The organism is Haloechinothrix alba, assembly GCF_900188115.1.
In the GTDB taxonomy this organism is placed as follows: domain Bacteria; phylum Actinomycetota; class Actinomycetes; order Mycobacteriales; family Pseudonocardiaceae; genus Haloechinothrix; species Haloechinothrix alba.
In genome coordinates this window covers 1-56,232 of sequence record NZ_FZNW01000007.1, presented here as the reverse complement: position 1 = coordinate 56,232, position 56,232 = coordinate 1, and the positions used below count along the sequence as shown (strand labels likewise).

55 protein-coding genes, 1 tRNA gene and 2 pseudogenes (1 of these 58 only partly in view) are annotated in these 56,232 nt (G+C 68.3%); 14 read left to right on the top strand and 44 right to left on the bottom strand.

Features of this window, described 5'->3' with window-relative positions:
• Positions 1-3,230, top strand: the 3' portion of a protein-coding gene (gene cobN / locus CHB84_RS08025; RefSeq protein WP_089300898.1) for a cobaltochelatase subunit CobN. It extends 409 nt beyond the left edge of the window; the window shows 3,230 of its 3,639 coding nt (coding positions 410-3,639); its start codon lies beyond the left edge, outside the window; its stop codon occupies positions 3,228-3,230.
• 21 nt (positions 3,231-3,251) lie between these two features.
• Here cobN and CHB84_RS08020 read toward each other — a convergent pair whose 3' ends face one another.
• The 10 genes from CHB84_RS08020 to CHB84_RS07975 all read right to left on the bottom strand — a co-directional run bounded on the left by CHB84_RS08020 (position 3,252) and on the right by CHB84_RS07975 (position 12,406).
• Entirely contained in the window at positions 3,252-3,917 is a 666-nt protein-coding gene (locus CHB84_RS08020; protein ID WP_217898489.1) for a TetR/AcrR family transcriptional regulator, read from the bottom strand.
• 28 nt (positions 3,918-3,945) lie between these two features.
• Positions 3,946-5,208, bottom strand: a complete 1,263-nt coding sequence (locus tag CHB84_RS08015; protein ID WP_176439843.1) for an NAD(P)/FAD-dependent oxidoreductase — start codon at positions 5,206-5,208, stop codon at positions 3,946-3,948.
• Positions 5,205-5,378 (bottom strand): rubredoxin, encoded by a 174-nt coding sequence (locus CHB84_RS08010; protein WP_089301053.1) that lies wholly within the window; start codon positions 5,376-5,378, stop codon positions 5,205-5,207. Before CHB84_RS08010 ends, CHB84_RS08015 begins: the two co-directional genes overlap by 4 nt.
• Before the next feature lie 43 nt (positions 5,379-5,421).
• Positions 5,422-5,586: a rubredoxin gene (locus tag CHB84_RS24005; protein WP_089300895.1), complete on the bottom strand. Its 165-nt coding sequence runs from the start codon at positions 5,584-5,586 to the stop codon at positions 5,422-5,424.
• Positions 5,583-6,827, bottom strand: coding sequence for an alkane 1-monooxygenase (locus CHB84_RS08000; protein ID WP_089300894.1), 1,245 nt, complete (start codon positions 6,825-6,827; stop codon positions 5,583-5,585). The genes CHB84_RS24005 and CHB84_RS08000 overlap by 4 nt, the downstream gene beginning before the upstream one ends.
• 271 nt (positions 6,828-7,098) lie before the next feature.
• Positions 7,099-8,181, bottom strand: coding sequence for a zinc-binding dehydrogenase (locus CHB84_RS07995; protein WP_089300893.1), 1,083 nt, complete (start codon positions 8,179-8,181; stop codon positions 7,099-7,101).
• 120 nt (positions 8,182-8,301) lie between these two features.
• Positions 8,302-9,459, bottom strand: a complete 1,158-nt coding sequence (locus tag CHB84_RS07990) for a trans-sulfuration enzyme family protein (RefSeq protein WP_089300892.1) — start codon at positions 9,457-9,459, stop codon at positions 8,302-8,304.
• 34 nt (positions 9,460-9,493) lie between these two features.
• Complete coding sequence (locus CHB84_RS07985) at positions 9,494-10,111, bottom strand: TetR/AcrR family transcriptional regulator (protein ID WP_089300891.1); 618 nt, start codon at positions 10,109-10,111, stop codon at positions 9,494-9,496.
• Between the two features lie 85 nt (positions 10,112-10,196).
• Positions 10,197-11,126: an Abi-alpha family protein gene (locus tag CHB84_RS07980; protein ID WP_089300890.1), complete on the bottom strand. Its 930-nt coding sequence runs from the start codon at positions 11,124-11,126 to the stop codon at positions 10,197-10,199.
• A 47-nt stretch (positions 11,127-11,173) separates the two neighbouring features.
• Complete coding sequence (locus CHB84_RS07975) at positions 11,174-12,406, bottom strand: DUF445 domain-containing protein (protein WP_089300889.1); 1,233 nt, start codon at positions 12,404-12,406, stop codon at positions 11,174-11,176.
• 142 nt (positions 12,407-12,548) lie between these two features.
• On the opposite strand from CHB84_RS07975, the gene CHB84_RS07970 reads away from it, so the two are divergent.
• Positions 12,549-13,307: a carbonic anhydrase gene (locus CHB84_RS07970; RefSeq protein WP_176439841.1), complete on the top strand. Its 759-nt coding sequence runs from the start codon at positions 12,549-12,551 to the stop codon at positions 13,305-13,307.
• Positions 13,308-13,337: 30 nt separating this feature from the next.
• Here the strand turns inward: CHB84_RS07970 and CHB84_RS07965 are convergent, their stop codons facing one another.
• Together CHB84_RS07965 and CHB84_RS07960 are read right to left on the bottom strand one after the other, a co-directional pair.
• Positions 13,338-16,226 carry an FAD-binding and (Fe-S)-binding domain-containing protein gene (locus tag CHB84_RS07965; protein ID WP_089300888.1) on the bottom strand — a complete coding sequence of 963 codons (2,889 nt, stop codon included), beginning with the start codon at positions 16,224-16,226 and terminating at the stop codon, positions 13,338-13,340.
• 104 nt (positions 16,227-16,330) lie between these two features.
• Positions 16,331-16,741, bottom strand: coding sequence for a pyridoxamine 5'-phosphate oxidase family protein (locus tag CHB84_RS07960; RefSeq protein WP_089300887.1), 411 nt, complete (start codon positions 16,739-16,741; stop codon positions 16,331-16,333).
• A gap of 201 nt (positions 16,742-16,942) precedes the next feature.
• On the opposite strand from CHB84_RS07960, the gene CHB84_RS07955 reads away from it, so the two are divergent.
• A complete protein-coding gene (locus CHB84_RS07955; RefSeq protein WP_089301051.1) occupies positions 16,943-17,872 on the top strand; it encodes a proline dehydrogenase family protein in 930 nt (309 codons plus the stop codon).
• An 86-nt stretch (positions 17,873-17,958) separates the two neighbouring features.
• Here the strand turns inward: CHB84_RS07955 and CHB84_RS07950 are convergent, their stop codons facing one another.
• Positions 17,959-18,255 (bottom strand): iron-sulfur cluster biosynthesis family protein, encoded by a 297-nt coding sequence (locus CHB84_RS07950; protein WP_089300886.1) that lies wholly within the window; start codon positions 18,253-18,255, stop codon positions 17,959-17,961.
• Positions 18,256-18,534: 279 nt separating this feature from the next.
• Here CHB84_RS07950 and CHB84_RS07945 point away from each other — a divergent pair, with 279 nt between their 5' ends.
• Positions 18,535-20,367, top strand: coding sequence for an AMP-binding protein (locus CHB84_RS07945; protein WP_089300885.1), 1,833 nt, complete (start codon positions 18,535-18,537; stop codon positions 20,365-20,367).
• A 71-nt stretch (positions 20,368-20,438) separates the two neighbouring features.
• On the opposite strand, the gene CHB84_RS07940 is transcribed toward CHB84_RS07945, so the two are convergent.
• From CHB84_RS07940 to CHB84_RS07875, 14 genes are all read right to left on the bottom strand, one after another.
• Entirely contained in the window at positions 20,439-21,089 is a 651-nt protein-coding gene (locus tag CHB84_RS07940; RefSeq protein ID WP_089300884.1) for a hypothetical protein, read from the bottom strand.
• 3 nt (positions 21,090-21,092) lie between these two features.
• Positions 21,093-22,340, bottom strand: coding sequence for an MlaD family protein (locus CHB84_RS07935; protein ID WP_089300883.1), 1,248 nt, complete (start codon positions 22,338-22,340; stop codon positions 21,093-21,095).
• Positions 22,341-22,343: 3 nt separating this feature from the next.
• Positions 22,344-23,402 (bottom strand): MCE family protein, encoded by a 1,059-nt coding sequence (locus CHB84_RS07930; protein WP_089300882.1) that lies wholly within the window; start codon positions 23,400-23,402, stop codon positions 22,344-22,346.
• Positions 23,402-24,475, bottom strand: a complete 1,074-nt coding sequence (locus tag CHB84_RS07925; protein ID WP_089300881.1) for an MCE family protein — start codon at positions 24,473-24,475, stop codon at positions 23,402-23,404. Before CHB84_RS07925 ends, CHB84_RS07930 begins: the two co-directional genes overlap by 1 nt.
• Positions 24,472-25,464 (bottom strand): MCE family protein, encoded by a 993-nt coding sequence (locus CHB84_RS07920; protein ID WP_089300880.1) that lies wholly within the window; start codon positions 25,462-25,464, stop codon positions 24,472-24,474. Before CHB84_RS07920 ends, CHB84_RS07925 begins: the two co-directional genes overlap by 4 nt.
• The gene (locus CHB84_RS07915) at positions 25,461-26,483 is read right to left on the bottom strand and encodes an MCE family protein (protein WP_089300879.1); all 1,023 of its coding nucleotides are present in this window, start codon (positions 26,481-26,483) and stop codon (positions 25,461-25,463) included. Before CHB84_RS07915 ends, CHB84_RS07920 begins: the two co-directional genes overlap by 4 nt.
• Positions 26,480-27,760: an MCE family protein gene (locus tag CHB84_RS07910; protein ID WP_089300878.1), complete on the bottom strand. Its 1,281-nt coding sequence runs from the start codon at positions 27,758-27,760 to the stop codon at positions 26,480-26,482. Before CHB84_RS07910 ends, CHB84_RS07915 begins: the two co-directional genes overlap by 4 nt.
• Positions 27,757-28,620 (bottom strand): MlaE family ABC transporter permease, encoded by an 864-nt coding sequence (locus CHB84_RS07905; protein ID WP_089300877.1) that lies wholly within the window; start codon positions 28,618-28,620, stop codon positions 27,757-27,759. Before CHB84_RS07905 ends, CHB84_RS07910 begins: the two co-directional genes overlap by 4 nt.
• Entirely contained in the window at positions 28,621-29,469 is an 849-nt protein-coding gene (locus tag CHB84_RS07900) for an MlaE family ABC transporter permease (protein ID WP_089300876.1), read from the bottom strand.
• Between the two features lie 159 nt (positions 29,470-29,628).
• Positions 29,629-30,285, bottom strand: coding sequence for a TetR/AcrR family transcriptional regulator (locus CHB84_RS07895; protein WP_176439840.1), 657 nt, complete (start codon positions 30,283-30,285; stop codon positions 29,629-29,631).
• 100 nt (positions 30,286-30,385) lie between these two features.
• Positions 30,386-31,264 carry an SDR family oxidoreductase gene (locus CHB84_RS07890; RefSeq protein WP_089300874.1) on the bottom strand — a complete coding sequence of 293 codons (879 nt, stop codon included), beginning with the start codon at positions 31,262-31,264 and terminating at the stop codon, positions 30,386-30,388.
• Positions 31,265-31,295: 31 nt separating this feature from the next.
• Complete coding sequence (locus CHB84_RS07885; protein WP_089300873.1) at positions 31,296-32,156, bottom strand: MaoC/PaaZ C-terminal domain-containing protein; 861 nt, start codon at positions 32,154-32,156, stop codon at positions 31,296-31,298.
• A 64-nt stretch (positions 32,157-32,220) separates the two neighbouring features.
• A complete protein-coding gene (locus CHB84_RS07880) occupies positions 32,221-32,652 on the bottom strand; it encodes a type II toxin-antitoxin system Rv0910 family toxin (RefSeq protein WP_089300872.1) in 432 nt (143 codons plus the stop codon).
• Positions 32,653-32,755: 103 nt separating this feature from the next.
• On the bottom strand, positions 32,756-33,952 hold the full coding sequence (locus tag CHB84_RS07875; protein ID WP_089300871.1) for a lipid-transfer protein: 1,197 nt from the start codon (positions 33,950-33,952) through the stop codon (positions 32,756-32,758).
• A 235-nt stretch (positions 33,953-34,187) separates the two neighbouring features.
• Here CHB84_RS07875 and CHB84_RS07870 point away from each other — a divergent pair, with 235 nt between their 5' ends.
• The 3 genes from CHB84_RS07870 to CHB84_RS07860 all read left to right on the top strand — a co-directional run bounded on the left by CHB84_RS07870 (position 34,188) and on the right by CHB84_RS07860 (position 37,242).
• Complete coding sequence (locus CHB84_RS07870) at positions 34,188-34,817, top strand: TetR/AcrR family transcriptional regulator (RefSeq protein ID WP_089300870.1); 630 nt, start codon at positions 34,188-34,190, stop codon at positions 34,815-34,817.
• Between the two features lie 145 nt (positions 34,818-34,962).
• Positions 34,963-36,165, top strand: a complete 1,203-nt coding sequence (locus tag CHB84_RS07865; RefSeq protein ID WP_089301050.1) for a DUF445 domain-containing protein — start codon at positions 34,963-34,965, stop codon at positions 36,163-36,165.
• A 192-nt stretch (positions 36,166-36,357) separates the two neighbouring features.
• A complete protein-coding gene (locus CHB84_RS07860; protein WP_141134613.1) occupies positions 36,358-37,242 on the top strand; it encodes a hypothetical protein in 885 nt (294 codons plus the stop codon).
• 9 nt (positions 37,243-37,251) lie between these two features.
• On the opposite strand, the gene CHB84_RS07855 is transcribed toward CHB84_RS07860, so the two are convergent.
• Both CHB84_RS07855 and CHB84_RS07850 read right to left on the bottom strand, forming a co-directional pair.
• Positions 37,252-37,530: a hypothetical protein gene (locus CHB84_RS07855; RefSeq protein ID WP_089300868.1), complete on the bottom strand. Its 279-nt coding sequence runs from the start codon at positions 37,528-37,530 to the stop codon at positions 37,252-37,254.
• Between the two features lie 42 nt (positions 37,531-37,572).
• On the bottom strand, positions 37,573-39,093 hold the full coding sequence (locus CHB84_RS07850) for a flavin-containing monooxygenase (protein ID WP_089300867.1): 1,521 nt from the start codon (positions 39,091-39,093) through the stop codon (positions 37,573-37,575).
• A gap of 122 nt (positions 39,094-39,215) precedes the next feature.
• On the opposite strand from CHB84_RS07850, the gene CHB84_RS07845 reads away from it, so the two are divergent.
• On the top strand, positions 39,216-39,647 hold the full coding sequence (locus tag CHB84_RS07845) for a CoA-binding protein (RefSeq protein ID WP_089300866.1): 432 nt from the start codon (positions 39,216-39,218) through the stop codon (positions 39,645-39,647).
• Positions 39,648-39,651: 4 nt separating this feature from the next.
• Here the strand turns inward: CHB84_RS07845 and CHB84_RS07840 are convergent, their stop codons facing one another.
• The 3 genes from CHB84_RS07840 to CHB84_RS07830 form a co-directional block, all read right to left on the bottom strand.
• Positions 39,652-41,016, bottom strand: a complete 1,365-nt coding sequence (locus tag CHB84_RS07840) for a pyridoxal phosphate-dependent decarboxylase family protein (protein ID WP_089300865.1) — start codon at positions 41,014-41,016, stop codon at positions 39,652-39,654.
• Between the two features lie 12 nt (positions 41,017-41,028).
• Positions 41,029-41,457, bottom strand: a complete 429-nt coding sequence (locus tag CHB84_RS07835) for a DUF1801 domain-containing protein (RefSeq protein ID WP_089300864.1) — start codon at positions 41,455-41,457, stop codon at positions 41,029-41,031.
• 169 nt (positions 41,458-41,626) lie between these two features.
• Complete coding sequence (locus tag CHB84_RS07830) at positions 41,627-41,956, bottom strand: Scr1 family TA system antitoxin-like transcriptional regulator (protein WP_089300863.1); 330 nt, start codon at positions 41,954-41,956, stop codon at positions 41,627-41,629.
• A 127-nt stretch (positions 41,957-42,083) separates the two neighbouring features.
• Here CHB84_RS07830 and CHB84_RS07825 point away from each other — a divergent pair, with 127 nt between their 5' ends.
• Positions 42,084-42,857 carry an SGNH/GDSL hydrolase family protein gene (locus tag CHB84_RS07825; protein ID WP_089300862.1) on the top strand — a complete coding sequence of 258 codons (774 nt, stop codon included), beginning with the start codon at positions 42,084-42,086 and terminating at the stop codon, positions 42,855-42,857.
• A gap of 36 nt (positions 42,858-42,893) precedes the next feature.
• Here the strand turns inward: CHB84_RS07825 and CHB84_RS07820 are convergent, their stop codons facing one another.
• Positions 42,894-43,430 carry a Rieske (2Fe-2S) protein gene (locus CHB84_RS07820; RefSeq protein ID WP_245818620.1) on the bottom strand — a complete coding sequence of 179 codons (537 nt, stop codon included), beginning with the start codon at positions 43,428-43,430 and terminating at the stop codon, positions 42,894-42,896.
• A 230-nt stretch (positions 43,431-43,660) separates the two neighbouring features.
• Between CHB84_RS07820 and CHB84_RS07815 the strand changes: the two genes are divergently transcribed.
• A complete protein-coding gene (locus tag CHB84_RS07815) occupies positions 43,661-44,425 on the top strand; it encodes an ion transporter (protein WP_089300861.1) in 765 nt (254 codons plus the stop codon).
• Between the two features lie 7 nt (positions 44,426-44,432).
• Here CHB84_RS07815 and CHB84_RS07810 read toward each other — a convergent pair whose 3' ends face one another.
• Positions 44,433-45,275, bottom strand: a complete 843-nt coding sequence (locus CHB84_RS07810) for a glutamate ABC transporter substrate-binding protein (protein WP_089300860.1) — start codon at positions 45,273-45,275, stop codon at positions 44,433-44,435.
• A gap of 209 nt (positions 45,276-45,484) precedes the next feature.
• Here CHB84_RS07810 and CHB84_RS07805 point away from each other — a divergent pair.
• Positions 45,485-45,557: transfer RNA gene (locus tag CHB84_RS07805), tRNA-Ala, on the top strand.
• A 1,094-nt stretch (positions 45,558-46,651) separates the two neighbouring features.
• Here the strand turns inward: CHB84_RS07805 and CHB84_RS07800 are convergent.
• Positions 46,652-46,837 carry a MerR family transcriptional regulator gene (locus CHB84_RS07800; protein WP_089300859.1) on the bottom strand — a complete coding sequence of 62 codons (186 nt, stop codon included), beginning with the start codon at positions 46,835-46,837 and terminating at the stop codon, positions 46,652-46,654.
• Positions 46,838-46,965: 128 nt separating this feature from the next.
• Here CHB84_RS07800 and CHB84_RS07795 point away from each other — a divergent pair, with 128 nt between their 5' ends.
• Entirely contained in the window at positions 46,966-47,301 is a 336-nt protein-coding gene (locus CHB84_RS07795) for a hypothetical protein (protein ID WP_089300858.1), read from the top strand.
• 136 nt (positions 47,302-47,437) lie between these two features.
• Here CHB84_RS07795 and CHB84_RS22330 read toward each other — a convergent pair whose 3' ends face one another.
• The 7 genes from CHB84_RS22330 to CHB84_RS07770 all read right to left on the bottom strand — a co-directional run bounded on the left by CHB84_RS22330 (position 47,438) and on the right by CHB84_RS07770 (position 53,563).
• Complete coding sequence (locus tag CHB84_RS22330; protein ID WP_141134612.1) at positions 47,438-47,929, bottom strand: hypothetical protein; 492 nt, start codon at positions 47,927-47,929, stop codon at positions 47,438-47,440.
• An 80-nt stretch (positions 47,930-48,009) separates the two neighbouring features.
• Positions 48,010-48,414, bottom strand: a complete 405-nt coding sequence (locus CHB84_RS07785) for a hypothetical protein (RefSeq protein ID WP_089300856.1) — start codon at positions 48,412-48,414, stop codon at positions 48,010-48,012.
• A gap of 21 nt (positions 48,415-48,435) precedes the next feature.
• Entirely contained in the window at positions 48,436-49,410 is a 975-nt protein-coding gene (locus tag CHB84_RS22325) for a structural protein (protein ID WP_141134611.1), read from the bottom strand.
• A 744-nt stretch (positions 49,411-50,154) separates the two neighbouring features.
• Positions 50,155-50,436 carry an FDXHR family putative zinc-binding protein gene (locus tag CHB84_RS24000; RefSeq protein WP_425432286.1) on the bottom strand — a complete coding sequence of 94 codons (282 nt, stop codon included), beginning with the start codon at positions 50,434-50,436 and terminating at the stop codon, positions 50,155-50,157.
• Positions 50,437-50,515: 79 nt separating this feature from the next.
• Positions 50,516-51,025 carry a hypothetical protein gene (locus CHB84_RS07780; protein ID WP_089300855.1) on the bottom strand — a complete coding sequence of 170 codons (510 nt, stop codon included), beginning with the start codon at positions 51,023-51,025 and terminating at the stop codon, positions 50,516-50,518.
• Positions 51,026-51,340: 315 nt separating this feature from the next.
• Positions 51,341-53,155, bottom strand: a complete 1,815-nt coding sequence (locus tag CHB84_RS07775) for a bifunctional DNA primase/polymerase (RefSeq protein WP_141134610.1) — start codon at positions 53,153-53,155, stop codon at positions 51,341-51,343.
• A gap of 210 nt (positions 53,156-53,365) precedes the next feature.
• Positions 53,366-53,563, bottom strand: a complete 198-nt coding sequence (locus CHB84_RS07770; RefSeq protein ID WP_089300853.1) for a helix-turn-helix domain-containing protein — start codon at positions 53,561-53,563, stop codon at positions 53,366-53,368.
• Between the two features lie 287 nt (positions 53,564-53,850).
• On the opposite strand from CHB84_RS07770, the gene CHB84_RS07765 reads away from it, so the two are divergent.
• The gene (locus CHB84_RS07765) at positions 53,851-54,084 is read left to right on the top strand and encodes a hypothetical protein (RefSeq protein WP_089300852.1); all 234 of its coding nucleotides are present in this window, start codon (positions 53,851-53,853) and stop codon (positions 54,082-54,084) included.
• Between the two features lie 16 nt (positions 54,085-54,100).
• Positions 54,101-55,435 carry a tyrosine-type recombinase/integrase gene (locus CHB84_RS23455; RefSeq protein ID WP_089300851.1) on the top strand — a complete coding sequence of 445 codons (1,335 nt, stop codon included), beginning with the start codon at positions 54,101-54,103 and terminating at the stop codon, positions 55,433-55,435.
• Between the two features lie 286 nt (positions 55,436-55,721).
• Here CHB84_RS23455 and CHB84_RS07755 read toward each other — a convergent pair.
• Both CHB84_RS07755 and CHB84_RS07750 read right to left on the bottom strand, forming a co-directional pair.
• A pseudogene (locus tag CHB84_RS07755) lies at positions 55,722-55,901 on the bottom strand (IS3 family transposase); the annotation flags it as partial.
• A 29-nt stretch (positions 55,902-55,930) separates the two neighbouring features.
• Positions 55,931-56,134: pseudogene (locus tag CHB84_RS07750) on the bottom strand (IS3 family transposase); the annotation flags it as partial.
• Positions 56,135-56,232 lie beyond the last annotated feature (98 nt).

Sequence of the window (56,232 nt, the reverse complement as noted above, 5' to 3'; positions counted from 1 at the left end):
GGGTGCTGGACCGTCAGCCACGCACCACAAGCGGTCCGGTCGTGGCGATCCTCTACTACCGGGCACACCACTTCGCGGGCAACACCTCGTTCGTCGAGACCCTGTCCCGCGCGATCGAGGACGCCGGCGGCCAGGCGATGCCGATCTACTGCGCGACCCTGCGCTCTCGCGAGCCGGAGATGATCGATCAGCTGCGCAAGGCGGACGCGCTGCTGGTCACCGTGCTCGCAGCCGGGGGATCACGGCCCTCGGCGGTCAGCGCGGGTGGCGACGACGAGGCCTGGGATGTCGCCGAACTGGCCGAGCTCGACATCCCCACGCTCCAGGCGCTGTGCCTGACCAGCGACCGGGACACCTGGTGGGACAACGACGAGGGCGTGTCCCCGCTGGACGCGGCGTCGCAGGTCGCCGTGCCCGAGTTCGACGGCCGGATCATCACGGTGCCGTTCTCCTTCAAAGAGACCGACGAGGACGGGCTGCCCCGCTACGTGCCGGACGCCGAGCGGGCGGGACGCGTTGCCGGCATCGCCGTCGCGCACGCACGGCTGCGGCACACGCCACCGGAGCAGCGCAAGATCGCGCTGGTCCTGTCGGCCTACCCCACCAAGCACTCCAGGGTCGGCAACGCCGTCGGCCTGGACACCCCTGCCAGCGCCGTGGAGCTGCTGCGCACGCTGCGGGCGAACGGCTACGACCTCGGCGACGGCATCCCCGGGGTGGAGACGGCCCCGGACGGTGCGGAGCCCACCGACCGGTCCGAGGGTGACGCCTTCATCCACGCGCTCATCGCCGCGGGCGGGCAGGACCCCGAGTGGCTGTCCGAGGAGCAGCTCGCCGGCAACCCGGTGCGGGTGCCCGCCGCGCGTTACCGCGAATGGTTCCAGACCCTGCCCGAGGACCTGCGCGGCCAGATCGAGGAGCACTGGGGACCGCCGCCCGGGGAGCAGTTCATCGACCGCACCCACAACCCCGAGGGCGACATCGTGCTCGCCTCGTTGCGGGCGGGCAACGTGCTGATCATGATCCAGCCGCCGCGCGGGTTCGGGGAGAACCCGATCGCGATCTACCACGACCCCGACCTGCCGCCCAGCCACCACTACCTCGCCGCCTACCGCTGGCTGGAGGCCGCGGAGGACGACGGCGGGTTCGGTGCGCACGCCGTGGTGCACCTTGGCAAGCACGGCTCTCTGGAGTGGCTGCCGGGCAAGAACGCGGCCCTGTCGGCCTCCTGCGCCCCGGACGCCGTGCTGGGCAGCGTGCCGATGATCTACCCGTTCCTGATCAACGACCCCGGTGAGGGCGCGCAGGCCAAGCGGCGGGCGCACGCGACCATCGTCGACCATCTGATCCCCCCGATGGCGCGCGCGGAAAGCTACGGCGACATTGCACGGCTGGAGCAGCTGCTCGACGAGTACGCCAACATCTCCGCGATGGACCCCGCGAAGCTGCCCGCGATCCGCGCGCAGATCTGGACGCTGATCCAGGCCGCCAAGCTCGACCACGACCTCGGCATCGCGGAACGGCCGCACGACGCCGAGTTCGACGACTTCCTGCTGCATGTGGACGGCTGGCTCTGCGAGGTCAAGGACGCCCAGATCCGCGACGGCCTGCACGTGCTCGGCAAGGCCCCTGAGGGCGAGGAGCGCGTCAACCTCGTGCTGGCCATGCTGCGCGCGCAGCAGATGTGGGGTGGGCAGGCCAACGCAGTCTCCGGCCTGCGCACGGCGCTTGGCCTGAAGGAGAACTCGGACACCGCGAGCAGCGAGGTGGACGCGATCGAGTCGACCGCACACCAGCTCGTCGCGGCGATGGAACAGCGTGACTGGACGCGGGCGGCCGTGCCCGAGGTATGCCGGGAGGTACTCGGCGACCCGAACGAGGACGTGGCGGGCGTGCTCGACTTCGCTGCGACCCAGGTCGTCCCCCGGCTCGCGGAGACGACCGGCGAGATGCGCTCGGTGGTGCACGCCCTCGACGGCGGGTACATCCCGGCCGGTCCGAGCGGGTCCCCGCTGCGCGGGCTGGTGAACGTCCTGCCGACCGGGCGCAACTTCTACACCGTCGACCCCAAGGCGATTCCCAGCAGGCTCGCCTACCAGACCGGTCAGTCGCTCGCGGAGTCGCTGCTGCAGCGCTACCGCGAGGACACCGGCGACTGGCCCCGCTCGGTCGGCCTGTCGGTATGGGGAACCTCGGCGATGCGCACGGCCGGCGACGACGCAGCCGAGGTGCTGGCGCTGCTCGGTGTCACGCCGGTCTGGGACGAGGCCTCGCGCCGGGTGAGCGGGATCGAGGTCATCCCGCTCGAGGAGCTGGGGCGCCCGCGGGTCGACGTGACCGTGCGGATCTCCGGGTTCTTCCGGGACGCCTTCCCGCACGTGGTGGAGATGCTCGACGACGCGGTCCGCGCGGTCGCGGAGCTGGACGAGCCGGAGGAGGAGAACTTCGTCCTCGCGCACGTGCGCGAGGACCTCGCCGAGCACGGCGACGAGCGGCGCGCGACCACCCGCGTGTTCGGCTCGAAACCCGGAACCTACGGCGCTGGCCTACTTCCCCTGATGGACTCGGGCAACTGGCGCGACGACGCCGACCTCGCCGAGGTCTACGCCGTGTGGGGCGGCTTCGCCTACGGCAGGGACCTCGACGGGATACCGGCCAGGCAGGACATGGAGTCCACCTACCGGCGCATCCAGATCGCGGCGAAGAACACCGACACCCGCGAGCACGACATCGCCGACTCGGACGACTACTTCCAGTACCACGGCGGGATGATCGCGACGGTCCGGGCGCTCAGCGGCGCCTCGCCCGCCTCCTACATCGGCGACAGCACCACCCCGGACGCGGTACGCACCCGCACCCTCGGGGAGGAGACGGCGCGGGTGTTCCGCTCCCGCGTGGTCAACCCGCGCTGGCTGGCTGCGATGCGCAAGCACGGTTACAAGGGAGCGTTCGAGCTCGCCGCCACCGTGGACTACCTGTTCGGTTTCGACGCCACCTCCGGGGTGGTCGACGACTGGATGTACGAGAAGCTCGCCGAGACCTACGTCGTCGACGCGGAGAACCAGGAGTTCCTCCGCACGTCCAATCCGTGGGCCCTGCGCGGCATCGTGGAACGGTTGACCGAGGCCGCCGACCGTGAGCTGTGGTCCGAGCCGGACCCGGAGCTGCTTGCGAGGATGCGGGAGATCTACCTCGAGCTGGAAGGTGACCTGGAGGCCGGGGACTCTTGATGCGGTCGTGACCGCGCGGGGCTACTGCTCCGACCCGGTCACCAGCTCGTCGAGGTGCGGCCCGAGCACCTCGGCGAGCGTGGCCCCGACCTCGGCGGGAGCCGCCGTCGGTGACGCGGCGTGGCTGATGGCCAGCCGTACCAGCTGCTCGGCGACCTGGCGCAGCGACCGCGAGGCCACGCCCGGCCAGATCGTTGCGAGGTACGCGGTCACGTTGTCTGTGGCGAACGACAGCACAGGGCCTGCCTGGTTGGTGACCAGCGGCAGCAGCCCGTCGCTCTCGTCGCCGGCGACGATCGCCGCGATCAGGGGCTCGGAAGCCGCGGCCGTCAGGAACACCTCCACGGCAGCCGAGACCGCGGCACGGGGCCGGTCGCGGTGGGTGTGGATGGCGTCCCGGACGGCGGCGAGGAACTTCTCGGCCTCGTGGATGATGTAGGCCTGGGCGAAGGACTGCCGGGATCCGAACTCGTTGTACAGGGTCTGCCTGCTCACGCCTGCAGCCCGCGCGATATCGACCATCCGGACGGCCGACCAGGGGTGTTCGCTGAGCAGCGCGCTCGCCGCGTCGAACAGCGTCTCCTGCAACAGTGCGCGAGTCGCCTCGGCGTAGCGAGCGCGGCGCCCGCCTCCGCGCGTTGCCGGTAGGGGGGCGCCGTCGGCACCCCGCGTCGTCGACGGTGACACGATGATCTCCTTGCCGGTCGCGGGCACGTCAGCTCGAGGTGCCCGCGACCTCGAGCGAGGCGAGTGAGGCCAGCTCCGTGGCCGGGTCGGCCAGAACCGCCTGCTCGGCGTGCGGTGCGGCGGAGACCACCTTGCGCAACGCGCGCAGCTCGGCGGGCCGGTTCATCCCGACCGCACCGACCACCCGGCCGTGCCTGCGGGCGATCGCCGTGAAGTCCCGCGCGCCGGGCTCGCCCCGGACCGTGAGGTCCTCGGCTGCCTCGGGCCAGCCGCACACGTGCATCGTGACGCCGTGCTGGTCGGACCAGCTCCACGGTACGCAGGAGTACGGGGTGCGGTCACCGAGCATGGCCCGCGCCGCTGCGGCGCCCTGCTCCTGAGCGTTGAGCCAGTGCTCGACGCGTTGCCGTCCACCGAGGACGTGGTTGGGGTGGTTCGCGACGTCCCCGGCGGCGTACACGCCGGGTGCCGAGGTCGCGAAGTGCTCGTCGACGATGATGCCGTCACCGGTGGCGATACCCGCGTGCTCGGCGAGCTCGGTGCGGGGATCCAGGCCGACGGCGACGACGGCGGCGTCGGCGGAGTGGACCCGGCCGCCGGCGTCGGTCGCCGCGAGCTGATCCCCCTCATGAATCAGCTCGCGGACGTCGACGCCGGTGTGCAGGTCCACTCCGGACGCCCTGTGCAGCTCCTCGTACACCCGGGTGATCTCCCGGGGGAGCACACGGGACAGCGGCGCGGGCTGTGCCTCGAGCACGGTCACCGCGCAGTCCATGTCGCGGGCGGTCGCCGCGACCTCGGATCCGATCAGACCGGCGCCGATGACCAGCAGCCTGCTCCCCGCCGCCAGCACGCCGTGCAGTGCGGACACGTCGGCCAGCGTGCGCAGCGTGTACACGCCGCCGACCCCGCGCGCCTGCGGGAGCACCTTGGGCAGGCCGCCGGTGGCCAGCAGGATCCGGTCGAAGTCCAGGCCCGTGCCGTCGGCGAAGATGATCCGCCGCGCCTCGGCGTCTACTCCGGACACCCGGGTGTCGGTGCGCAGCTCGATGCTGTGCTGGCTCCACGTGTCCGGCGCACGCAGCCGGGTCCGCCCCGGTGACATCGTGCCCCGCAGGACGTCCTTCGACAGCGGTGGGCGGCGGTAGGGCTCGTCCGGCTCGTCGCCGATCAGCACCACCCGGCCTGTGAAGCCCGCGTTGCGCAGGGTCAGCGCCGCCGTTGTCCCAGCGACGCCCGTGCCGACGACGGCGATCGTGCTCGCCGCGTCGACACCGCTGGCAGCGGTCATGCCGGACTCACCTCGACCATCACGAAGTCGGCCTTGGCGGCACCGCAGTCCGGGCAGCACCAGTCCTCGGGAATGTCCTCCCATTTCGTGCCCGGCGCGATCCCCTCATCGGGCCAGCCCTGTGACTCGTCGTACTCGAACCCGCACACCTCGCAACGGTAGATCTTCATGACATCCTCCTTCCCTGTTCCGCGGTCCGTGCCTGCGTCACGGCTACCCGGCCGGCTCGAAATCCACCTTCTCCCGCACCCCGCAGTCCGGGCAGCACCAGTCGTCGGGCACCTCGGCCCATGCGGTGCCTGCGGGAAAGCCTTCGCGCGCGTCTCCGGTCCGCTCGTCATAGGTGTAGTCGCACACGGGGCACCGGTAGGCGCTCATCGCGCACCCCCCTCGACGGCCGAGCCTGCCGAGCCCGCCGAGCCCGCCGAGCTCGCGGCTGGCGCCTCGGTCACGCCGCCGTGCCTGGCCAGCACCTTGCCCCGGTTGCGCGGGTCGATATTGGCCAGGGTGACGTCGCCGTCGTAGTGCGCGAGGACCCGCCTGTCCATCACCTTCCGCCACAATGGAGGGATCCAGGCACAGACGATCATCGACGCGTAGCCTGCCGGCAGCTGCGGAGCCTGCTCGAAGTCCCGCAGGGCCTGGTACCGGCGCGTCGGGTTGGCGTGGTGGTCGCTGTGCCGCTGCAGGTGGTAGAGGAACACGTTGGTGGCGACGTTGTTGCTGTTCCAGCTGTGCCGCGGCGCCGCGCGTTCGTAGCGGCCGCTGTCGGTCTTCTGCCGCAGCAGGCCGTAGTGCTCCAGGTAGTTGACCACCTCGAGCAGCGAGAACCCGAACACCGCCTGGACGGCCAGGTACGGCAGCACGGCCGGGCCGAAGGCCACGGTCAGCCCGGCGAACAGCACACCCGACATCGCCCAGGCGTTGAGGACGTCGTTGCGCAGCGTCCACGGGCTCTTGTTCTGCCGCGCGAGCCGGGCCTTCTCCAGCGACCACGCCGATGTCAGGCTGCCGACCACGCTACGCGGCAGGAACCCCCAGAACGTCTCGCCGAACCGCGAGCTCGCCGGGTCCTCCGGGGTCGCGACGCGGACGTGGTGCCCGCGGTTGTGCTCGATGAAAAAGTGCCCGTAGCAGGACTGCGCCAGCGCGACCCTGGACAGCCACCGCTCGTGCTTCTCCTTCTTGTGGCCCAGCTCGTGCGCGGTGTTGATACCGATACCCGCGACGACGCCGACGGATACCGCCAGGCCGACCCTGTCGACGAGCGTCATCGGGTACGTGGTCCACAACCAGCAGGCCAGCACCAGCCCCGCGTACTGGATCGGCAGGTACAGGTACGTCACCCAGCGGTAGTACCGGTCCTGCTCGAGCCATTCGATCAGCTCGTCCGGCGGGTTCTCCGCGTCGGTTCCGACGGCGACGTCGATCAGCGGGATGAGCACGAACACGATGACCGGGCCCAACCACCAGAACGCGCCGAGACCCGTCGCCGACACCAGCCCCCAGGCCAGGAACGGGATCGCGGGCACGACGAGCCCGAGCAACCACGCGTAGCGCTTCCCGTCCCGCCACGCCGCCGTCTCTCCCGTGCCGTGATCCGCGGTCGCCGACGTCATGACACAGCCTCCTCACGGACTCCCGGACCGTGCACGACGAGACCGGGTTTACACAATCGCCAAACTGTGTCCTGAGATTAGACATGTGCGGTACTAGTGTCAAGCAAAGAAGACACATTTGCCTACTTGTAAAACTCTGCGAAGGCACGCGCAGGCATACGCAGGTATACGAAGGACGGATTACCCGCCCCGAGCGGGAAGCTCGACAGTCCCGACCGCGTCACACACGCCTGCGCGCTCATCGCCGGTCGCGCACCGGCGACCACACGGTTCAGTCGAACAGCACGAGCGAGCGGCCACCCTCGCCGCGGCGCATCCGGTCGAACGCCGCAGGCGCCTCGGACAGGCCGACGCGATCGGTCACGAAGGTGTCCAGATCGAGCTCACCGGTGCGCACCGACTCGGCGAGCTTCGGCACGTCGACATCCGGATCGGCAGAACCGTAGACCGAGACACTGATCGACCGCGCGAAGTGATACAGCTCGAGGCCGCTGAAGCTGACGTGGTCGTCCGCGGAACCGACACCGAGAATGACGACGCGCGCTCCCCGACGCGAGCTCTGCCACGCGGTGCGGATCGCCGCCGAACGGCCGGCACACTCCAGCGCGACGTCGGCGCCCCTGCCCCCGGTGAGCTTGCGAGCCTCCTTCGCCGCCCGGTCACCCGCCTGCAGGAAGTGCGTCGCGCCTGCGGCGAGGGCCAGTTCCCGCTTGGACTCGGAGGAGTCGATGCCGATGACCGGGTCGGCTCCGGACAGCCTGGCACCGGCGATGGCCGCCAGGCCGACACCTCCGAGACCCACCACCACAGCCGACTCGCCGGGGCGCACCCGCGCGTTGTTGCGCACTGCCCCTACTCCGGTCACCACCGCGCACCCGATCAGCGCCGACTCCGCGAGCGGCAGCTCGTCCGGGATGCGGATCACCGCGTTCTCCCCGATCACGACCTGCTCGGCGAGCGCGCCGACGCCCAACGTCACATGGGTGGGTGTGCCGTCGGCGAGCGCGCCCCTCGGCAGCGAGGCGACACCCTCGGTCGCGGTGCAGAGCCAGGGTTCGGCGTGTTCGCAGAACCAGCAGCTCCGGCACGGAGGGGTCCAGTTGAGTACGACATGGTCGCCGACACCGACGCGCGTGACATCCGCTCCCGTCGCGGTGACCACCCCGGACGCCTCGTGCCCGAGAACGAGCGGGAACGATGGGTGCAGCACACCGTCGATCATCGACAGGTCCGAGTGGCACACCCCTGCGGCCCGTACGGCCACGCTCACCTCGTTGCTGCCCGGCTGGGGCAGCTCGATCTCGGTGACTTCCGGATCGGTGTGCACTCCCCGTGCGATCAAGGCCTGAACCATGCACGCTCCTTCGCCGCTGGACTGACAGCGATCAACCTATCGATCATCGGGGTGAGGCCGCACCCCTCGCGGCACATCCGATCGCGGGCGCGCCTGCGATCAGGCGCTGGACGCGTACCGTCACACCACCTCGAGCGCCTGCCGGAAGTCCGCGATCAGGTCGGCGGAGCTCTCGATCCCGCAGCTGACCCGCACCAGATCGTCCGTCACCCCGGCCGCCTCGCGCTCCTCCCGGGTCAGCGCGGCATGTGACGTGGTGACGGGCCGCGTGACCAGCGACTCCACGCCGCCCAAGCTGGGCCCCGACGCCGGGATGGTGACCGACTTGAGCAACGTCTCGGCCGCCTCCGCCCCGCCGTGCAGGCGCAGGCTGAGCATGCCGCCGAACCCGTCCATGAGCTCGCTGGCATGCCCGTGGTCGGGGTGCGAGGGCAGGCCCGGGTAGTGCACCTCGGCGACCCGGGGATGGTCCGCGAGGAAGCTCGCCAGCGCGAGCGCGTTGTCGTTCTGCGCGCGCACCCGCACCGACAGGGTCTTCAGTCCCCTGGCGAGCAGGAACCCGACGTACGGGTCGAGGCTGCCACCGAGGTAGTTGAGGCTCGTACGCACCTCGCCCATCAGGTCCTCCACACCCGCGACGCACCCGGCGACGAGGTCGGAATGGCCGCCGAGGTACTTGGTGGCACTGTGCACGCACAGGTCGAAGCCGGCAGCGAGCGGCCGGAAGTTGACAGGGCTGGCGAAGGTGTTGTCGATGATGCTGACCAGCCCGTGCTCGCGGCAGAACTCGGCCACCTCGGCGAGCCTGCCGACCCGCACGAGCGGGTTGGTGATCGACTCGACGAGGAATGCCCTCGTACGCGGGGTGCGGGCCGCTTCCCATGTATCCGGCCTGCCCGGGTCGACCAGCGTGTACGTCCAGCCGAACCGCTCGGCGAAGTGCGACAGGAACCCGGCGGTGCCGCCGTACAACACGTCGCCCGCGATGAGGTGGTCCCCCGCACGAAGCACGCTGAGCAGGCTCGTCGTGATCGCGGCCATGCCGGAGGATGTCGCGATCGCGGTGTGGGCTCCCTCCAGCTCCGCGAGCTTGTCGTGCAGGTACACCTGCGAGGGTGTGGAGCTCAGTCGGGGGTAACGGATATCGCCGTAGCCGTCACCGTCGGCCGGGGCATACACGGTGCCCGGGTAGATGGGAAACACGACGGAGCCTTCCGGCCCGGGGCGCCGCTCCCCCGCGTGCACTGCCGTGGTGTCGAACGCATGGTCATCGCGCATGGCGCAGGCCCCTCTCGCCGCAGGTCCGTGGTCGTCAGGAGCGCTCGCTCGCCTCCGTCCCGGCCACCCTGTCTACCAGCCACGAGACCTGTTCGGCGATCTCCTGCGCGGAGCCGAGCGGCATCATCACGTGACTGACCACGAGCCGCACCACGGACTCGACGACGATCTTCCGCTGCTGCTCGGTCAGTGCGAGGTCCGGCCAGTTCCGGGTCACGAAGCCGAGCAGGACATCGGTCGCAGCGGACAGGATCGGTTCGGACCGCGTCGTCAGGAAGGGCAGCATTTCCCCTGCGCCCCCACGGGTCGCGGTAAGCACGGCCTTCAGCAGCGGATTCTCCGCCGCTTCGGACAGGGTGAACTCCACAGCCGACTCGATCGCCTTGGCCAGGTCGTCCGGGTGCATCTCCAGCCGTTCGGACACCCCTGCGAGGAACACCTCGGCCTCCCGGAAGACGAGCGCCTCGCCGAGGCCGGTCTTGTTGCCGAACTCGTTGTACACCGTCTGCCGGCTCACCCCGACCTGCCCGGCGATACCGGCCATGCGCAGCCGGCTCCAGCCCCCCGTGATCACGACCTCACGCGCGGCGTCGAGGAGGTTCTCGCGGAGTAACGATCGGACGGACTGCTGGAAGGCGCCTCTGTTTACCACGGATCAACTCTAGAACCGGCCCGTCCGTGACACAAAGTGCCCCGTATACACACTCCGTGCTACCGCGCGGCTCGTGCCCCACCGGTCAGAGCTTGCCCGGCGAGGCGGCGATCCGGTGTTGTTCGGTCTCCAGGCACCGGCAGAACAGCTCCTTGCCGAACTCGGACAGTTCGACGCCCTTGTGCACGGTCTTGAGCCGCACCAGCCGCCCGCCGGGCCTGCGGATCTGCTTCATCTCCGGCTGCGCGTAGAGCAGGTCGTAGTTCGGCTGGCCACGCAACCGGTACGGCCGTACGTGTATCAGCCCCAGCCGTACCAGGTTGTCCAGGTACACCGGGACCCGCTCGGGGCGGATGCACCCGGCTTCCCTGCCCAGCAGCGAGAAATGGTGCAACATCTCGCGCTGCTTGCGCGACATCGGGTTGTGCGCGAGCACGTCCACCAGCGCCTGCGGCCCTGCGGCGGCCAGGTAACGGATGATGCGTGCCTCGTCCGGGCTGAGCTCGCGCAGGATCACCGCAAGCGCCGGATGCTCGTCCGGGTCGTCCAACGCCGTCGACCGGTACAGCAGCTCCTGGCCACGTTGCCGGAGCTCGCTCCGCGCGCCCTGCGGCGCGCGCCCGTTCGCGGGGGTCGCAGGCATCTCGATGACCGCCGAACGCGCCTGCCCAGGCAGCGGGGTGGCCGGCGCGGGCATGGGACCGCCGAACCGCTCGTCGGTGCCGTACCCGTCGGAGTCGAGACCGAACGCCTTGCGCACTCCCCGCACCCATCCGTGCAGCACGACGCCTGCCAGCTCCGCGGGCGGCCGGCCCTCCCACGCGCCCTCGACGACGTCCCTGCTGACCGACACCGCGTGCGTGGCCACATCGGTGCCGAGCCTGCCCGCGACCGACAGCGCCGTCCCCGTCAGCCGCACCGAGATGTCCAGCACGTCACCGAGACCCGGACCGGTTGTGCTCCGGCCCTGCCCCGTGTCATGCCCGGTCTCATGCCCGGTCTCATGCCCAGCCATCACGTACCACCCGGATCATTGCCATAGTCTCCTCCTGGCACCACCCTTCACAACGTGGTGGACAACTGCAAGAGCCCTGCGAGGAAACCGAGCGCCGCGCCGACCACGATCAGCTGCCACTCGTCCTCGCGGAACGCCGAGCGCAGCATGTCGGCGAACTCCTCGGGCGGCAGCTCCCGCATCCGACCGGCAAGCAGCGCGTGCAGCTTCTCGGCCCGGCCCTTGACGAACTCCTCGTCGGTGAGCGACTCGATGGTGTGACCGACGGTCCCTGCCGCGATGTTGCGTTGGATGGCGTCGTAGTGGCTGCCTGTCGCCGCGCGCACCATGGGGCGAGCGACACCGACCGTGCGGTCCACGATCGGCCGTAAGGTGTCCGCGATGAGCCGGTAGGTGCGGTCACCGTCCGGGCCGTGGAACATCTCCGCCGCGATGTTGCTCATCGTCACGACCTCGTGGGCGATGATCCCGGAGTACACGTCCGAGACCTCGGCCTGGCGCCGGAGGAACAGCCCCTGCACGGTGAACGGGCCGATCTTGACTGGGTTCACCGGGGTGAAGATCACCTTCAGCGCGAGCCAGTTGGTCAGGTACCCGACCACAGCCGCGCCGAGCGGCACCGTCCACCACTGCGGGGCGAACTGCCACATCAGCATGGGGATGACGCCGAGCACGAAACCGAACACGGCCCCTGAGCGGATGATGAAACGGAACTCCTTGGCTCCGACCTCGAGGAAGATCCGGTTCATCAGGCGGGGGTTGGCTTCCATATGCCGGATGACCATCAGCTTGAGGTCGACGAGCCGGTCGATGTGCTCGCCCATCTCGTCGGTGACCCGGCGGACCGCGTCGGGAAGTTCGGCCTCGATCCTGCTGTGCACGGCCTGTTTGAGCACGAGCGGGAGCTGGGCCCACAGGTCCGGGTACTCGCGAGCGATGATGTCGTCGATCATCGAATGGATCTCGCTGCGAGAGGTCTTCACGATCTGTGCTGCCAGCTCCTCCGGGTCCAGCTCCCGGTAGAACTCCGACATCGTGCCCAGCTTCGCCAACCCCGTGTCGACAGCGATACTGCCCATCTTCGCCGCCTTCGAGGGAATGATTCCCTGCCAACCGAACACCGGGAAGCCGAGGATCCTGAACGGCATCTTCCAGCCTGCGAAGTCGATCGGCTTGAACATCATCTTGATGGCCAGCCAGTTCGTGGCGTAGCCGATCAGTCCGGCGAACACCGGGATGAGCAGCGTCCCGGTGTCGACGTCCATGCCGAACACCGTCATCCAGGCCTAACCCCTCCGCGACTCCGAGTAATGTGACGAATGTCTACCACCCCAGCGTTAACGCGATCAACTACCGCCCTGGCACCACCGGGACTCGGCCGGTCGGCGGAGGCGCACCGGACCGGTTCGCTACCGTACCCGCATGACCGACTACCCTATGAATCCAGCATCGGTCCGGCTCGGCCGCAGGCGCGTGCTCGGCATGACAGCCGCGGCAACGGCAGGCATGGTCGCCTCCGCCGGTCCGGCCGCGGCGGGCTCCCTTCCGGAAACCTCGGCGGATCCGGAAACCGCATGGCGAACATTGCTCGCGGGCAACGCCCGGTTCGCCGAGGCACGCCAGCGGCACCCGCACCAGGACGCCGAACGCCGCGAGGAGCTCGTCGACGGCCAGGACCCGTTCGCCTGCGTGCTGGCCTGCGCGGACTCGCGAGTACCTCCCGAAGTCGTCTTCGACCGCGGGCTCGGCGACCTGTTCACCATCCGGACGGCCGGTGAGGTACTCGACGAGTCCGTCGTCGGCAGCATCGAGTACGCGGTGGAGTACCTCGGAGTGCGGCTGGTCGTGGTGCTCGGACACACCGGGTGCGGGGCCGTCTCGGCAGCGGTCGACCTGGTGCGCGACGGCGCCACCTACACCGGCTCGGTGAGCACGATCGCCCGCGCCATCGAGGCAACTGTGTTTGCCACTGCGCCGCAAGCCGACCAGGAGAAGCCAACCACCGCGCCGCAGGCCGAGCGCGAGCGGTTCATCGACGCGTGCGTCGAGAACCAGGCCCGCCGCGTGACCGCGCAGCTGACCGAACGCTCGGCGATCATCCGGGAGGCCGCGTCAGGCCAGGGCGTCGAACTGGTGCCTGCCGTCTACGACCTGCACGACTCCACGGTGTCACGCCGCTGACGCAGTACAGTCGATCTCCCGGGCCGCGGTTCATCCCCGCTGTTGCTGTGTCCGCTGCTGGCCCCGCTGGGCGCGCAGCCCCTCGGCAAGCACCTCCGCGAGGTGCGCCGAGGGCATCCCGGCCAGCTGGTCGAGCTGGGTCCGGCAGCTGAACCCGTCGGCGACGATCGCTGCGGAGGAGGGCGCGGCCCGGACCGCCGGCAGCACGCCGTGCTCGGCGACCAGCCGCGACGTCTCGTAGTGCCCGCGCTCGAACCCGAAGTTCCCGGCAAGCCCGCAGCACCCGGCGTCGAGCTGCGCTGCCTCGACGCCAGCCGCGCGCAGCAGCCCCTCATCGGCGCTCGCCCCCATGATCGCGTGCTGGTGGCAGTGCACCTGCACCCTGGCCGACCCGCCCACGTCGGGCGGGGTCCAGTCGCCGGCGTGCTCACGCAGGAACTCGGCGAGGGTGTGGGTGGCTCCGGCAACCGCGCGCACATCCGGGGCGTCGCCGAGCAGCTCGGTGGCATCGGAGCGGAACAGCGCCGCGCAGCTCGGTTCGAGCACCACCATGGGCACGCCTGCCTCGACGTGCGGCGCCGCCGTATCGATCGAGCGGCGCAGCTTCCTGCGCGCGGTGTCGAGCTGACCGGTGCTCATCCACGTCAACCCGCAGCACCGCGCGCGCCTCGGCACGAGCACCTCGAACCCCGCGGCTTCCAGCACCTCCACCGCAGCGGCCCCGACCTGGGGGGAGAAGTAGTTCGTGAAGGTATCCGCCCACAGCAGCACCGTCCGCCCTGTGTCGTTCGCACGCGCGGCGCCGCCGGTCTCCGGGCGGCGCGCGAACCAGTCCAGGAACGTTTGCTCGGCGAAGCGGGGCAGCTCACGCTCCGGCGCGATCCCGCCGGCCCGCTTGAGCGCTCCGCGAAACGGTGCGGAGGAGATCGCGTTGACCAGGCGCGGCATCCGGGAGGCCAGCCGGGCGAGCGAGGGCAGCCGGCCCATCGAGTAGTGCGCGGCCGGGCGCAGCTTGCCCCGGTAACGCTGGTACAGGTACTCGGTCTTGTAGGTGGCCATGTCGACACCGACCGGGCAGTCGCTCTTACATCCCTTGCAGGACAGGCACAGGTCGAGGGCCTCGCCCACCTCCTCGGACTGCCAGCCGTCCGTCACCAGCTCGCCCAGGATCATCTCCTGCAGCACACGGGCCCGCCCCCTGGTGCTGTCCTTCTCGTCCCTCGTCGCGCGGTAGCTCGGGCACATCACCCCGCCCGAGGTGTTCAGGCACTTGCCCACGCCGATACAGCGGTGCACGGCCGTGCCGATGCTCCCGCCGTCCTCGTGCAGCTCCAGCGATGTCGGCAGCGACCGCCAGGTGTTCTCCGGCCCCATGCGCAGCCCGGCGGACTCCTTGTCGGGGTCGGTGATGATGCCGGGGTTCATCCGGTTGTCCGGGTCCCAGATCGCCTTGAACTCGGCGAATGCGGTGAGCATCTCCGCGGAGTACATCGCGGGCAGCTGCGCCGAACGTGCCCTGCCGTCGCCGTGCTCGCCGGACGGCGCCCCGCCGTGCCGGACGACGAGCCGGGCGGCCGCGCTCATGAACTCCTCGAAACGCCGCACACCCCGCTCGCTGGAGAGGTCGAAGTCGAGCCGCACGTGCAGGCAGCCCTCGCCGAAGTGCCCGTAGACCACACCGAACAGCCCGTGCTCGTCCAGCAGGTGATGGAAGTCCCGCAGGTAGGCACCCAGGTTCCTGGGTGGTACGGCGGCGTCCTCCCAACCGGGCCACGACATGGTTCCGTCCGGCGAGCGCGTCGCCAGCCCCGAACCGTCCTCCCTGATCTTGAACACGGCCCGGCGCTTGGCGGGGTCGGCCACCGTGGTGACTCCCCGCACGCCGGCCATCCCGGCCAGCTCCCCCGCCAGCTCCTCGGCGCGTTCGGCCGAGCCGTCGACGTCGATCAGCAACCAGGCTGTGCCCTCGGGCAACACGCCCTGCGGGATGGACTCCGGTCGCCGGACCCGCAGCACGTCGAGGATCCGATCGTCCATTCCCTCACAGGTCAGCGGCCGGTGGTCGAGGACGCGCGGCACCGCGTCCGCGGCCGCGACCGAGTCGTCGAAGCCGGCGACCACCAGGCGTTCCTCCCGCGGAACCCGCACCAGGCGCACCGTGGCCGACAGCACGATCGCGCAGGTGCCCTCGGACCCCACAAGGGCTCGTGCGAGGTCGGCGCCGTTCTCCGGCAGGAGGTGATGCAGGCCGTAGCCGGACACCTGGCGGGAGAACCGGCCCAGCTCGGTGCGCAGCGCCGCGCGGTGCCGGTCGACCAGCTCGCGCAGCCCGGCGTGGATGGCCTCGGCCCGGCCGCCCGGCGCGTCGCCGCCCTCCGCTGCGGGCTCGTGGCCTGCACCGACCGACAGCCGGGTGCCGTCGTAGCACAGCACCTCGAGCGCGACCACGTTGTCCGAGGTCCGGCCCCAGGCCACCGAGTGGGAGCCGCAGGAGTCGTTGCCGATCATCCCGCCGACCGTGCACCGCCCGTGTGTCGACGGGTCGGGACCGAAGCGCAGCCCGTGCTCGGCCACCGCGCTGTTGAGCACGTCCGGGATGACGCCCGGCTCCACGGTCGCGGTCCGTGCCTCGGGGTCGACGGACACGATCCGGGTGAGGTAGCGGGACAGGTCGACGACCACTCCCTCGCCGACCGCGTTCCCCGCGATCGAGGTGCCCGAGCCCCTGCTCGTGACGGGCACGTCGTGACGGGCGCAGACCGCGACGGCCGCTGCCACGTCGTCCCGGTCCACCGGGTACACGACACCGAGCGGGGTGCGCCGGTAGTTGGACGCGTCCGAGCTGTACTCGGCGCGCCGCCTGCTGGAGAAGTCCACATCACCGCGTACGTGCGCTTCCAGGTCCGCATGCAGGTCCATCGGTGTCCTCACGGATAGCTCAACCCATTCACCCCGGCCAGGATCCCAGACATCCCCGTCACCTGCTCCACGGCGGCCGCGACTCACCCGCGGTTCGCGGCCCGTCACACGGTGCCGCGCACCCCGGTCACGAGCACTTCGAGGACCACCCTCAACGGGTCGACCGTCGGCGTCCGGTACCGCTCGGCGTACTCCCGCTCGGCCTCGGCCACCGCGTACCGGTCGTCCCGCAACAGGGCGCGTCCTTCCAGTGTGGACCACCGGCGACCGTCCATCTGGCACAGGGCAACCGGAATCCCCCGCTCGCCGCCGTCGGCGACCAGCCGTGCCTTGTCCGATGTGCGTGCGCAGATCACCCTCGCGACCCCGCGCTCGACATCCAGCGTCACCCCGACCGGTACGACATGTGGGGGGCCACCCGTGCGCGGGGTGCTCAACGTGCAGTAGTGCGGCTCGGACCAGAACCCGGCGAACGCTGCGCCGCGCGACGTCAGATCCGGCAGCGAGATGTCCACACATCCCACCGTAGTCGCCGCCGCCAGCCGGGAACGCCGTCCCGTGGAGCGGGGCCGCGGGACGCACCGAGCCGGTCCCGCCACGTCCTCGAGCACGACAAGGACGTGGCCCGAAGCGTAGTCGATTCGGTAACACACGGGATCGAGCGCGGCCGTAGCGTATACCGTTGCCGGACCACGCACCCGAACCGAGAGGTGGAGATGCTGCGATCCAGCTTGCTGCTCGCCAGTCGCTCGGCAACCATCCGGCGATTCGTCGAGCACAACCCGCTCACCCAGCGTGTCGTCGGCCGGTTCGTCGCCGGAACCGGCGTCGACGACGCGCTGAACACCGCTGCCGAGCTGGTCCACTCAGGGCTACGGGTGTCCCTGGGCCACCTCGGCGAGGACATCACCGAGGTGGCCCAGGTCAGCACGACCGTGCAAGCCTACGAGAGCGTACTCGAGGCACTGGCCGAGGCAGGGCTGGCTGCTGCCGTCGAGGTGTCGGTGAAGCTGTCCGCACTCGGGCAGTCCCTGCGCAGTGACGGCGAGCGAGTCGCGACCGACGCCGCCTACCGCATCTGCCGGGCCGCCGGGACCGCGGGTACCACCGTCACCCTCGACATGGAGGATCACACGACGGTGGATTCCACGCTGGGTATCCTGCGCACACTGCGCGCCGACTTCCCCTGGGTGGGAGCCGTACTGCAGTCCTACCTGCGCCGCACCGAGACGGACTGCGCCGAGCTCGCGGCCGAAGGAACCCGGGTCCGGCTGTGCAAGGGTGCCTACCAGGAGCCCGAGTCCGTTGCTTTCCGGAGCAAGAACGCGGTCGACCACTCCTACGTGCGGTGCCTGCGCACGCTGATGGCCAGCAGCGCCTACCCGATGATCGCCACACACGACCCGCGCATGATCGCCATCGCGGGCACGCTCGCCGCCGAACACGGCCGCGGCCCGGATGAGTACGAGTTCCAGATGCTCCACGGGGTGCGCCCTGACGAGCATCTGCGCCTGGCGCGAGCCGGCCACACCGTGCGGGTGTACGTACCGTACGGCGACGACTGGTACCCGTACTTCATGCGCAGGCTGGCCGAACGCCCCGCCAACGTCGGCTTCTTCCTACGCTCGGTGACCACCCGGCGGTGATGGTCCTCACCGGCGTCAGGATCACGGCTGGGTCGTCATCACGACCGTGCCGTCACGGCGACCGGGTGGTCATCGCAGCCGGGTCCTCAGGACTCCTGCTGCGAGATGGTGAAGTTGAGCTGCCCTTCCTCGTCCTTCTGCACGTCGAGGACCTTGTCCTCGAGAAGCTGAGCCGCCTGCTGCTCAAGGAAGACCTTCGCACCGCTCTCGCTGCTGACCACCTGGTCGCCTTCCTCCGGAGTCGTCGCCACCGACAGCGACAGCTGCGCGCCACCGTCGGAGGCCTGGTCCACGGCCATCCGGAGACCGGCGTCGGTCTGCTCCTCGTTCTCCTCGGTCAGCGCGTTGATCGCCTCGGCGGCGACATCCGTCATCGCAAGCATGGGATTTCCCTTCGAGTTGCCTGTTCTGGCGTAAAGTCCCCACGGTACGTGTCGACGTACCGCGAAGCACGCGGGGTGTATCCCACGACGGACTCGCTCGTTGACGGAATGACAACTGCACGGGGATACTGGCCACTACCCTGCACTGCTGCGATCTTGTCACGATCGCCGTGCGTCTGAGCGGGACAGCGTACACCGGCCACTAGGATGCTCCTACCAGGACCAAGTGGCCGTGGCAGCACTGCCCGTGCGTACACGACAACCGACCGGAGGCCGGATATGACCAACGCTGACGAGATCACCTGCCCGCATCCCGCAGGTGGAACCGTGAGCACGTTGTGTGAGGCGTTCCAGCGTACCGCGTCGATGCGACCGGACGCTGTGGCGCTACGGGTTCCTGGTGGACAGATCGAGATCACGTGGCGGGAGTACGCGGATCGGGTGCGCGCGATCGCGACCGGCCTGTCCGCGCTCGGCGTCAAGCGCGGCGACACCGTCGGCATCATGCTGACCAACCGTCCCGAGTTCAATCTCGTCGACACGGCCGCCCTGCATCTGGGAGCTACGCCGTTCTCCATCTACAACACCAGCACCCCCGAGCAGATCAACTACCTGTTCTCCAACGCCGAGAACGCGGTCGTGATCACCGAACAGCAGTTCCTTCAACCGATCACCAATGCCGAGACCGGCATCGAGCACATCGTCACCGTGGACGGCGGGTCGGACTCCTCCATCAGCCTCTCCGACCTCGAGTCGCGCAGCAGTGAGGGCTTCGACTTCGAGGCGGCCTGGCGAGCCGTGCGGCCGGACGACATCGCGACGCTGATCTACACGTCCGGCACCACCGGACCGCCCAAGGGCGTGGAGATCCCGCACAGCAGCATCGTCGCCGAGGTCAACGCCCTCATCCCGATCCTCGAGGTCGGACCGGACGACAGCACAGCCTCCTACCTACCGTCCGCGCACATCGCAGACCGGGTCGCGTGCCACTACGCGGGCATCATGCGCGGCATGCAGATCACCAGCGTGGCCGACCCGAAGGCGATCGCAGGGGCCCTTCCCGACGCCCGCCCGACGATCTGGTTCGCGGTGCCCCGCGTGTGGCAGAAGATCAAGGCGGGTATCGAGGCGAAGCTCGCCGAGGAGCCCAGCCCGGTCAAGAAGAAGCTGGCGAACTGGGCGATCGAGACCGGCATCAAGGCCGCCAGGGAGCGTCTGGCAGGAAGGCAGCCCGCAGGCCTGCTCGGCGCACAGAGCGCGCTTGCCGACAAGCTCGTACTGGCCAAGCTCAGGGACACACTCGGTCTCGACCGCATACGCTGGGCTGCTTCCGGCGCGTCGGCGATCCCGCCTGAGGTTCTGGAGTACTTCCACGGGCTCGGCATCCCCGTCTACGAGGTCTGGGGCATGTCGGAGTCCACAGGTGCCACCACGAGCAACGCGGCGGGCGCGACCAAGATCGGCACGGTCGGCAAGGCCGTTTCCAGGGCCGAGGTCAAGCTCGCAGACGACGGCGAGCTCCTCGTCCGCGGTCCCGTACTGATGCGCGGCTACCGCAAGCAGCCGGAGAAGACGGCCGAGACGATCGACTCCGACGGCTGGCTGCACACCGGCGACATCGCCGAGATCGACTCCGAGGGCTTCGTCAAGATCATCGACCGCAAGAAGGAACTGATCATCAACGAGGCCGGCAAGAACATGTCGCCGACCAACATCGAGAACGCGATGAAGGCGGCGTCCTCGCTGATCGGCCAGGCGGTCGCCATCGGGGACAACCGGCCCTACGTCACCGCGCTGATCGTGCTCGACCCCGATGCGGCTGCCGCTCGCGCGAGCTCGCTCGGCATGTCGGACACCTCGGTCGCCGCTGTGGCCAAGCGCCCCGAGGTGCGCGAGGAGATCACCAGGGCGGCCAAGGAGGGCAACGAGCGCCTGTCGCGTGTGGAGCAGATCAAGCGGTTCCGGATCGTGGCCGCCGAGTGGGAGCCGGGTGGCGTGGAGCTCACCCCCACGCTGAAGCTCAAGCGCAAGCCCATCGCGGACAAGTACAAGGCCGAGATCGAGGAACTCTACGCCGACTCACCCGGCGAGGACGTCATCAACCTGGCCTGAGCGCACAGGGAAGGCTGAATGACGCTTTCAGTCCAGATGACGGACTGAGAGCGTCATTCAGCGCACAAGGGCTAGGTGAGGTCGACCTTGTCGACCTTCCACTCGCCGTCGACCTTGGTGAACGTCAGCACCATCCGGTTGCGGTCGATCTTCGGCTGCGGGCTGTTGACGTTGGTGGTGGTCTGGTCGACGAACGCGAGCACCACTGCCTCGTCCGCACTGAACTCGGCGAGGCCGACATGCGTCACCTCACCCTCCGAGTCGGCCTTGTTCTCCTCGAGCAGCTCGGTGAACGACTCGTACGCGTCGCCGTAGACCTCCTCGTACCGCTCGGTCAGGCGAGCCGAGATGTTCTCGAAGTTCTCGTCGAGCTCGTTGAAGTGGTACGTGGTGAACTCCGCAGCGAAGGTCTCGGCTTCGTCGAGCAGCTGGGCGCGCTCGGCGTCCGTGCGGTTCTGCGAGTACCACAGCAGGCCGAATGTCGCCGCCGCGGCCAGCGAGCACGCCACGGTCACCGCGGCCAGCACGACCGGCAGGCGTCCCCTCAGCCGTCCGGCGCGTTCATCCGGGTCATGCTGCAGGCCAGGTCGTTCCTCCTCGCCCGAGCCATCGGTGGCGCCTTCCTGGGCGTCTTCCGGGGCGCCTTCATCTCCCGCGGCCGGTCCCGCACGCGGGTGCGGCGAGGGCTGGCGCCGCTCGTCGTCGCTGTCTCCTCCGCTCACTGCCTACTCCACTCCTTGCAGGTAGACGGCATACCAGGACTCGTCGCCGAGGACATCGTCCTGCCCACCGTTGGACCCCATCCGGACCGGGTCCGAGCCGGGAACCCGGGTCCGTCCTGTGTTGGGGTCCGATGTGGTCACGACGGTGCGCTGCTGCGCGTCCGGGCCGGGCGCGTTCGCCGCACCCCGGACCGTCGGCCCGTCGGGTGGGCAGTGATAGCCGAGGTTCGGCTCCTTCTCGGAGGTATCCGTCGGCGTACGCCGTTCCTCGGGGAAGTAACACGTACCGCCCTGCGTGGTGACGAACTCGAAGTTCGCCCGGTCCCCGTCGGCGATGCCGGCCAGCTGGCTGAACGCGTCCGGGATGACGACCAGCCCGTGCTGCAGTGCCGGTATGCGTTGCGAGACGATCTGGGCGGGCGTGATCAGGTTGCTCAGCAGCACCGACACGGACGGTTCGAGCTCCCGTAGCAGCGGCACCACCTCGTCGGTCACCTCGGGGACCGACCGTGCCAGCTCGATGCCGTGCGGGGTCTGGTTGCGCACCTGCTCGGTCGCCTCGGCCAGCGTGCGGGTGAGCTCGGGTAACCGGTCGGCGGTCCCCTCGCTGGACTCGAGGAACCGCAGGGTGTTGTCGATCAGGTTCGAGGCCGTGGGCTCCAGCTCGGTGAACCGGTCGACCAGCTCGATCGAGTTGTCCCCCAGCCGCTCCAGCTCCTCCGCCGTTCCCGACAGGCCCGCTGCCAGCTCGTCGGCGATGACCGCGACGTCCGCTGTGTCGATGTTGTCGGTCAGCCGCATCAGGTTGACCAGCACGGTCTCCAGCGGCACCGGCCTGCTGGTGTCCTCGGGACCCAGCTCGTCGCCGTCGGACAGGTAGGGCGGGTCGTGGCTCGACGGGCGCAGGTCGATGTGCTTGAGCGCCACGGGCGTGTCCTGCGCGACGACCACCTCGGTGTCGGCAGGCACGTCGGCATTCGAGCGGATCGCCAGCTCGACCTCGACACCGTCGCCCCTGGCCACACGCACGTCGGAGACCGTGCCGACCGTGACCCCACGGTAGGTCACCGGGACACGCGGGGTGATGCCACCGCCGTCGGCCATCCGCACGGTCACCTTGTCCTTGGCCATGACCGCGTCCGTTCCGACGGCGTTGACAGCGATGTAGACACCGCATGCCAACGCGATCGCCAGGAACAGGGCGATCTGACCGGCCGGTAGACGCTGCCGGAGGCCTCGCGATTCCGCCATGGTCTACTCACCTTCCTCCAGCAGCCGGTCGAGCGTGGTTTCCATGCCCCCTGTGGCGCCGCCGCCTCCCAGCGGCACCACGTCGGGAATACCTTCCAGCACACCACCGACCGAGTCGGGCACGTGGAAAGCCGCGTCGAGGTTCAGGTAGTCGCCGGGAGCCGCGGCGTTGAACAGCGGCTCGAACTCCAGGAACTTGGTCAGCAACGTCTCCACGTCACGGTCGATCTTGGTGAACTCCGCGAGCACCGGCTCCAGCTTGCGGAGCTCGCTGACCAGGTGCTCCTCCGTCGCGTCGATCGCGTCCTGCACGTCGCCTGCCAGCGTGTCGACCTCGCCGAGCAGCGTGTCGAAGTTGTCCTGCTCGGCGACGAGCACGTCGACGGCGGGACGGATCTCGGTCAGTGCCTCGTCGAGCAGGTCGGTGTTGTCCTCGACGGTCGCGCCGAGCGTGTTGACGGCCTCGAGGGTGCGGTTGATCTCGTCGGACCGCTCGTCCAGCGAGGCGAGCACCTCCTCTGTCCTGTCGAGCAGGTCGCGTACCGTGCCTTCCCTGCCCTCCAGCATGGTGTTCGTCTCCGTGATGATGGTGCGGGCCTGCTCGATGCCGCTGTTGTTGAGCATGTTCGCCAGCAGCGCCATGCTGTCCTCGACCTCGGGACCGTGCCGTGTCTGCTCGAGCGGGATCGTGTCCCCGTCACCGAGCAGCGCGCCGTCGTGCTCGTCCGGCACATCCAGCGCGATGTAGGGGTCACCGAGCGCGGTGCTCATCTCGATCCCGGCCTCGGTCTCCTCGGGAAGCTCCACATCCGAGCGGATGCGCAGGGTCACCCTGGCGGTGAACTCCTCCGCACGCATGGCGATGACCCTGCCGACGGTGGCCGGCCCGATACGCACCCGGCCGCCCCGTGACATGCCTGCCACATCCGCGAACTCCGCGGTCACCTCGTACGACGGGCCGTCCACACCGGTACCGAGCGGGGAGTTCTGCAGGCTGATGCCACAGCCGGGCAGCGCAAACAGCACGCCGAGCAGGATGAGCACGCGCAGCACGGTCGACATCACTCACCCTCCGTCCAGCCGCGGGCCAGCTCGGGTGGCAGCGGGATCGGGTTGACGATCCCTGGGCCGTCGCACAACGGCAGGGGCAGCTCCGCGCACAGCGGGCGTATCCGGTCGAACTGCGAGAGGTTGGTGGTGATGTCCAACCGGATGCGCAGCTTCTGATCGTCGGTGACCGCGCGCGTGATGTTGTCGGCTGCCAGGGGCAGCGTGTCCATCACCTCGGTGAGCTCGGCCTGCTGCTCACCGAGGTGCACCGACACGTCGGCCAGCCGCTCGACACTGTCGGCGATCGAGTCGCCGTGTTCGCCGGTCAGCTGGGCCACCTCACGCAGCACCGAGGTCAGCGACGTCAGCGCCTGCTCGACCTCGCGCTCCTGCCGCGCGAACTCGCCTGCCACGTCGTTGACCGACCGGGTAAGCGAGTCCACTGTCGACTGGTTCTCCACGAGGATCTCCATCAGGGCGTCGACGGACTCGAGGAGCGCTTCGGCGTCGGGAGTACCGTCCAGCGCGATCTGAGATGCCTGGCTGATGTTCAGAATGGCCTCGCGTAGTTTCTCCCCTCGCCCGTCGAGCAGCCCCGCAGCGCTGTCGATCATCCTGCCGAGCGAGCCGTCCTCGCCCGCCCCGTCGGGGCCGAGTGCCACCAGCAGGTCGTTGACCGACTCGACGAGGGTGTCCCAGGCGATCGGCGAGCGCGTACGCTCGGTGGGGATCACGGCGCCGTCCGCCATCTTCTCCCCTCCGGTGTAGGCCGGAGTGAGCTCGATGTACTGGTCGGGTACCACGGTCGGGGAGGCGACCCACGCCTCGGCGCCGGCGGGGATGTCGGTGTCGGCGGGCAGCGACATGGTCAGGCGCACCTTGTCGCCCCGGGGTTCGATCCCGTCGACCCGGCCGACCGGTACGCCGAGCACGGCCACGTCGCTGCCCACGAACAGGCCGTCGGCCTGCGCGAAGTCCGCGTGCACTGTCAGCGAGGGTTCGGGGCGCGCCGCGAGGAACAACCCCGCAGCCAGGAGCACGGCCACCACGACCAGTGACAGCGCGCGTGCGGGTTTCGCCGTCATGCGCACCCCTCCAGCAGGCCGGCGAGGCAGAGGATGTTGTCCGGCAGCGGGCCCGCCGGGCCGGCCACATCACCCCAGGGGCCCTGGCCGAAGGTGTTCGCGATGTATCGCGTGGTGGGGGCGAACTGGCGCAGCATCTCGTCGAACTCGTCCTGGGTCTCGCTCAGCGTCCTCGTGATGGTGTCCATGCGCTCGAGCACGTTGTCGATCTCCGGCCTGTTGGTGTCGACGAAGTTCTCCAGGTCCCTGCTCAGGGCACTGATGTCCTGGATGAGTCTGCTGATCGTCTCCTTGCGCTGCGCGAGCACGTCGGCGACGAGGTCGGCGTCGCCGAGCAACGTGACCAGCGTGTCGGACTGTTCGAGGATGCTGTCGGTGACCTCCCGCGTCCCGGACAGCAGGGCCTGGAACTGGTCACTGTGCCTGGTGAACATCTCCGCGGTAGCCGACACACCGTCCAGTGCCTCGCCGAGCAGCTCACCGTCCGGCGTGTCCTGCTCCAGCGACGCCATCAGCTCGCGCAGCGTCCCGAGGTCGAGCTCCTCCGCGCTGTGCTTCGCGGAACGGGAGAGCTCATCCAATGTGTACAGCACGGAGGTACGGCTCAGCGGGATGGTGTCGGACGGATCGAGCGTCCCCTCTCCCTTCGAGGCGATGTCCAGGTAGCGCTGGCCGAGCACCGTCTTGATCTTCACGCTGGCCGTGCTGTCCTCCCCGACCCGCTTGCCGTCGTCCATCCTGAAGTGCACGACCGCCCGGTCACCCGCGATCTCGATGTCGCTCACCCGGCCTGCGCGCACGCCTGCCACGTAGACCGGATCATCCGGGGCCAGGCCCGTCGCGTTCTCGAGCTCGGCGGAGTAGTCACTGGTGCGCGAATAGAAGATCGCTTGGGGCAGCAGCAGGGAGGAGGCCACGATCGCCACCAGCAGCACGGAACCCACAGCCGCGAGCACCCGCGGGTCACGCTCCCGAAACGGCACCCTCATGTCCGGCACACCTCCGAGTGGGGGCCGACGCCGGGGTCGACCTCGCCCACGAGCGGCAACTCGGTCTCGATCGTCATGAAGCAGACGTAGACGTTGAGCCACGCGCCGTACTCCAGCGTCCGGTTGACCGTCGGCAGCATCTCCGTCCCGGCATCCAGCGTCGCGGCGAAGTTCTCGTTCTGCTCCACGAACGTCTCGGTGATGGAGTCCAGCGAGGCGATGTTGCTCTCCAGCGGCTCCCGCATCTCGGTCATGAGACCGGAGACCGAGCGCGCCAGCTCGCCGGCGCCGTCGATCGCCGCGCCGATCTCCTCGGCGCTGTCTGCCATCCCAGCCGCGAGCTCGGCCAGGCTGTTCACCAGCCGCTCGAACTCCGGCTCGTGCTCGAGCGCGAAGTCGGTCGCCGAGCGCAGGTTCGCCAGCACCTCGCCGATCACCTCGTCCTGGTCGACGAGGTTCTCGGTGACCGAGACGAGGTGCGACAGCAAGCTGTCGAGCGTGCCGCCCTGCCCGTCGAACACCGCGACGAGCTTGCCTGCCAGCTCGTTCACCTCGGCAGGCTGCAAGCTCTCGAACACCGGGGCGAACCCGTTGAACAGCTCGGTCAGGTCCACGGCCGGGCTCGTGCGCTCCAGCGGGATGGTGGTCCCCGGCTCCATCTCCGCCGAGCTGCCGCCCCCCGGCTGCACGGCCAGGTAGCGCGCGCCGAGCAGGTCGGCGAAGCGCAGGTCGGCCTCCGCGTCGGCGGGGACGTGCTGGTCGTCGGTGACTTCGAAGGTCACGGTGGCGTGCTTTCCTGTCAGCTCGATGCGGTCGACCTTGCCCACCCGCACGCCTGCGATGCGGACGTCGCTGCCCTTGGTGAGCCCGACCACGTCGGTGAACTCGGCCTGGTACGTGGTCGTCGCCTGGCCGAGCGGGCGGTGCAGGGTGTTGGTGACCAGCGCCGTGCACAGCAGCGTGATCACCAGGAACGCGCCCAGTTTCAGCCAGGTGCCGAGGAGGTTGCCGTGTGTCATGGCACGACCACCTGCGACCCACGCACCAGCGGCCCGAGCAGCACACCGACGGCACCCTCCGCTTCGGAGTCCCGTGCTGCCTGCATGTCCTGTGGTACCGCCTCAAGCAGCTCGTTCAGGGTTTCCTTCTCGGCGTCACTGCCGACCGGACCGCTCGTGCCGCCGTAGCGTTCCCGCTGGGCGTCCTGCTGGGCGTCCTGCTCGCCCGCACGCTCGTCCTGCTCGGCTCCGGAACAGTTGGGCCCGTCCTGGCCCGGGTAGCGCGGGCAGTCCTCCGCGGTGTACGGGTACGGCTCCTCGGTGGTGAGGTTCGCGCGGATCCGGAACCACGGACCTTCCTGGAACGTCGGCGGCGCCGCCTCGAGCAGCTCACGCACGCTGCGCACGGTGCGCGGCAGGGCGCCCGGGTCCGCGGCCAGCTCGTCGGTGACCGGGTCGGCGGTGCGCACGAGCTCGACGAACCGGTCGACGTTGTCGCTGCGCGCCAGCCGGGAGCCCTCACCGGCGAGCGTGCTGCCGCTGGTCAGCAGCTGGTGGATCGTCCGGCGTTCCTCGACGATCGTCCGCGAGATGTGCACCGCGTTGCGCAGCGCGCGGATACCGTCCGGGGTGGCCTCGACGGCTTGCTCGGACAGCGTGGTCACCGCCTCCATCCCGTCGTCGATCAACGCGATCAGGTCGTCCGTGTCGTCGGTCATCTCGTGCAGCTGGTCGAGCATCGTCCCGAACCGTTCACCACGCCCGTCGAGGAAGCTGGACAGGGCACCGAGGGCCGTGCTGATCTTCGCGGGCTCGATCTCCTCGAGCAGGGTGGTGAGCCGCTGGAACGCGTCGTAGAGCTGCACGGTCTCCGCGGACTCATCGGGGCGTAGCTCGTCGCCGTCGGAGATCGGTTCGCCGGCCTCGTCCGCGGGGACCAGCTCGACGAAGAGGTCACCGAACAGCGTGCGGGGCAGCACGCGTACCCGCGCACCGGTGGAGACCGACTCCGCGTGCCGCTCGTTGATGCGCATCGTCAGCACGGAGGTCGTCTCGGTGGTCTCCACCTTGGTCACGGTCCCGACCAGCACCCCCTTGTACTCGACGGGTGCGCGCGAGGGCACCCCGATGGTGTCGGCCGCGACCTCGGCCGTGACCTCGGGATGGCCGCTCAACGCACCGGTGCCGTAGACCGTGGTGGTCACCGTGACCACCAGGAACGCCACGAGCCCGACGGCTCCCCAGGCCGCCAGCCGGAACCTGCTCATCTCACTGCGCCGCCGCGCCGGCCTGATCATGTCTCACCCGCCAGGCCGGGAAGTTCCATGTACACACCCCAGAACGCGAAGGTCAGCAGGATGTCCGCGATCATGATCAGCACGATGCTGGTGCGCAGCGCCCTGCCCGCGGCCCTGCCGACGCCTTCCGGTCCGCCGGTGGCGTAGTAGCCGAAGTAGCAGTGCACGAGCGTCACCACCACCGCGAGCGCCACGGCTTTGGCCAGTGACAGGAACACGTCCTGCGTGGGCAGCATGAGCTCGAACCAGTAGTCGTAGATACCTGCCGACTGGTTGTTCAGGTTCACCACGACCACGCGCGTGGATACGTACGCCGCGAAGAGCCCGACGAGGTACAGCGGGACGACGGTGATGATCGCCGCGATGATCCTGGTCGTGACGAGGAACGGAAGCGAGTTGACCGACATCGTCTCCAGCGCGTCGATCTCCTCGGAGATCCGCATCGCGCCGAGCTGCGCGGTGAAACCGGTACCGACCTTGGCAGCCAGCGCGATCCCCGCGACGACCGGCGCCAGCTCCCTGGTGTTGACCAGCCCGGACACCGCTCCCGACAGCGGGGACAGGCCGACCAGGTCCAGGCCGCGGAACCCTTCGAGCCCGACCTGCGCGCCGCTGACGAACGACATCGCGAACACCACGCCGATGGTGCCGCCTGCGGCCAGCAAGGTCGCGCTGCCGAAGCTGATGTCCGCGACGTGCCGCACGATGTGCCGCCAGTACTGCTTCAGCGCGAACGGGATGTAGGCCAGCGCCTTGATGTAGAACGCAAGGTGGTTACCCACCTCCGTGAGCGCGTTGACCAGCCGGTTCGCCGGTACGCGCGCCGCGCGCTGCGCGCGGCCGACCTCACGGAGGACCATCTACAACCCCCCGCCTTCCGGTGTGATCAGCGCGTAGACCTCACCGATGCCGACGTTGGCGAAGAACACGAGGATGAACGCCAGCACGACGGCCTCGTTCACCGCGGTACCGACCCCGCCGGGGCCGCCCTTGGCCGTCAGCCCTTTCGCGCAGCACACGATCGCCGTGGACACCGCGAACGCGATCGCCTTGACCTGAGCGGCGATGAAGTCCGGCAGGCCCGCGAAGTCGGTCATCGTGTCCAGGAACGCTCCAGGGGACACGTCCATGACGGCGACCTGGAACGCGAAGCTCGCCCCGATGCCGAGCGCCATCACCAGGCTGGTGAGCAGCATCGTCACGATCACGGCTGCCACCAGACGCGGCACGACCAGCCTCTCCAGCACCGAGACCCCCATGACCTCCATCGCGTCGGTCTCGTCGCGGATCTTGCGTGCGCCGAGGTCGGCGGTCATCGCCGAGCCACCCGCCCCGGCGATCATCAGCGCAGCGACCAGTGGTGCGATCTGGCCGACGATCACCAGGCCGACGACCGCTCCGCTGTAGATCTCCGCGCCGACCTGCGCTGCGAGCGAGGCCACCACCACGCCGACGACGACGCCGAGCGGGAGCATGACCAGCACCGCGGGTATCGAGCAGACGGCGGCCAGGAACTGCAGCTGGACGAGCGTCTCGCGCCAGGCGAACCGCCTGCGCGCGATGGAGGTCCATACCGCGACCACGGTGTCGGCCGCGAAACCGAAGAGCAGCCCCAGCTCGAGGACACTCGGGGAGATGTCACGCTGCCGGGCCGCCTTCCTCCGCGCCAGGATCGCGCGCGCGCTCCACCGCTCGGCGGCAACGGCCATCTGATCCCTCCGGTCGATCGGTCCAGTGACATCCCCGCACAGGCCATGCACCACGCACACCACACCGGATGCATGCTACTGCCTTCATAACGAATGTTGTGTGAAGCAAGTTACGGATGTCGCTCCGGAAACACAACCCCATTGTTGGCGCTATGTCAATTACCGCTCGGAGGTGGCCTCCGGCGTAGCCCGTTCGGCGGGCTGATCGGCAGGCCGGGACCGCGCAAGGCCGTCCAGGTAGTCGCTCAGCAGGTCCTCGGTGCGCCGACGCACCTGCTCGAGCTCCTGCGGGAAGCCGCCTGCCATCAACCCCAGCCCCGCGACGAGCACCAGCGCCCGCTCCGTCTCGCGTTCCACGTCGACATCGGGGTCGAGCTCCCCAAGCGACACCGCGTCCCGGAAGATCTTCACCAGCCAGCTGCGCAGCCCGGTTGCCCCGCCCTCGGTCACCCAGGAGTCCAGCATGCGGTGCGCGGGCACGTGCCCCCAGAACGCGATCAGCACCGTCCAGATGTGCAGGCTCTCCTCGTCCATCGGCACGAGCGCCTCGACGGTGGCCCCCAGTGCATCCAAGCCGCGCCTGCCCGCGACCCTGCCGCTGATGCGGTCCACGGCGAGGTGGTTGTTGTACTGCAGCACCGCGGCCATCACATCGGCCTTGTCGGCGAAGTAGTGCGTCACGGCTCCGGTCGTCACGTCGGCTTCCGCCGCGATCCCGCGCATCGTCGCGGCGTGCACGCCCTGCTCCGAGACGACGCGCCGCGCCGCGATCACGATGCGCCGCTTGACGTCGGAGTCGCGAGCTGTTTTCACCATCATGTGATGGTAACGACATCCGGCCACCCGAGATGCGCGAAACGCGCATCTCGGGTGGCGGCGACGCCACGTGATCACGCCACGGAGTGCACCTCCTGGGTCAGGCCCAGGCGTCCAGGCGCTGCGCCACGTTGTCGACCGTCCACGGCCCGTCCGTCTCGGTGTTCTCCGCGACCGTCCAGCCCTGCAGCTTCTGGATCGAGCCTCCCTGGACCGCGAACACCTGGCCGGTGTGCTGGCACTTCTCGGTGGCAAGGTAGGCCACCAGCGGCGAGATGTTGGCAGGCGAGAACGCGTCGAACTCGTCCTCGCCGACCTCCTGGGCGAACAGCGCTCCCATTCCCGGCGTGGCCAGGGTCAGCCGGGTACGCGCGATGGGGGCGATCGCGTTGACCCGAACCCCGTACCGCTCCAGCTCCTCGGCGGCCACCAGCGTCAGCGCGGCGATGCCCGCCTTGGCGGCGCCGTAGTTCGCCTGCCCGGCGTTCGGCAGCGTGACACCGGAGGCCGATGCCGTGTTGATCACCGCGGCTCGCGGGTGGCGGCCCGCCTTGCTCTCGGCCCTCCAGTGTGCGGCCGCGTGGTGCAGCACGGCAGCGTGCCCCTTGAGGTGGACGTCGATGACCGCGTCCCACTGGGACTCGTCGATACCGGCGATGAAGGCGTCGCGCAGGATTCCTGCGTTGTTGACAACGACATCGAGCCTGCCGAACTCGCGCACGGCCGTCTCGACGAGCGCCCGCGCGCCGTCCCAGTCGGCGACGTTGTCCGTGTTGGGCACCGCGCGCCCTCCCGCAGAGGTGATCTCATCGACCACCTCCCGGGCCGGGCCCGAGTCGGCGCCCGCACCGTCGTTGCCCCCGCCGAGGTCGTTGACGACGACAGCGGCACCCTCCGCGGCGAACAGCAGCGCATGCTCGCGCCCGATGCCCCTGCCTGCCCCGGTGATCACCGCAACCCGTCCGTCCAAAGTACCCATAACGCTCCTCGTCCCTCGGGTGTGTCGTCCGTCAGTTCACGATCTCGGCGAGCCCGTCGGTGATCACGGCGTCCGCGCCGACGGCGGTCTCGTAGGCGTAGCTGGTCACACCGCCGGAGGAGCCCGCCTGCCAGATCCGGGTGTGGATGTCCTGCCCCGGCAGCACCGGCTTGGAGAAGCGCACGGCGAGCCTGCGCAACCTGCGCACGTCCGAACCGGCGAGCTCGGACAACACCGCCCATGACGTGAACGCCATCGTGCACAGGCCGTGCGCGATGATGCCGGGCAAGCCCGCGTCCTTGGCCACGTCCTCGTCGAGGTGGATCGGCATCGGATCGCCCGCGGCCGGCCCGTACCGGAACGTCTGGTCCTCGTCGACGTGCGCGGAGACCGCCGCCACCGGGTCGCGTTGCCGCAGCTCCTCGTCGAACTTGTGGTCGGGGGCGAGCTCACCCACCGCCTCGCCACAGTCGAAGCCGCGCACGAAGAAGGTCACGTACTGCTCGTTGACCAGGGAACCGTGCGCATCGCGGCTTTCCAGGTACACGGCGGCCCTGCTGCCCTTCGGCAGGCCCTGGTAGCCGAGCATCGTCGCCCGGGAAGTCAGCACGTCACCCGGTTCGATCGGGCGGTGGAACCGGAAGTCCTGCTCGCCGTGCACGATCCGGCCCATCAACGACGTCGGCACCACCTCGAGCGCAGGCTCCATCAGGGACTGGAACACCGGCACGATCGCGAAGACCGGAGCGGCGATGTCGCCTGCGCGGTGCGCCTCGATCGGGTCGTTGGTCGCCTCGGCGTACTCGACCAGCCGCTCGCGGGTGACCTCGAACCTGGACTCCTCGGTCCAGGTACCGAGCCCGCTGGAGTCGAAGGCCAGCTCCTCACTCATCGACACCTCTTCTCCCGTCTTCTCCCGCCGCTCACGCGAGCAGCGCTCGTCTCGCCCACGCCGCTCACGCGAGCAGCTCGGCGAAGCGTTGCATGGACTCGTCCAGGTTCTTCTTGCCGTCCTTCTCGACGGCCTTGCCGAGCGCGCCCACGATCATCTGCCCTTCGAACTCCGCGTCGATCGTCGCGCGCGAGCCGCTGTCTGCCGGTTCGACCAGCAGGTCGAAGGTGACCTTCACACCGGCCATACCGGTGCCGGAGATCGACAGCTTGCGCGGCTCGTCGAACTCGTCGACCGTCCAGGTGATGGTGTTGGGCATGCCCAGCATGGTCACCACCTCGGACACCTGGCTTCCCGTGGTGAACTCGGCGGGAACCTCGCCCTTCCACTTGGTGTGGATGGTCAGCCACTTCTCGAAGTTGTTGGGGTTGGAGAACTCCTGCCACACCTTCTCCGGCGCTGCCGGAAGCTCCACCGAGGCACTGATCCGACCCATGATGTTCCTCCTGCTTACCTGTCGTGTCCGGCCGGCTGTTCCGGCCGGATCCGGGGCCGCGCGAACGCGTACACGGCCCGCTGCCGCCCGCGGTGCGTGCCGCTCACCCGCCGCGGTTCGCGCGCTGGTAGGCGGTGACCACGGCTGCCCCGCCGAGCCCGATGTTGTGCTGCAACGCCGCGTCGACCCCGTCGGCCTGGCGCGCGCCGGCCCGTCCGCGCAGTTGCCAGGTCAGCTCAGCGCACTGCGCCAGCCCGGTCGCGCCGAGCGGGTGCCCCTTGGAGATCAGCCCACCCGAGGGGTTGACCACCCACGTGCCGCCGTAGGTCGTCGCACCCTCCTCGACCAGCCGCGGGGACTCGCCCTCCGCGCAGAGCCCCAGCGCCTCGTACAGCAGCAGCTCGTTGGCCGAGAAGCAGTCGTGCAGCTCGATGACCCGGAAGTCCCGTGGCCCCAGGCCGGACTGCTCGTAGACCTGCCGTGCGGCCTGCACGTTCATGTCGTGGCCGATGATGTTCTTCGCGCTGCCGTCGAACGTGGACTCGAAGTCGGTGGTCATGGCCTGCCCTGTGATCTCGACAGCCTGTTCGGCCAGCCCGTTGGCCGCCACGAAGTCCTCACCGGCGAGCACGGCCGCTCCGGAGCCGTCCGAGGTCGGCGAGCACTGCAGCTTGGTGAGCGGGTCGTAGATCATCGGCGCGTCCAGGATCTCCTCCAGCGAGTAGACGTCCTGGAACTGCGCGTACGGGTTGTTCTGCGAATGCCGGTGGTTCTTCTCCCCGATCCGGGCGAAATGCTCAGGGGTCGACCCGTGCTTGGCCATGTGCTCGCGTCCGGCCGCACCGAACATCCACGGCGCAGGCGGCATCCCGACCTCCGAGATCTCGGCGAGTGCCTGGATGTGCCGCATCATCGGCTGCTCACGGTCCTCGTAGGTCGCCCCGAGCGAGCCAGGCTGCATCTTCTCGAACCCCAGCGCCAGCGCACAGTCCACCGTCCCGCTGCGCACGGCCTGCGCGGCCAGGAACAGCGCGGTCGACCCCGTCGAGCAGTTGTTGTTCACATTGACCACCGGTATCCCGGTCATGCCGAGCTCGTACACCGCTCGCTGGCCGGAGGTCGACTCGCCGTAGACATAGCCGACATAGGCCTGCCGGACCGCCTCGTAGGAGACCCCGGCGTCGGCGAGCGCGTTGGTACCCGCTTCCCGCGCCATGTCCGGGTAGTCCCAGTCTTCCCGGCGACCGGGCTTCTCGAACTTCGTCATCCCCACTCCGATGACGTACACCCTGTTCACCACAGCCAACGCACTCCTCTCTGACGCGTCTACGGCAAGAAACATACATACTTGATTGCTTGTTATCTAGAGGTGGCTTCAGCAGCCCCCGGAACCGTGTTCTCGAACAGCTTTTTTACCTGCTAATCCTCTTGAAGAAGAGAGGCACGTCACATACCTGGCGCGTCCCATGGTGCTCGCGAACACAGAAGCGACCTGTCACTTACAATCACTATCGACTGCAAGTTAGACTTTTCCCATGACGGCTGAGCCCAGAAGCGCACCTCGGCGCAGGCGCACCCAGGGGGAACGCAGCGCGACGACCCGGCGCGCTCTTCTGGAGGCGACCATCGACTGCCTGGTCGAGGACGGTTACGTCAACCTCACGACCACCAAGGTCGCCGCACGGGCCGAGGTGTCGCGCGGGGCGCAGGTGCACCACTTCCCCACACGGGCCACCCTGGTCATCGAGGCGATCCAGTACTTGATCGGCCAGGTCAGCCAGTCGTTGTTCAACGAGATCGAGCAGCTGCCCGTCGGCTCCGACCGCGCGGACCGTGCCTTGGACCTGCTGTGGAACACCTTCCGGGGCAGGTTGTTCCAGGCCGCGCTGCAGATATCCGTCGCGGGCCCCGGCGACCCGGAGATCGAGGACAAGCTCTCGGTACTCAACCAGGTCACGGCCGACCTCATCCGCGGATCGGTTCCGCTGCTGTTTCCCGAGGAGGCCAGCCATCCCGACTTCGAGGACGCGCTCTACACCGCGCTGAACACGATGACCGGGCTCGCGATGAGCCAGCGCGTAGCCAAGCTCAGCGAGGCCGAGGTCGAGGGCCGCTGGCGGCGCACGAAGGCCCAGCTGCTTCGCCTCCTCGAAGACCGCGGCTGATGCGATTGCAGGCTCCCCCGACACAGCGGTCCCCCACCGGACGCCGTGACCACCGGCCGGTGAGAGAGGGGAGCGCGTAGTGGGGTCCGGAACGGTCGACGCTGTTCTCGCCGACATCGTCGAGTACTGGTGGGTGTACGCGGCGATGCCGGTCATGGCCGCCGTGATCGGGTACCTGACCAAGCTGCTTGCCGTGCGGATGCTCTTCGAACCGCTGGAGTACCGCGGCATCCGCCCGTTCCTCGGCTGGCAGGGCATGATCCCGGCACGCGCGGGCAAGATGGCCGCGATCGCCTACGACACCATGACGTCCGGGCTGATCGACCTGCAGGAACTGATGAGCCGCATCGACCCCGACGAGCTGGTCGACGAGCTCGCCGGGCCGCTGGACGAGGCCGTCGAGGATCTCGCGCGGGAGTTGCTCTCCGAGTACCAGCCGGGACTCTGGGACTCGCTTCCCGAGCCGGCACGCGCGCTGCTCGTCCGGCGGGTGCAGGCCGAAGCGCCGAAGGTGGTCAAGCAACTGGCCATGGAGGTCACCAGCGATGTCCACGCGGTGGTCGACGTGCGGCACATGGTGGTTTCCAACCTGGTGCGCGACAAGGAGCTGCTCAACCGCCTCATCCGTGATGTCGCCGAGCCGGAGCTGCGGTTCATCGTACGCTCCGGCATCTACTTCGGTGCGGCGATCGGCGTCATCCAGGCCGTGGCCTGGGGGCTGACCAAGAGCCCGCTCGTGATGCCGATCTTCGGGTTCGTCACCGGATGGGTCACCGACTACCTCGCGCTGAACATGCTGTTCCTGCCCCGTGAGGAGAAGCGCTTCCTCGGGATCCGCCTGCACGGCAAGTTCCAGCGGCGCAGGGCGGAGGTCGGCGTCCGGTACGGCGACCTGATCGCCAAGGAGATCCTCACCCCGCGAAACCTCTTCGAGGGGATGCTCTCCGGCCCCAAGTCCGACAAGCTCGTCGCGATCGTGCAGCGCGAGGTGCGGCGCACCATCGACGAGCAGGCGGGTATCGCCAAGCCGCTGGTGATCCTCGCGGTGGGCGGGCGGCGCTTCCAGGAGCTCAAGCAGGACGCGACGGCCCGCGTGCTGCGCACGGCGCCCGAGACGGCACGGAGCATGTTCGCCTACACCGAGCAGGCGCTGGACATCCGCAACACCATCGCCGAACGGATGAAGGTGCTCACCTCCGGACAGTTCGAGCAGATCATCCGGCCCGCGTTCAAGGAGGACGAGAAGACCGCGGTGATGGTCGGGGCCGTGCTCGGTGGCGTCATCGGCGAGATGCAGGCGCTCGTGCTGATCTACCTGCCGATGGCGCTCGGCATCCTCGCCGTGTAACCAGTACCTACGTCGCCTGTCACGGGTAGCTGTGACGTAGGTGACGCCTCATGATCAACGGAGATCACCCACCGGCTCTTGGCATAATCACCTGAACGGGTAGTATGTCGAACCATTGGGAACGCGAAGAGTGACAGTTCGCGCCAGCCGGGGTCCCTGGCGCGCCACGACGCGAGAGGTTCGAGCGACACGATGAGCACGGGACGTAGTCGGCGCAACGCAGAGAATCCACGCACGGTCGCCGAGCTCGTGGCTCGGGAAAGCCGCGGGGACGCTTCCCCGGACCGAGTGAGGCCGGACGCGCACGAGGGCGAGCAGGCATCCGTCGTGCCGGTCGCGGAGCTGCTCCGGCGGGAGGGATCCTCCGGCACGCGCGCCGGCAGTACGGCCCCCGCGACAAGCACCGGAACGAGCTTCCCGGCGTCGGCACAGTCGCTGGGCAAGGTCGCCACGCAGGCGACCGCCGCGCGGATCCCGGACAGCACGGAAGCCGGTGAGGGCCATAAGAGCCACTTCCGCGGAGCGACCGTCGGCAGTGCAGCGGTCCTGTGCGGGTTGACCCTCGCGGGGCTCGTCGCGCTCAAGCCGACAACGGCCCTGTCCCCGGAGACCGATGACCGTGCGACCGGCTCGTCGGACTCGACGCAGCCGCACATCCTCGAGCCGGACGGTGGTGACATCACGACCGCCTCGGTCGCCATGGAGACGACCTCGTCCAGCAACACCGGTGCACACGGCGTGCAGGGCGCCAGTGAGCGGCAGGGCGACGAGCGGGACACCGCTTCGTCGACCTCGGGCGGTGACACGGCATCCGGCACCACCACGCGGTCCGCGCAGCCCACCTCGACCACGCAGTCGGAGGATGACGCCGACTCGGGTGCGCGGTCCGGCACGGTCGACGACTCCACCGGCGACGGTGACTCGGACGGCAGTACGGACAGCGGCAGTGACGACGGGACCCAGGACGGCGACGGCGACAAGGACGGGAACGAGGACGAGGACAGCTCGCTGCTCGACCCGGTCGAGGGCGTCGTCGGGGGCGTGCTGGACACCACCGGCGCACTGCTCGGCGGGTAACTGGCCCGGCTACGCCGCGGTGGGAGGCTGCTCCCCTGGGGGCGCCGCCTGCCGGGCGATGCGGCGCTCATCGGCGGCACGGCCTGCGGGGTCGATGGAGGTCAGGACACGGTCGTCACCGCCGAGCCCGCGCAGCGGACCCCACACGTTCATGTCCGACGTCGTCCTGCTGACCTCGTCCGCCTCGTCGACGAACCCGCCGAGCGGCATCGCGCCCGCGTTGTTGACCCGAACGTCCACCCGGTAGGCGCGCGCCCCGTCACCGATCTCGTGTTCCGCACGGCGCACCGGGAAGGTCGATCACCGGGTAACCCCGGCCCCGCATGCCGGTCATCGCGCTGCCCCCGTGGTGTCGCGGTGGCGGATCGTGTAGTCGGCGGGGTCGAACGCGCGGATGGTCCTGCGCAACCGGGGCGTGGACCACGGCCAGTTGAAGCTGTTGCGGCCGTTGGCATCGAGGTAGTAGCTCGAGCAGCCACCCGCGTTGTACACCGTGCCCTGCAGCGCCCGCTGCACCTCGGCGTTGAACCTGTCCTGCACCTCCGGCCGCACGTCCACCGACGACCAGCCGTTGCCGAGGATCCTGCGCACGGAGTCGATCATGTAGTCCAGCTGCGCCTCGAGGATCGTGAATGCCGAGGAGTGCCCGGTGCCGAGGCTCGGCCCGAGCAGCAGGAACGCGTTCGGGAAGCCGCTCACGGTCGTGCCGAGATACGCCTGCGGGCTGCCCTGCCAACGCTCGGCGAGGCTCCTGCCGTGCCCGTCGAAGACCTTCTCGGCGACCGGCATGTCGAGCATGTGGAACCCGGTGCCGAAGATGATGGCGTCCACCTCCGCGCGGGAGCCGTCCGCACCGACGACGGTGCTGCCCCGCACCTCGCGCAGTGCCGTGGGGTGCACCCGCACGTTGGGGCGCGCGAGGGCCGGGTAGTAGGTGTTGGACATCAGCAGGCGCTTGCACCCGAGCGTGTAGTTCGGGGTCAGCGCCGCGCGCAGTCCCGCGTCGCGCACGGTCCTGCGCAGGTGCCACAGCCCGACCCGCTGCACGAGGCGCAGGATCCACGGGTGACGAAAGCCCACTCCCAGCGCCTCCATGAGCCCGTACTCCGCGGCGCGTAGCGCTCGCTGCGCACCGGGTACGCGGCGCAGCACCCACCGTTCGGCTTCCGTGAGCTCCCTGTCGGGTTTCGGTAGCACCCACTGGGCTGTTCGCTGGAACAGGTGCAGGCTCGCGACCTCGGGCTGGATCTCGGGTACGAATTGCACGGCCGATGCTCCGGTGCCGACCACCGCGACCCGCTTGCCGGTCAGGTCGACGTCGTGTGCCCACCGCGAGGAGTGGAACACCGCGCCCGGGAACCCGGCCAGCCCGTCGATCTCGGGTATCCGGGGTTCGTGCCAGGGGCCGGCACCGGCGATGAGGACGCGCGCGCGGAACTCGCCCGTCGTGCTGCTGACGCGCCAGCGGCCGGCCGCCTCCTCCCAGCGCGCGTCGGTGACCTCGGCGCCGAACCGGGTGTAGCGGCCGACTCCGTGACGTTCGGCCACGTCGCGGAGGTAGGTACGGATCTCCGGCTGGGTGGCGAACACCCGGCTCCAGCCCGGGTTCGGCGCGAACGAGTACGAGTACAGCGCCGAGGGCACGTCGCACGCGCAGCCGGGGTAGGTGTTGTCCCGCCACGTGCCGCCGAGATCGCCGGCCTTCTCCAGCACCACGAAGTCGGTGATGTTCTCCCGCAGCAGCCGGATCGCCGCCCCGATCCCGGACGCGCCCGCGCCGACCACCACGACGTCGATCTCCCGTGGCTCGGCGTCGGGGCCGGAGCCCGCTGTGTTCCTCGCGCGTGCCATCGCCTCTCCTTACCGGTTCGGAAGCCGAGTACCTGCCAAGTTCACATACCGATAGTATCTGGATTGCGACGTTAGCACCCCCCGGGGTGCCACACAACCGGCCCGCATGTCAGGGTCGGGCTGTGCGGGACGACACGACCCCTTGGGCCGATCCGGACACGATCCGGTCGGTACTGACCGAATGCCACACCTGGGCCATCGTCGGGCTGGGCGACAACCCCGACCGGCCCGCCTACGGCGTCGCGAGTTTCCTGCTGCGGCACGGCAAGCACGTCGTCCCCGTGCACCCGAGCGCGGCGAGCGTGCACGGCGAGCGGGGTTACGCGAGCCTGGCGGACATCCCGTTCCCGGTGGACTGCGTCGATGTCTTCCGCAACTCCGCGGCGGCGGGCGCGTTCGCCGACGAGGCCGTCCGCATCGGCGCGCGTGCGGTGTGGTTCCAGCTGGGGGTGGTCGACGAGGCCGCGTTCCGGCGCACCACGGAGGCGGGGTTGTCGATGGTGATGGACCGGTGCCCCGCCATCGAGTGGCCGCGGCACCGGGCAGCCGGCTGACGGCTCACCCGCGTGCCGCGCGGAGCACCGCGCGCACGGCCTCGTCGATGTGTTCGTGCGTGGTCGCGTGGTCGGAGACGCTGATACGGATCGCCGTGCTGCCTCGCCAGGTCGTCGTGCCCAGCCACGTGGCCCCCTCGACCTGCACCGCCTCGGCGACGGCCCTGGTGCGCGCGTCGTCGTCACCGACCCGGATCAGGACCTGGTTGAGCACGACATCGTTGAGCACGGTGATGCCCTCGTAGCTCGCCAGCAGCTCGGCGCAGCGGCGCGCGTGCGCGCAGCACGTACGCACCATCTCGGCGACACCGGAGCGTCCAAGGGAACGCAGCGCGGCCCATACCGCGAACACCCGCGCCCGCCGCGAGCTCTCCGGGGACCAGTCGCTGCCGTCCCGGCCACCGCCGCGGGCCAGGTACGCGGCTGACAGGCCCATCGCGGCACGGTGGCTGTCCGGATGCGCGCAGAGGACGATTCCGCAGTCGTAGGGCACGTTGAGCCACTTGTGCCCGTCCACGGCCCAAGAGTCGGCGAGCTCCGCGCCGTCGGTCAGGTGGGCGAGCTCCGGCACGGCCGCTGCCCACAGCCCGAACGCACCGTCCACGTGCAGCCACGTGTCGTGCGCGCGGGTGAGCTCGCCGATACGGCGCAGCGGGTCGGCCGCGCCGGTGTTCACGTTGCCCGCCTGCGCGCACACGATCGCCGGACCGCGGCCGAGGGCGCGCTCGAGCTCGTCGGGGCGCATGCGTCCCTGGTCGTCGACGGGGACCGGGGTGATGCTTCGCGTGCCGAACCCGAGGAAGCGCAGCGCCCGGTCCACCGTGGCGTGCCGTTCCTGTCCGGCAAGCACCGTCACGGCAGGCGCGCCGAACAGGCCGTCCGCCTCGACGTCCCACCCGGCGGCGCGCAGTACGTGATGCCGCCCCGCGGCCAGTCCGGTCAGGTTGGCCAGCTGCGCGCCGCTGGTGAACCCGGCCGACGCGGTCCCGGGCAGGCTGAGCAGCTCGCACAGCCAGCCGCGGCAGACCTCCTCGGCGGCGGTCGCGGCAGGCGAGAGTGCCGAGAACGCCGGGTTCTGGTCCCAGACCGAAGTGAGCCAGTCGGCCGCGAGCGAGGCGGGCACGACGCCACCTTCCACGAACCCGAAGTAGCGTCCGGCGTTGGTCACCACCAGGCCGGGGTCCACGGCGCGGGCCAGCTCGTCGACGACCTCGGCGGGGTCGCTGGGTCGTTCGGGTACCGGGCCACCGAGCGCGGCGACCAGCTCACCGGCCGATACCTGGCGCCTCACCGGCCGGTCACTCGCGCCATCGAGGTAGGTGAGCGCGTGTTCGGTCGTGCGTGCCAGCAGGTCCCGCAATTCAGTCATGGCGGGGCGACGTCACATCTTCTCGCCCGGCAGATTGCTGGCCTGCTCGATCCACGTTCGGAGTCGGTCCTCGTCCAGGCCATCGTCTTCGTGGATGTCGAGGTAGCGCACCTCGTCGTGCTTGGACGCCTTCGGCGGCACGGGATCGAGCGATGTCCCTCTGAAGAACTGCAGCTGCACGTAGCGTGTGTAGCAGCGGAACGACAGGAACCAGCCATCGCCCTCGGTACCGTAGAACGGTTGATTCCATTTCACGGCCTTACGCACACCGGGGACCGTGCGCACGACGAGGTCATCGAGGCGTCGCCCGACGTCTCGTTTCCAGCCGGGCATGGCAGCGATGTAGTCCTGCACCGGGCCGTCTCCATCGCCCTTGGGGATCTGCGGGTTGCCGCCCGAGAGCAGCTTCGGTGTCGCGTCGTCCTTCTTGTGATCGGTCATGGGATTACGTCCTGAATGAGTTCCGTGACAGTTGGCGAGAAGCTTCACGAGCGTGCCGACGCGAGCATTGTAGCCCGCACTTCATGCGGAAGGCCGTTGTCTCGGCGGTCGAGTCCCATGTCGTCCTGGCATGGCGCGGTGGGATGACGGCACCGGCGTGTCGCCCGGCTCAGCGCGATGCGGCCTCCCATACGAACCCGTCCGGGTCGGTGAAGTTCCCGGCATCGCTCCCGATCACAAGCACGCTCGTCGCCGGAGGTGGGAACCCGTACAACGTGGCTGTCATGGACGTGAATGCGTGCGGCCCCGAGGCCAGCGGCAGTACATGCATCACCACGTTCTCCATCGACCGGTTCACGTGGATCAGATGCGCGAGTTGCTCGCACATGACCCGCAGGCCGCCGATGTCGCTGCGCAGCGCGGCCTCCCCGAACACGCACCAGAACCGCAGGGCGGCAGCGACCTGGACGTGGTGACCGACGGCGAGGGTCAGGCGCACTGCATCGCTCGGCTGAGTGCCGCACCGGCAGCGCATCGCGCCGGGCAGGAGCGCGAGAGCGACGACTCCGCGGGGTAACCGTGGACCTTCTACGACCCGCGCATGCGGATCCGCTATAAAGAACGACATGAGTAGCGGTACCTACGGTCGTTACGTAGCACTCGGAGACAGCCAGACCGAAGGCTTGTGGGACGGTGACGACGAGAGCGGCCTGCGCGGCTGGGCCGACCGGCTCGCAGGCCAGCTCGCCGAGCTCAACCCCGAGCTGCAGTACGCCAACCTCGCCGTCCGGGGCCGCCTCGCCCACCAGGTGCGCGCCGAGCAGCTCGATGCGGCACTCGCGCTCGAACCCGACCTGGCCACGGTGGTCGCGGGGATGAACGACCTGCTGCGTCCGGGATTCGACGCCGACGCCGTGGCAGGCGAACTGGAACACATGTTCGCCGCGCTCACCGGGGCAGGCGCCACGGTCGCCACGCTGACGTTCCCCGACGTCGCGAAGCTGGTGCCGATCGCGAAACCGCTGACCCATCGCGTCGTGTCGCTCAACGCGCGGATACACGAGGCCGCCGTCCGTCATGGCGTGGCGATCCTCGAGACGTTCCACCACCCCGTCACCACCGACCCGCGGATCTGGAGCCCGGACCGGCTGCACGCCAGCCCCCTCGGGCACGAGCGCATCGCCGCGGGCATGGCCTACGCGCTCGGCCTGCCCGGAAGCAGTGCCGACTGGCGCGAGCCGCTACCGCCGCTGCCCTCGTCCGGCTCCCTGAACTTCACCAAGACCGAGCTGTGGTGGCTGGCGAGCTTCCTCGGCCCGTGGATCGGCCGCCGCGTGCGGGGCCGCTCCTCCGGCGACGGGCGCGCGCCCAAGCGGCCGGATCTGGCCCCGGCACGCTGAGCCGGCGCGCTGAGCCAGCACGCCGGGGCGGCAGCCTTACCCGAGGGTCAGCGAGTTGCCGTTCACCGACAGCGCGCGCTCGTCGAGCGGGCGTTCCGCGGGGCCGTTGACGACGCTGGCGTCCTCGATAGAGAACTTGCTGCCGTGGCAGGAGCAGTTGATCGTCCCGTCGGCGACGCCGGCGACGGTGCAGCCCTGGTGCGTGCACGTCGCGGAGAAGCCTTTGAACTCGCCCTCTGTCGGCTGGGTGATGACCACGCCCTCGTCATCGAACACCACGCCCCCGCCGACGGGGATCTCGTCGGTGTTCGCGATGCTCTCGCCGCTGCCGTCACCGTTGCCGCCGTCACCGTTGCCGCCGTCACCGTCGCCGCCGTCACCGTCGCCGTTGCCACCGCCGCCGCCGCCGTTGCCGCCGTCCTCCACCTGGCACCCGGCCAGCGCGAGGCCGGACACCGCGATGGCACCGACTCCGGCCATCGCCGCCCGCCGCGGCATCACCGAGCCCGGCCGCTCGGACGCGGTCGCACCGTCGGACGGTTCACCGGTCGAGACTTCATGTGTGTCGTCCATGTCCTCGAACCTCCGTTTCGTCTCCCACGTCGGGTTCCCGACACCCGGCGCGGCTCGGGCCTTTCGCGATCCTGTCCATGATGCCGTGAGACGCCCGTAAGGCGCCCGCGATGTGCGCGGTAAGGTTCCGGATCAGCGCAGCAGCCACCTGGAGCGACACAGTGCCACACTCCGCATCGAACCCCCACGGGGTCCTCCGCAAGTCGCGGGTCAGCCCCATTGATGTCGGGATGCTGCTGCTGGCGGTCTTCTCGGTAGGGCTGCTGGTCTACGCGATGTTCTTCGACCGGGTCGACATCGACGCCCGGTGGGTGCTGATCACCGACACCTCCATCTGCGGGATCTTCGTGATCGAGTTCCTCTACCGCTGGCGAGCCAACGGCTGGACGCGGAAGTTCCCGTTGCGCAACTGGTACGAGATCCTGGGCATGATCCCGGTGGCCCACCCCGCCCTGCGCGGCTTCCGGCTGCTCCGGCTCGTCGTGATGATCATCCGCCTGGTCCGCGCGGCCGACAGAGCCTTCGGGGAGCGGTTCGTCTACCGGCTGGTGGAGCGCCTGTCACGACCGATCGTGCTGGCCATCAAGAAGCCCATCACGGTCGCGGTACTCGACGAGGTCGTCAAAGTGCTCGAAACGGGCAACTACCCGCACAACCTGGCGCGCTCGCTGAACGAGAACAGTGACCAGCTGCGCGCGATCGTCACCGAGAAGGTGCGCAACGACCCCCAGGCCGGGCGGTTCAAGCGCGTACCGTTCCACGACGAGATCGTGGAGTCCGTGGTCGACACGGCGCTGCGCGTGACGCTCGAGGTGCTCGTCGACCCGCGCACCGACGAGTTCTTCGCGCACGTCGTGCGGGAGAACCGGGAACAGATCCGGATGGCCGTCCAGGAGGGCCTGCACGAGGAGGACCTCGAGGCGGACGCGGCACCGGACCCGTCCGGCGACGGCTACCCCCAGCGGGTGAGCCCGGACAGCGCGTATCGCCGGTAGGTGCCCGTCACCCGCGTTCGACCTCGGGCGGAGGCGGTATCTCGTACTCGGACGCGCCGATGTTGCTCTCCAGGGAGTCCCGCCACTCGCCGCTGTCGATCATCTCCTCGATCGCGTCGTTCAGCGCGCGCCTGCCCTCGGGGTCACCCTTCGCGAGCCCGATCCCGTAGCGCTCCGTCGAGAACCGCTCCCCCACCACCTTCAGCAGCTCCGGGTGCTGGGCGGCGTACCCGGCCAGGATCACCGCGTCGGTGGTGACGGCATCCACGTGGCCGGCGAGCAGCGCCGTGACGCATTCCTGGTAGCGGGGGTACTCCACCAGCTCGACGTCGTCGGCGAAATCCTGCTGCACGTGCTCCGCGGGGGTCGACCCGGTCACCGAGCACAGGGCGTTGCCGTCCAGCGACTCCGGGCCGGTGATCTCGGTGTCGTCCGCCCGTACGAGCAGGTCCTGGCCCGTCTCGAAGTACGGACCGGCGAAGTCCACCTTCCGCCGGCGTTCCTCGGTGATCGAGTACGTCCCGACGACGATGTCGACCTCGCCCTCGACCAGCGCCGACTCCCGTTCGGCGGCCGGTACGTCCTGCCATCGGATGTCCTCGGGGGCAACGCCGAGCTCGCCGGCCACGAACGTGGCCAGGTCGATGTCGAAGCCCGTGTAGCGGCCATCGACCGTGTACCGGGACAACCCCGGCTGGTCGGAGCGGATACCGATGGTGATGGCGCCGTTGTCCTCGACCCGTTCCACCAGGGACGCCCCGGAACCCGCAGAGACGTCGCCGCACCCGGTCGTCACACCTGCAGCGCCGACCGCGACTGTCACCGCGAGCAGCAACCGGGCGAGCCCCATAAATGCCTCCTCGGCCGCACACGTCCATCGCCCGCTTCACATGGACTCCAGCCCCCAACTCTGGTTCCCACCCGGGGCGTCAGCATATAAGGCACGTCGACCGCTCGCCTGCCCCGCACACGACCTCGCTACCGCATGTGGGGGGCGGCTTCAATGGGGCGCGACCCATCATGTAGCGTATGTACCCGGCACGACGAAGTGCACGGCTTGGGGCTGTGGCGCAGTTGGTAGCGCACTTGACTGGCAGTCAAGGGGTCACGGGTTCGAATCCCGTCAGCTCCACCCCGCTGACCAGGGAAAAGGACCCTTCCGAGATCACTCGGAGGGGTCCTTTTACTGTGCGAGTAGCCAAAGGTGTAGCCAAACGGTTGTTACGTAGCCGCGTGGCAGGCCAGCCGGTGAGGGTCTGGCAGTGGGGGCGGTTGGCAGGTGGGATAGGTCGTTAGGCAGCCTAACGGGTTGTTGGGCGGCAGCGGGTGAAGTCGGGATACCGGCGGTATGTGGAGATGGCATAACAAGCGTTACGGCGGCAGCACATCTACCCGTTGTGTGCCGTCCCACGTGTGCGAGGGTCCGGGCTAGGCTGGGGTATGGGCCAACAGTGCCACGGGGTCGCCGAGTCTTCCGGTCAGCGCTGCCGCCGACGGACTCCACCGGACTCGGCGTACTGCTTCTGGCATGAGCCGGTGCGCGAGCTTGCGGCCCGCCTGGCCGGGCCCGCCGAGCGGGACTACCAACGGCGGCGGCAGCGCTCGGCGCTCGTGGTGCCTCGCCGGTCCCGGAGGACGTGACGTGGCTACCGCTCGGGCTACACCTGGCCGGTGAGGGCGGCTCGTTGGCCCGCTGACCTGCGATAACGAACGGGTGACCGCTTCGTACAACAGGAAGTACTTGCCCACGGGCGGGGGCGGGCGCGCGCGGCGGCGCGCGTGTATGACCTTCGTGCTCGCTTGGAAGCCTCGCGTGCGTGCGAGCGAGCGCGTACACGCACATGCGCGCGCATGTCGCTATCGTTGCAACGTCAGAGTTGACACGAAACATGTCGAGTTCTCGACACTGACATGATCACGTGAAGTCGAGATCATCACGCTCTTGTGCACGTCATCGACATGATGATCACGTCGAGTCGAATGCATTCGTCGTCGAGTCACGCTGCTCACGCTGCCGAGCGTGTGGAACCCCTGCCGAAGGTCCAACGAGCCTCACACGCAGCGCTGAGCGCTCCACCTGGACCGCGCCGAACGTGTCGTACGCCGAGCTGGTGGACGCCTGGCAGGTGGCTGCTCAGTGGTGATCATCTTCAGAATTTCGAGAGATCAACTTGGGCGCTGACCCCACTCGCAGAGAACACCCCCGTATAGGGGTAAATGGCCCGATTAGCGCATATCGCGTAGTTGACGTCGTACGTCTTCAAGATCCCATTTATACCGGCCACCAGGGGTGACCAGCGCCGGGGTCAGTGAGCCTTCCTTCGCCCAGCGCGAGAGCGCGCGCGTGCTCACGCCCAGCTCACGGGCGACCTCACCCGTGCTGTGCAAGCGTCCCCGGCGATCTTCCTGCATGGCCCCACTGTCCTGCCTGGCTTCTCTGGTATCCAGCTCACAGGCCCGTTAGGCTGTACTTGCCTTATAGGCCTCTCGGGCCTTGCAGGCCTGAGTGTCCGTTTCCGAGACGCACCGGGGTGGCGACCATGACGGCCGAAGCCGACGCACGCGACCAACACCACACCGTGATCACGCGCGGCACCGAGCACCATGTCCTCTACGAGCTGGACGCGGGCAAGATCGTCACCGCCTGCCGCATCGAGGTCTCCCCCGACCACACCGCCGAGCCGGTCGATAGGTGCCCGCTGTGTGACCACGCCGCCGACGGCCTGGACGCCTGGCGGCAAGCCGTGCTCTCTGCGCTCCAGCGCTCCAGTCCCGATCTCCTCCGCGAGGTCGTTCGGGACGGCTCCAGGTCGTTGGTCAGCGCGCAGGAAGTCATGCGGTCACGCTTCGGGCCGCTGCTCCGGCTGTATCTATAAAGTGAGCCCCGACCTCGTAAGGTCGGGGCTCACTATGCAGGGCAGCCGGAAGCAGGATATGCCGGTGGCCAATGACAACACCCTAGGGTGGTTACCCACTACTGAGCCTACCGGCAGGCGGTCGGGTCCACAATGGTCACCCGCTGCTGGAATGATTGATCATCACACCATCCTGGTTTACCTGTTGCCCATTCGAGTCCGTGGTCACGTCTTGGCGTTCCGCTTCGGGATCCCGGAGGACCCACCAATGTTCGGGATTCTTCGCGTCCAGCGGTTCTACTCCCATTGCCCTCCGGTCCATGTTGATCCGAACGAACTCTTCCTCCGTCAACTTCTGCAGTGTCTTTTTCTCGTCGCGTTCCCGTTGCAACTCTTGTCCGGTCGGCACGTGGACGCCCATGGCTTGTGCGTCATTGTTGCTTAGCGTTCCATTCAAACTGCCAATCGCATATGCGTCTGCGTCCGTGGCGTTATCGCCAAACACCTTTTTAGCTTCCGCGCGTGCCCTGTCTATCGGGTTCTTACCGCGTTCCTCTAGGTCTTTTCGGGCCTGCTCGTAAGCGTCGTCCCGATCCCAACCTTTATTCGCGTACATCGTTGCTCGGATGTTCAGGTTGTTTTTATCCACGGGAGCTTTCCTCCTCTGTTGTTCGGCGCGTTCCTTTTCTGTATTCACCCAATGTACTGACATACTTCATCCCTTCCTTTTCAGCCCAGCGTCAGCCGGACTTTGGCACGGTTCCCGGCTGTCGCACCGGTTGTTTCCACGCAGATTCCAATAATCTGATCGTCCGAGTGGACTCCGGAGTCGTACGGCTGAACCTGTCCGAGATCCGCCGGGACCAGCCGTTGCCCAAACGCTGCCGCCGTTGCGAAGGTCAGCGGAAACACTCCCCGGAATCCCACGGCGATGTGCGCGGGGTTGATCGCCGCTGTGACGACAAGCCCGTCCGTCGATTGACTACCTTCCACGTCTCCGTCCGTGATCGCCACGCCGAGCACATCTGCTGTCGGGCCACTTGTCGGGCTGATCTTCTCGGCATTCGGCACCACGAGCTGTCCGCCGGTGATCTGCTCGGCGACTTCGTGTGTTTCTGGTCCGTGCGCGATCACTTCCTGAATTGCTGGCATGTCTCACTCCAAACTATTCCGCCACGCCTGGTGCGTAGCCTGCCAATCATCCGTTGCGGGTGTCTCCGGACTACCGTTGCCCTTTTCCGTATCGACTTCGCTATTCGACAGCTCGTATCCCTCCTCTCTGAATATTTCCTTGATTCGGCGTGCGATCTCCCAACGATCCTCGGTCGGCGCTTTGAGCAGCTTTCGCTTCGTCGGCTCATCGAGTGCGACCTCGTTAACGAACTTCTCCCAATCTCCGCGCGATTCGTATAGTAGTGCGTCGGCCGTTAGCCGCACTTGTTTCAGGAAGCGTTCTCGCGAGGCCGATTTCTTACCACCGGATTTCGGCCGCGCGTCTTTCTCGTTGCCGGTTCCCGTACCTTTGATCGCCAGCTCGGCTATATCCCGTATTGGATGTGCTGAACATCTGCACTGTGGGTGATTAGCTCCCGGAAGCACGCCGTAGCCTTGTTTTCCTATCGGCCAGCTTCCGGGGTCGTTCAGGCTGAGCCGTCGACCATGTAAGTCCCAGCATGACTTACATGTCGCGCTGTCCCGGTGACTTCTCCATTCTACGAGGTTGTTTCTGCTCTCGCGCGCCACCCGTTCGGCTTGTCGTGCCGCGTCACGGCGACGTTCCTGCGCGACAACGTGTTTCGCGTATCTCTGCTGCTCATTCTGTGACCATTCCTCACGGGTGGGTGCCGAGCGCGCGCGCTCGACAGCATCCCGGAGATATTGCCGTCTCGCTTCGCCTTGCTGGGCTCGCGCACCGGCCAGGGTGCTACCGGGTTGCGTGTCATCCGGTAGCAATGCCTCGACGTAGTTATTCGACGTCAGTAGTCGCAATAGCATTAACGCGATTCGCACATCGATCGCCAGTGCTGCCGCCAGGCTTTCGGCGACTTCCTCTGCCGCCAATCCTCCGGCCACGGCTGCGAAGGCTTCCGCCACGATGTCTTCCTGCTCTTGAACTTCTGGTGACGTCACGCTGCTCTCCCCTCCCTATCCGGCACCGTTCGGTGACACGGACATGTACATTCGTCCGACTCGCAGGCCCAATGTCTTCCGGATCTGCAATATAAACTCTCCATTTTAGTCCTCCCACGGGAATCTACTTGGGGCTCCGGCTACTGTTCTAGCTTCTGGAACGGGGTTGTCTAGTCCGAGTTGTCGCATTCGGCGATCCCGTTTCTCCGCTTCGGACTCTTGTCGTGCTGCGTCCGCATGGTTGAGTGCAGCCGTCTGTTGTTCCTCCCATTCGCGGACGCGCTTCCGGTGGTCCTCGATTGCCTTCCGTTTCCTGCGTTGCGCTGCCTCGTTGAGTTCGCGGACTTCCTGCTCATGTTCAGGACACGGACCTTCGGTGCGTTCCCCTAAGTGAAGTTTCGGCTGTGCCCTTCGGTAGAAGGTTCCGCAGTACCTACACCACTCTTGGGTTGTTGGATATTTCGGTTCGGGCGGTGGCGGCAATTCCCAGTACCAGTGATTGCCTGCCCGGAACACCTCAACTCCGAGTTCTTTTTTTACCTTCCGCAATGTCCTCACGGGGTAACCGTGTTCAGCTCCGTCATTGAATATCTCGATTGCCGGCACGGCTCCGTCCGCGAGCCGGTCGCGCAGCCATTCCCGCATGGTGATCATCTTGGTACGTGGTGCCATTCGACTAGCCTCCTCGTGTCCATTGTGCGTTGCCGTGGGGATCTGTGGCCGGTCATCACGGGGGCGGGCCCATCACTCCGGCTCGGGCGCGTGCGCGGCCACAGCTTCCGTGACTCGGCCGCGCTTGGCGGCTTGCGCGCGCTCGGGCATGGCGGGACCGCTCCAGATCCCGTCGACCTGCCGGAGGTAGCCCCCGCCGTGCCACACCGACGCGGGATCCCGGCAGGCACCGTCCCGCCGATGTGCGTCGAACAGTCCGGCCGTATTGAATGTCCGGTGGCAGGCGCCGCAATGGGCTCGGGCCAGTCCCGTCCAGGTGGTACCGCATCGGCAACTGTTGATCTGTTGAGTCACCGTCGGTCCCTCCACTCGTCGATGAACACGTGGAGCATCACCGCGAGCCCGGCGAGCACCAGGGCGAGATATGCGAGTGTCATCGGGTGCCCTCGCGTTCCGAATCGGTCCAAGTGCGACATTCCGCGCACGCCGCGTAGAACAAGATCATCGGGCCGAGCACGACCTGACCGGTGTGTAAGCCACCGGGAGGTACCACACCGCAGGCGTCACAGCGGGTGTCAGCGTCATCGGGGACACCCTCGGTCAGCACCTCGATCGCGTGTCGGCGGCACGCCACCGTGCCCGGCATCCACGCGGCGGCGATGATCGGCTGAGGCCGGTCGATGCGGGGGCGGCACCGGCACGTGGTGGCCGTGCCCTCGGCGAAGGTGAGCAGCGCGGCCAGTGCTGCCAGCCGGAGCCACCGGGGCGGCTCGGCGTGGACGTGCTCGCCGGGGAGGTGGCTCGCGGCACGGTGGCTGTCACGCGCCGCTGACCGGAGTTGGTCACCGAGCCAGCTCGGGGTGTACTCCGCCAGCTCGGCGAGCCGTTCGGGATGCTCACGGATGAGCCGGTCCAGCTCGGCGGCGTCGGTCGGGAACTGCATGTCGGGGCTCCGTTCGTCAGGGGTTGCTCGGGCGGTGTGTGACGGTCGCGCCGGGCGGTCCGCGCGCCGTGCCGCATATGTTGTTGCTGCCGCCTGTCCCACGGCAGGCACACATATATATGGGACAGTGGGACAACGCTGTGACCTGCGAAAACGGCGATGTGGGACAGAAAGTTTGTCCCACCCTGTGTCGTACCCGTTCTGACCTGCGAAAACAGGGGTGGGACAAATCCACGGGACAGCGGGACAGAGGGCAAAACCCTTGCCATAGAGCGGAAAAGGGCGTGGGACAGTCCGTGACCTGCGAAAACGTCGTCATGTCGCTAGCTCCTCCCACTCCGTACGGTGATCCTTAATGACGCGGCTCACCGTCGACTTGGACACGCCGATCCGCTCGGCGAGCGCGCGGTGGGTGAGCCGCTCCCCCTCGGCCTGGACAATCTCGACGATCTGCGCCCAGACGGCTTCCTGCGACCGGGATTCGACCTCCCACGGCCAGGTGGTGCCGTACTTGAGTACGAAGGGCCACGCGCGTTCATCCCGGGGGCCACGCCAGTGACGGAGGTGTCCCGTCTGCCCGTCCAGGTAGATCCCGAACTCGGGCCACCGGCTCCACAGGCTCGCGCCGTAGGGACGTTCGGCTCGCTTGAACCCGTTGCCCGCGTACGGGGTATGCGCCTCCAGGATCACGGCGCACTCGTAGCGCACACGGAGGTCGTCGAGTACCGCCGTAGCCGCGCGGGCGGTGCGTTCGTCGAGGGGATCACCGCCCGCGAGCTTGTAGATCGGCCCCGTGATGATCACATCCGGCTTGGCCCGGTCGACGGCATCACCGAGCCAGGTCGCATCGGTGCCGGTGAGCACGTCCAGGCCTTGCGGGCGGACGTGCAGGAGCATCCCTCCGCCGTAGTCGCTTCCGGCGGACTTCCGGAGCGGTGCCACCGCCCGGTGGACCTGGCGACGGGAGTTCTCCAGGTCCACGATCAACACCCGGAGGGGCTCGTACCGTTGATCGCTGAACGGGTGAATCCCACTGGCACACTGGACGGCGATCTGTCGGAGCAACGTGGACTTGCCGCATCCCTCCGTGCCGGTCACGATGAGCCGGTCGGCTCGTTCCAGCAGCCCTGGCACGGTCCAGTCGTAATCCGGCAGCCCTTCGGCGAGGAAGTCGTCGAGTTCCAGCGGCTCAGCCTCACTCTGATCGCCTTGTGACTTCCCGTCGTTCGGTTCATCCCTAGGGTTTCGCATACCGGCCTCCAGGCCGCTTCGGATGGTTTTCTTGATCTCGGTGTCGGTGAGGCCGATACCCCTCGCGGTGTCAGTGAGTTGGTGTTCAGCATCGGCGCGGGCTATGTGTCCGGCTGCGACAAGCTGCCCGATGCGGTACGCCGAGCGGTTCAGTTGCTCGTTGCGCGTGCCGACCTCGGCGCGGCTCAGCCGGTCCAGCTCGGCGGCGAGGGCCTGTGCCCCGTAGTCGGTCGTGCCGGTGGCTGAGTAGCCCGCGTGTGCTCCGGTGCCGCCCCGCTGACGTGAACCCCCGGAGGTGCCCTTGCCGCTGCGGTGGCCGGGACCGGGACGCTCGGCGAGTGCGAGGACCCAGTGAGGACACGGGGCCGGTTCCTCGTTGACGTCGAGGAAGAACCTGCCAGGGGCGGGCGGAGCCATGACGTACCCGCCGTCGGCACGGATGTCGACGCCGGTACGAACCTGATCGCTGGTCAGGCTGGCGATGTAGTGATCGGGTCCGGGGTGGGCATAGTAGAAGTGCCACCCACCGGAAGGGCTGGCGGCGGTTAGCGTCGGCGGCAGGTGGTCGACGGTGCCGCCGTGCTGCGGATCCACGTCGACCACGACCAAGCCGGACCGGTGGCCGGTGGCGATGCCGATGTACGGCGGACGGCGGCCACGCCAGATACGGCGGATGATGTCCGTGCGGGTCGTGGCCTTGCGCGGCCATTCCGGCCACCACGGTGCATCCTTGCGGTCCACCGGGTGGAGTCGCCAGGCGCGTCGGGCGTAGCTCAGCGCCGCGTCAACAAGGTGACATTCGTGGGCGTCCGACTCGGCATCGGCGGTGTCACCTTCCCACGGTGGGGCCTCTGCGCTGCTAGAATAGGTGGTGACCAACAGGTGTCTTCCTTCATATCTTTGGTCTTGTGGGTTCACAGCGGGACCGTCCGCATTGGGCGGTCCCGCACCCTTGTCTGCTACTCTGCGATCGGAAACTGACAACCAAGTCCCACGGTTCAGATTCCAGGAAGTCCACTAGTCCGAACCGACGCTCGGCGGCTTCCACGGCGAGGGGCCGGTGCTTTACGAGGCACCGGCCCCTTGTCGTTATGCGGCTCCGTGCTGCGTGTGCTCGGCGATGTACCGATCGATCTCGGAGCACGGGACGCGGCGACTTTTGCCGATCTTGACGCTGGCGATCTCCCCCTTGTTGATCAGTTCATAACCGAGTGAGCGACCGATGCCTAGCCGGTGAGCCATCTCGGGCACGGTCACGAGTTCGCGCTTTACGGTGGTGTCTGTCATGGCGGTGGATTCCCTTCCCGTGGTCCATTCCTGAGTGCGACCGTACGCACAATTCTCAGCAGTCCGCCATCACCTTTTTTCGGGCGCCGCAGAATGAATGTCAGACAGCCGCGGAATGACCTGCATATGCGCCGTGACCTGCGAGCGAGTGAGTCACCCGGTCGGGGTATTCGAGCTGGGAAAGTGCAGTGACGCGACCGCGAATGAATGTCAGACACTGGCAGAATGACCAGGGATGAATGGATCCCTATGGACTCTCTGGCATCACGTATGGCATACTTTAAGGCATGACATACACGGATAAGGTTCGCGAGAACCGCGCGCGCCGCGCAGCACAGCGACAGGGTTACCAATTGATCAAGTCCTCACGGCGGGACCCGAGAGCGATCGACTTCGGGAAATGGTGGCTCGTTGACCCCAGCACGACAGCACTCGTGTTCACCGACGAGTGGGGAGCATCCCTGGAGGAGATCGAGGAGTGGCTATACCGGCCATTCGACGTGGACCACAGTAGACGGTGAAGGGATAGCAAGCGTAATGACTCACTCACAAGGAAAGAGCAAGAGGCGCGGAGCCGGTGAAGGTTCGGTGTTCAAGGACGAAGCATCCGGGCGCTGGGTTGGATTCGTCGACCTCGGGCGGGACGCATCCGGTAAGCGCAGGAGACGCAAGGTCCAGCGCAGGACGAAGAAGGAAGTCGTCGACGCGCTGGACGATATCCGGCAGGCCGAACGGGACGGGAAGCCACAAGGCGACGCGCGGGACACGCTCGGCAAGCTCGCCAGCGATTTCCTCGCGCGCGGGCTACCTCCCACGGCTCGGGCGGAGTACACCCGGCAGGGCTACAAGTGGGCCATAGAGCAGCACATCACGCCCGCGCTCGGGGCTCGGCGGCTCATGGAGCTATCGGCTGACGACGTAGACGGCTGGCTGCGAGGGCTCGCCGAGCGGGGCTACGCACGCAGCACCATTGCCGGACTGCATCACAAGCTGACGGCGCTGCTCCGGTGGGGCGAGCGGCGCGGGCGGGTCCAGCGCAACGTATCGACCTTGGTCGACACGCCCAGCGGGACGCGGCGTGAGAGCCGAGCCCTGACGATTGAGCAAGGCAAGGCGCTGCTCGCGGCGGCGGCCAACGACCGGCTGGAAGGGATGATCATGCTCGGGCTCACGGTGCCGAGTCGCCCCGGCGAGCTGGCCGGACTCTGTTGGAATGACCTGGACTTAGACAACGGGGTCGTGCACTTCCGGCGCGCACTGCATCGGGAGACGGACGGGAGCCTCACGCTCGGCGAGCTGAAAACACCGCAGTCCCGCCGATCGGTCAGCCTGCCCGCGATCACCGTGGACGCCTTGAAGCGGCGGCGGGCGGCACAGCGCCGAGAGCGGATGGCAGCCGGGCCACAGTGGGAGGAGTGGAGCGAGGCTGCCGAGCACGACGGGCTCGTGTTCACGAGCGTGGAGACGGGCGGGGCCAAGCGGGCCGGTCAGCCGCTGGATCCGAGCAACGTACGCCGGGCGTTGCGACGGCTGTGCCGGGCGGCTGAACGCCACCACACGGACGAGCGGGCCGACTGTGAGTGCCTGACGGCACGGGCGGGACGGCCCGGCCCGAAACGACACCGATGCGGCGGTGCGCACGTCTGCGACGGCCGGTGCTTGCGGTTGCCGACGGACTTCACCGTCTACGAATTACGGCATAGCGCGGTCTCGGCGCTCAGCCACGCTGGCGTGCCAATCGAGGCGATCGCCGATGCGAGCGGACACCGCAACTCGACGGTGACCGCACGGGTGTACCGACACGGGCTCGCGCCGGTCGTGCGGGCAGCCGGGGACGTCATGGACGGGGTGTACGGTGCCGCTTCCGAGTAGCCATCAGAGTAGCCATCGGCGGCGGTTCGTGGCGGACAGTGACGGATGATGGCGGGCAACGTAGCGTAGTATTCGCAGCTCAGCGGGGTTGTTTGGGCAGGCCACGCGACTGTCGGTGATCGCTGGCAGTCAAGGGGTCACGGGTTCGAATCCCGTCAGCTCCACCTTAGAGGTACTACTAGAACATGTACCTGATTGAAGGCCTTGGAGTAGGACCGCTGAGGTTCCCCCGCTGTTCCGGAGTGTTTGGTGTGTCCCGGGGTTGGCGGAGCCGGGTTTCTGGATCTCATGCCACGGTGAGCCTTCTGCGTTCGTACTCGACCGGCGTGTGCATGTCGAGTCGGCTGTGGCGCCGCTGCCGGTTGTGCCAAATCTCGAGGTACTCAAAGATGGCGTTGGCCAGCTCCAAGCGCGTGCGCCAGCGTTGCCGGTCGAGCAACTCGACCTGCATGCGTGACCAGAAGGTGACCTTTCCCCTGTTGGCCGGACACGTGGTTATGCGGCCTTGAGTAGTTCCTGCTGTTCCCACTGCTCGGGGCTGGCATAGCCCAGGGCGGAGTGCAGTCGTCTGCGGTTGTACCAGGCTTGGATCCAGACGAAGATGGCCTGGCGTGCCTGAGCCCGGGTCGCGAAGCGGTGTCGGTGCACGAGTTCTCGTTTCAGTGCCCCGAAAAACGACTCCACGATGGCGTTGTCCCAGCTTTATCCGGCTAATAGCTTCGCCTTCCGGTTTTTGGCCGGTTAACGTTTTCAGTCTCGTCGGGCTGTGAGTCGCCTGATTTGTTCTTCGTGGTCTC

Bases quoted from the DNA above. Each gene is read 5' to 3' on its own strand.
- CHB84_RS07850 (WP_089300867.1), bottom strand. From the start codon at position 39,093: ATGGCACGCGCGAGGAACACAGCGGGCTCCGGCCCCGACGCCGAGCCA.
- CHB84_RS07825 (WP_089300862.1), top strand. From the start codon at position 42,084: ATGAGTAGCGGTACCTACGGTCGTTACGTAGCACTCGGAGACAGCCAG.
- CHB84_RS07945 (WP_089300885.1), top strand. From the start codon at position 18,535: ATGACCAACGCTGACGAGATCACCTGCCCGCATCCCGCAGGTGGAACC.
- CHB84_RS07950 (WP_089300886.1), bottom strand. From the start codon at position 18,255: ATGCTTGCGATGACGGATGTCGCCGCCGAGGCGATCAACGCGCTGACC.
- CHB84_RS07975 (WP_089300889.1), bottom strand. From the start codon at position 12,406: ATGACGGTGTTCGGCATGGACGTCGACACCGGGACGCTGCTCATCCCG.
- CHB84_RS08000 (WP_089300894.1), bottom strand. From the start codon at position 6,827: ATGACGTCGGCGACCGCGGATCACGGCACGGGAGAGACGGCGGCGTGG.
- CHB84_RS07865 (WP_089301050.1), top strand. From the start codon at position 34,963: ATGCCGGTCATGGCCGCCGTGATCGGGTACCTGACCAAGCTGCTTGCC.
- CHB84_RS07885 (WP_089300873.1), bottom strand. From the start codon at position 32,156: ATGAGTGAGGAGCTGGCCTTCGACTCCAGCGGGCTCGGTACCTGGACC.
- CHB84_RS07995 (WP_089300893.1), bottom strand. From the start codon at position 8,181: ATGGTTCAGGCCTTGATCGCACGGGGAGTGCACACCGATCCGGAAGTC.
- CHB84_RS07765 (WP_089300852.1), top strand. From the start codon at position 53,851: ATGACATACACGGATAAGGTTCGCGAGAACCGCGCGCGCCGCGCAGCA.
- CHB84_RS07835 (WP_089300864.1), bottom strand. From the start codon at position 41,457: ATGACCGATCACAAGAAGGACGACGCGACACCGAAGCTGCTCTCGGGC.
- CHB84_RS07870 (WP_089300870.1), top strand. From the start codon at position 34,188: ATGACGGCTGAGCCCAGAAGCGCACCTCGGCGCAGGCGCACCCAGGGG.
- CHB84_RS07795 (WP_089300858.1), top strand. From the start codon at position 46,966: ATGACGGCCGAAGCCGACGCACGCGACCAACACCACACCGTGATCACG.
- CHB84_RS24005 (WP_089300895.1), bottom strand. From the start codon at position 5,586: ATGAGCGCCTACCGGTGCCCCGTGTGCGACTACACCTATGACGAGCGG.
- CHB84_RS07900 (WP_089300876.1), bottom strand. From the start codon at position 29,469: ATGGCCGTTGCCGCCGAGCGGTGGAGCGCGCGCGCGATCCTGGCGCGG.
- CHB84_RS07815 (WP_089300861.1), top strand. From the start codon at position 43,661: ATGCTGCTGCTGGCGGTCTTCTCGGTAGGGCTGCTGGTCTACGCGATG.
- CHB84_RS07810 (WP_089300860.1), bottom strand. From the start codon at position 45,275: ATGGGGCTCGCCCGGTTGCTGCTCGCGGTGACAGTCGCGGTCGGCGCT.
- CHB84_RS07880 (WP_089300872.1), bottom strand. From the start codon at position 32,652: ATGGGTCGGATCAGTGCCTCGGTGGAGCTTCCGGCAGCGCCGGAGAAG.
- CHB84_RS08015 (WP_176439843.1), bottom strand. From the start codon at position 5,208: ATGACCGCTGCCAGCGGTGTCGACGCGGCGAGCACGATCGCCGTCGTC.
- CHB84_RS07780 (WP_089300855.1), bottom strand. From the start codon at position 51,025: ATGCAGTTCCCGACCGACGCCGCCGAGCTGGACCGGCTCATCCGTGAG.
- CHB84_RS07980 (WP_089300890.1), bottom strand. From the start codon at position 11,126: ATGGCTGGGCATGAGACCGGGCATGAGACCGGGCATGACACGGGGCAG.
- CHB84_RS07860 (WP_141134613.1), top strand. From the start codon at position 36,358: ATGAGCACGGGACGTAGTCGGCGCAACGCAGAGAATCCACGCACGGTC.
- CHB84_RS08010 (WP_089301053.1), bottom strand. From the start codon at position 5,378: ATGAAGATCTACCGTTGCGAGGTGTGCGGGTTCGAGTACGACGAGTCA.
- CHB84_RS07990 (WP_089300892.1), bottom strand. From the start codon at position 9,459: ATGCGCGATGACCATGCGTTCGACACCACGGCAGTGCACGCGGGGGAG.
- CHB84_RS07840 (WP_089300865.1), bottom strand. From the start codon at position 41,016: ATGACTGAATTGCGGGACCTGCTGGCACGCACGACCGAACACGCGCTC.
- CHB84_RS07965 (WP_089300888.1), bottom strand. From the start codon at position 16,226: ATGGACCTGCATGCGGACCTGGAAGCGCACGTACGCGGTGATGTGGAC.
- CHB84_RS07930 (WP_089300882.1), bottom strand. From the start codon at position 23,402: ATGTCGACCGTGCTGCGCGTGCTCATCCTGCTCGGCGTGCTGTTTGCG.
- CHB84_RS07800 (WP_089300859.1), bottom strand. From the start codon at position 46,837: ATGCAGGAAGATCGCCGGGGACGCTTGCACAGCACGGGTGAGGTCGCC.
- CHB84_RS07890 (WP_089300874.1), bottom strand. From the start codon at position 31,264: ATGGGTACTTTGGACGGACGGGTTGCGGTGATCACCGGGGCAGGCAGG.
- CHB84_RS07905 (WP_089300877.1), bottom strand. From the start codon at position 28,620: ATGGTCCTCCGTGAGGTCGGCCGCGCGCAGCGCGCGGCGCGCGTACCG.
- CHB84_RS07970 (WP_176439841.1), top strand. From the start codon at position 12,549: ATGACCGACTACCCTATGAATCCAGCATCGGTCCGGCTCGGCCGCAGG.
- CHB84_RS07910 (WP_089300878.1), bottom strand. From the start codon at position 27,760: ATGATCAGGCCGGCGCGGCGGCGCAGTGAGATGAGCAGGTTCCGGCTG.
- CHB84_RS07915 (WP_089300879.1), bottom strand. From the start codon at position 26,483: ATGACACACGGCAACCTCCTCGGCACCTGGCTGAAACTGGGCGCGTTC.
- CHB84_RS23455 (WP_089300851.1), top strand. From the start codon at position 54,101: ATGACTCACTCACAAGGAAAGAGCAAGAGGCGCGGAGCCGGTGAAGGT.
- CHB84_RS07895 (WP_176439840.1), bottom strand. From the start codon at position 30,285: ATGGTGAAAACAGCTCGCGACTCCGACGTCAAGCGGCGCATCGTGATC.
- CHB84_RS07920 (WP_089300880.1), bottom strand. From the start codon at position 25,464: ATGAGGGTGCCGTTTCGGGAGCGTGACCCGCGGGTGCTCGCGGCTGTG.
- CHB84_RS07955 (WP_089301051.1), top strand. From the start codon at position 16,943: ATGCTGCGATCCAGCTTGCTGCTCGCCAGTCGCTCGGCAACCATCCGG.
- CHB84_RS07770 (WP_089300853.1), bottom strand. From the start codon at position 53,563: ATGACAGACACCACCGTAAAGCGCGAACTCGTGACCGTGCCCGAGATG.
- CHB84_RS07820 (WP_245818620.1), bottom strand. From the start codon at position 43,430: ATGGACGACACACATGAAGTCTCGACCGGTGAACCGTCCGACGGTGCG.
- CHB84_RS07925 (WP_089300881.1), bottom strand. From the start codon at position 24,475: ATGACGGCGAAACCCGCACGCGCGCTGTCACTGGTCGTGGTGGCCGTG.
- CHB84_RS07935 (WP_089300883.1), bottom strand. From the start codon at position 22,340: ATGGCGGAATCGCGAGGCCTCCGGCAGCGTCTACCGGCCGGTCAGATC.